We start from the raw sequence: 56,536 nt of genomic DNA, 5'->3' as shown, positions 1-56,536 counted from the left end.
CGCCGCCAGGAACATCGTCAGCATCAGGCTGATCACGATGGTGCGGACTTCGTCCGGGGCAAGCGGAGCCGGCGGCGCCAAGGGTGGCGCGTCGGCGAGGTCGATCACCTCGGTCGGCAGGCGGGACAGCTCTTCGGCTACGTCTGCAGGCAATGTCTGTCGGTCGGCAGGTTCACGGCTCTGCCGTTCGAACTTGTTCATCTCGGGCGCAATTTCTCGCTGCAGCGCAACGCCGCAATGGAATCGTTCTATGAATTTCAATCTAGGCAGCAAATTCCTGTTGAGGCAGGCGGCTCAGCGCATGGGCGCATTCCAAGGCCGCGTCATCCCAATGACGTGAGTTGCGCCTTGGACGAGACGCTACGATTTCGGCCGGTTTTTCAGTCGCGCCCGTTTCGGAAGCACCGCCGGCCACCGCACGATGTGGTCCTCAAGCTCGGCGTCGGGGATCTCGTCCTCGGTTCCCTGCACCCGGCCGCGCACGGAGACGCCGGCCTCGTGCACGGTGTTCGGGTCACCGGAAATCAGCGGATGCCACCAATAGAGATCGCGGCCCTCCGCGACCAGTTTGTAGCCGCAGCTCGGCGGCAGCCAATTGAGGCTACGTACATTCTCCGGCGTCAGCCGGACGCAGTCCGGAACCTTGTCGGACCTGTTCGGATAGTCCTTGCAGGCGCAGAGCCCGGCATCCAGGAGTTTGCAGGAGACGTGGGTGAAGTAGATTTTCCCGGTGTCCTCGTCCTCGAGCTTCTCCAGGCAGCAGCGCCCGCAGCCGTCGCACAGGCTTTCCCATTCGACATTGGACATTTGCTCCAACGTCTTGGTTTTCCAGAAAAATCCCTCCTGGTTCGAGGCACGTTTGGGTGGTGCGGTCATGGACATCGAAGAATTTGGTTTAACTCGGCTCGCACCCCATCTAGGGGCGGCAGTGGCAGGCGCGCAAGCCGGCCATCTACAGGCGGCCGAACGAGTTCACAAACAGGTTCAGCCTGACATTAAAATCGCAAGCAACACCATTGGTTTATAGCCTCCGCTCAGATAGAAACAACAACCGAGTCTCCCAGGTGGCGCGAACAGCGCCTTGGGTTTGCCGCAACATGGAATCAAGACGCTCGACCGGTGCCCAAATGGATGGGCACGTGAGCGGTTTCTAAACGAGCAAGGGCCCCGGTGCGCCAGATCCTACCGCCGCAGTGGACGACCAAGCTCCGGAACTTCTTTCTGGACCTGGATGCGCGCATCGACTCCACGCTGTTCTCCTCCGCCAGGGGCCTGCGTGAGCTTTATGAGCGCTATTCCACCTTCATGGACCGCTTCTATGTCGGCCGCTGGAAGCGCTGGGTGTTCATCGAGCCGCTGTCGGAAGCCGCCACCATGGGGCTCGGCGGCATGGTTGTGCTGCTGGCGCTGGCGATCCCGGCGTTCCGCGAAACCGCCGATGACGACTGGCTGAAGAAGTCCGATCTCGCGGTGAGCTTCCTCGACCGTTACGGCAATCCGATCGGCAGCCGCGGTATCAAGCATAACGACTCGATCCCGCTGGAAGACTTTCCGGACGTTCTGATCAAGGCCACCCTCGCCACCGAGGACCGCCGCTTTTACGACCATTTCGGCATCGACATCGCCGGCACCGCCCGCGCGCTTGTCACCAACGCGCAGGCCGGCGGCGTGCGCCAGGGCGGCTCCTCGATCACGCAGCAGCTTGCCAAGAACCTGTTCCTGAACAACGAGCGCACCATCGAGCGCAAGATCAAGGAAGCATTCCTGGCGATCTGGCTCGAGCACCGCCTCAGCAAGAACGAGATCCTGAAGCTCTATCTCGACCGCGCCTATATGGGCGGCGGCACCTTCGGCGTCGACGGCGCGGCGCATTTCTACTTCAACAAGTCGGCGCGCGACGTCAATCTGGCGGAAGCCGCGATGCTCGCCGGCCTGTTCAAGGCACCGACCAAATACGCACCGCATATCAACCTGCCGGCGGCGCGCGCCCGCGCCAACGTCGTGCTCGATAACCTCGTCGATGCCGGCTTCATGACCGAGGGCCAGGTGTTCGGCGCCCGCCGCAATCCCGCGGTTGCGGTCGACCGGCGCGACGAGAATTCGCCGAACTACTATCTCGACTGGGCGTTCGACGAGATGCGCAGGCTCGTGGACACCTTCCCGAAATCCTACACCGAGCGCGTGTTCGTGGTCCGTACCGCCATCGACATGAACGTACAGCGCGCCGCTGAGGAAGCGATCGAGAACCAGCTTCGCCAGTTCGGCCGCGATTATCACGCGACCCAAGCGGCGACCGTCGTCGCCGATCTCGACGGCGGCGTGCGCGCGATGGTCGGCGGCCGCGACTATGGCGCCAGCCAGTTCAACCGCGCCACCGACGCCTACCGGCAGCCCGGCTCGTCATTCAAGCCTTATGTCTACACCACGGCGCTCCTGAACGGGTTCACGCCGAACTCGAAGATCGTCGACGGCCCAGTGTGCATCGGCAATTGGTGCCCGCAGAACTATGGCCACTCCTATTCCGGCTCGGTGACGCTGACGCAGGCGATCACGCGCTCGATCAACGTCGTGCCGGTGAAACTCTCGATCGCGCTCGGTGGCAAGGAAGGCCCGAAGGCCGGCCGCGCCAAGATCGTCGAAGTGGCCCGTCGTTTCGGCCTCAAGGCGCCGCTGCCGGATACGCCGTCGCTGCCGATCGGCTCCGACGAGGTCACCGTGGTCGAGCATGCGGTCGCCTACGCGACGTTCCCGAACAGGGGCCGGTCCGTCACGCCGCATTCGGTGCTGGAAGTCCGCACCGGCGGCGGCGATCTGGTGTGGCGCTGGGACCGCGACGGTCCGCAGCCGCGGCAGGCGATCCCGGCCTCCGTTGCCGCCGACATGGCGGGGATGATGAGCCACGTGGTGAGCGAAGGCACCGCCCGCCGCGCCGCGCTCGACGGCATTCCGACCGCCGGCAAAACCGGCACCACCAACGCCTATCGTGACGCCTGGTTCGTCGGCTACACCGGCAACTTCACCTGCGCGGTCTGGTACGGCAATGACGACTACTCGCCGACCAATCGCATGACCGGCGGCTCGCTGCCGGCGCAGACCTGGCACGACATCATGGTCGCCGCGCATCAGGGCGTCGAGGTCCGGGAAATTCCCGGCATCGGCATGGGCCAGAAACTGCCGAAGGAGCCGGCGGCGCAGGCGAATGCCGCGCCCAAGATACTCGAGACCAAGCCCGGGCCGCCGCCAGTGCTGACCAAGCGCGGCGCCGATATCCTGGTGCGCGTCGAGAAAATGCTCGACGATGCGGCCAGGACGTTGGGCAAGACGTCGTCCAACGCGCCGGCGCAACCGGATAAGCCGTCGTCCAGCGCACTGGCGTTCCCCGAGAATTACATCACGGCGGCCGGCGACCAGGCGGCGCCACCGACGCCGCGCAAGAACTAGAGCATGATCCGGCCAGTGATCGCTTCGGAGCTGTAGGGCCGTGCGGCTGATCCTCATCACCTTGCTCGCGCTGATCGTTGCCGCCGGGATCGGGCTCGGCTCGACTTACGTCGCCGCGACGCGCGGCACCAATATCGGCACGCTGAAGATCGGCGCATGGACCGCGCGGCCGCGGAACGGCACATCCGACATCGACCCCTACAACCGCGCGATCATCGCCCGCTCGGGCGAATTGCCTGTTGGCACCGGCGACGGCATCGGCTTCACCGCCACCACTGACGACAACAAGAAACCGCTCGACGGACGCTGCGACGTCGTCGTCAGCGGCGTCACCCCGCCGGCGCGGTTCTGGACGCTGACGCTGTTCGACAACAAGGGCCGTCTGGTGGCGAATTCGCTGCAGCGCTACGGCTTTACCAGCCAGGAGATCATCCGCGCATCCGATGGCACCTTCGAGATCCGCATCGCCTCGCGCTCGCGCGCCGGCAACTGGCTGCCGACGGGCGGCATCGAGCGTTACGCGCTGATGCTGCGGCTCTACGATACGCCGGTCGGGGTGGCGACGCGGACCCAGCGCGACGCGCCGATGCCGACGATTTCGACGGTGGGCTGCCCATGATCCGCCTCGCCTTCACGATCATCGCAGGCGTGCTGCTGGGCGGCGTGGTGCACCTCGTCAGCGTGCTGGCCCTGCCGCGGATCGCCTCACAGGATGCCTATTCGCGGCTGACGCCGATCACAAAGCTCAACGCGGTCACGCCACTGCCATCAGCGGATCCCGGCAATTCGCTGATGCCGTTCATGGACCCGGCCTTCGCGATGGCGATCTGCCGCTACGATCTCTCGACCGGGCCGATCAAGCTGACGGTGCCGGTGAGCCAGGCCTATACCTCGGTGTCGTTCTACACTCGCAACGAGCTCGCCTATTACGCCATCAACGACCGCTCCGCCGGCAAGAAGGTGATCGAGCTCGATTTGATGACCGAGGCGCAGCACAACGAGCTGCCGGAGGATGAGGACGTCACCGCCGCCGACCGACTGATCATCGATTCCCCGACCACGACCGGCCTGATCCTCCTGAAGGCGCTGGCGGCCGAGCCCGGCCTGATGCCGCAGGCCCAGGCCTCGCTCGCGGCCGCAAGCTGCAAGGTGCAGGCCTGGCCGCCGGCACCGAAGCAGGCCGAAATCCCGCTCCCCGCCCCTGCGCCCGCGGCACGGCCTTCCGGCAAGCGCTAGACTGCCAGCCCTCATGGTGAGGAGGCGCGCAGCGCCGTCTCGAACCATGAGGCCCGTGGCCCATCCTTCGAGACGCGGGCTTACGCCCGCTCCCCAGGATGAGGTCTGTGTGCGGTGGCGCGGTCGTTAGCCCTTCACGACGGTGGCGTGCCCGATGACCGGGGGCTGTGCGGCGACTGGCGGATTGGCGGTCAGCACGGCAAGCTCGCCGATCAGGCGGTCGGCATCGGCCGCGACGTTATCGGGCGCCTGGATCACCAACCGCTCCAGCGCCCAGCGATAGGACGAGATCCGCCGCTCCAGGCATTGCTGGACCCACTGCACGATCAGCGTGTTCTCCTCCATCCGCGCGATCGCGTCAGCCCGCTCACGCGGCGACAGGTCCGACACCATGCCGAGGCTGGCGTTGCGCTTGCGGTCGAGCTCGATGACGCGCCAGGCGGTGGCAAAGAACGGATCGAAGCGTGTGATGTCATCGCGCACGTCGTCGATCAGCTGCATGTAGCGGGAAGTGTGCGCGCGGTGGGGCTCATCGATCAGCGCCCGCCCGTAAGCGGTGCGGTCGAACACCACCTTCTGTCGCCATGGCGATGGCAACGGCTGATAATCGCCGAACACGCTCTTCCAGGCCGGCCGCGAATGCGGCGGCTCGATCAAGGGATAGGCGAGATCGCGGAGCTGGCGCTCGTTCTCGGTAAGCTGGAACTGCGAGGGCCTCATGCCGATGCTGCCGGTCGCTTCCGCACCGAGCCAGCGGTGCATGTCGTCGTTGCGGAAGTCGGCGCGCGTGCGGCCGAAATCACCGCCGCTGCAGCCGCCGAGCGCCGTGCCGATCAGCAGCAGCGCCACTACCGGGCGTGCGCGACGGCGTCCCGTGCTCCGGCTCGGAAGACCCCCCTTCCGCATCTCAAACGTCCAATCGTCAGGTGCGCCGACGACGACGGCGACGGGGCGCTGCACCTTCTGCCGGCCCGCGTCCACCGTCGCTCTGCCCGGTTACGCGCTCAATCCGGATAACGGGAAGGATCAGAACAGTCCCCATGCCATCGCTCGCAGCGCCACCCATGACTGCGCCCGGCCGCCGCGAAGCCGCATCCGCCGGAAACTCAATGATGGTGCCCATTTCTGTTCTCTCTGCCTGCCGCGCGGCGATGATTTGCCAGGCGACGTCCGGATTAAGAACCGCACGTGGTTAACGACCTCTTAATCGGAGCCGCCGGTCGATTACCGATGCGGCGAGTGTGCCTTATTCGCCAGATCGCTTCCGTCAAATAGTTCACATTTTAACGGATGCCTTCACGGCTCGTTTTCCTTAACCGGCTCTTAAAGCCGCCGACATAGGCTGGCGTCAGAACGTTTTGCGCATTCTCGAAAGTCGCGTACGCCTTCCCATGAGCGCAGCTCCAGTCATTCCAGGCCTCGACGGGCTGATGACCCTCTCTCGTCGCGAGGGCGTCGACATCCGTCCGACGCTGCTGCGCGTGCTCACCGACCTCTATGTGCAGGCCAAGGCTCATTCGGCTGATGAAGAGCGGCAGTTCGTCGAACTTGCCTCGCGCCTGATCGACCAGGTGGACGATGCGACGCGCGCGGCGGTGCGGGCGCGGCTCTCGGTCTATCCGGCGACTCCGGGGGAGCTTCTCGGCAAGCTTAGCCTGCGGCGCACTGACCCGGACCAGCCGTTGCCCGTCGCCGCTGAAATCGCTGCGCCGCCGTCCCCACCATTGCCGGTCCAACCCCCGACCGAAGCGCAGCTTCGGATGGCAGCGAGCCTCGCAATGCGGCCCAACGATGCCGCAGAGATCACCGACATGTTCTTCGCCGCGACGGCCAGCGAACGGGTCCAGATCCTGCAGAACATCGTGCAGACGCCGCTGAAGGCATCAGCCCGGATTCCTGCAGCGCGCGCCGCGCGCGCCATCGAAATCCTGGAAATGGCGGCCTTCGCCGAAGACATCGAGAATTTCGCGCGCGAGGTCGGCGAAGCCCTGATCCTGCCGTCGCGCATCGCCGAGCAGGTGGTGAATGATCCCGGCGGCGAGCCGCTGGCCTGCGCGGCGAGAGCGCTGAACATGCCGAGCCCGGCGTTCCAGCGGGTGCTGATGTTCCTCAATCCGGCGTTGGGTTCATCGGTGCACTACGTATTCCGCTTGTCGCGAATGTACGATCGGCTGAGCGAGCGCACGGCGCTCATCATGCTCGCTGCATGGCGCGGCTCGACCATGGCGGTCGCGCGCGCCAAATATCGCCCCTCGCTGTACGATGACGAACGCCATCGCGCACGCTCCACATCTGCCGATAGGCGCCCGGCGGGTCAGCCGGGCGATGCGCCCGCGATCCGCTCGCAGAGCTCCGGACGCTAGAGCATTTTCGGTTCTGATTGAATCAGAACCGAAGCTCCAGATTCTTGTTTTGACGCGTTTTCTTCACGCGAACCGGTCTCCACTTCGCTCGAAAACGCTCTAACCCTTCGCCAGGTCCAGAAAGTGCCGTCCGGCCTTGTCCTCGGTCTCGACGACCCAGACATCGGGATCGAACCGGATTTCCTTGGCAAGCCGTTGCTCCACCGATGATTCCGGTACCGGCTCCTTCGTCATCGGCACGAAGATGCGGTCAAACGGCCGGCTGTCTTCATAGGCTGTCTGCGGCGCAGGCGTGTAAAGCATGGCGTTGCCGTCGAGCAACGCCACCTTGACGAACACTGCCCCCGCCTCCTCCGCGCCGCGCCGGCGCACCGCACCGAACACGCCTTCCTTCTGGCAGCGCCGCAGATATGCGGACACCCAGATGCTTGATTTCAATCGCATTGCACAACGATAAGCCGGTCGCGAGATCAGCGCCAGTGCCTCTCCGCTCGTTTTGTGCGGGGCGCTCAACCAAACCGGGCGAGCCCGTGGCCTCCCAAGACGCGAACGAATTGCCACCTTTTCCACAAGACGCCCGCACTCCGCGACTCTTTGTCACGCAACTAAAACAAGCCGAATTTTCCGAGAAAATCGACATCATTTGCCGCAGATGGGCGAGTTTCCGCCTCTAGCGATTGCAACTTCATCCCGATGTCGCGTGACCGTCACGGCCGATTGGTTAACGGACCGGGCTACGATCCATTTTCCAGGGGAAAGCAATGTCAGGACGTCATCAATACCATCACGCGCATCACCACGGCGGGAAGAAGCTGTTCGGAACGAAAAGCGACGACGATCTTTTCGGGTCGAACCGCAATGACATCATCTTCGGCCTTCGGGGCGACGATCTGATCGACGGAGGCAAAGGCAACGACACGCTGTTCGGTGGAAAGGGCAACGATGCCCTGATTGGCGGCGAAGGTAATGACCGCCTGTTCGGCGGCCCCGGACGGGATCTGCTGCTTGGTGGCGCCGGCAAAGACGAACTCAGTGGCGGTGACGGCAATGACAAGTTTCTGTTCCGCAAGGGCATGGGCGTCGACACGATCGAGCATCTCGATCTCGGCGACCGCATCGATATCCGCGACTTCCATGTCGCCTCCTTTCGGGCGCTGATCGACTCAGCCCGACAGGTCGGCCACGACGTTCAGATCAGCTTCGGCAATGGCGACAAGCTCGTCATCGAGGATACGCGGATCGCGAACCTTCATGCCGAACAATTTATCATCGCAGATGAGGTCAAGGGTCCGTCAAGCTCGCAGACGCCCTACCTCCTCAGCAGCGATTCCTATGTCTACACCCAATCATTGCTGACGACGGGCGACAGTGTCGGTGGCTATAAGATGGCCGGTATTCCCGACGGCCTTGGCGCATTCGACAATGGCGATGGGACCTTCACCGTGCTGATGAACCACGAGATCGGCGCAAACCTGGGCGTTGCGCGCGCTCATGGCGGCACCGGCGCGTTCATCTCGGAATGGGTGTTCGACAAGACCACGCTGCAGGCGGTGTCGGGCAAGGACCTCATCCACGATGTCTGGCTCTACGACGCGACGACCAAGAGCTATGTCGATCACAACGCCGGCAACAGCCCGGTGTCGCTCAACCGCTTGTGCTCGGCCGATCTTGCCGATCAGGGCGCGTTCTACAACACGGAAACCGGTCTCGGCTTCAACGGCAGGCTCTATCTCAACGGTGAAGAGTCAGGCGTCGAAGGGCGGGCATTCGCCCATATCGTGGGCGGTGCGCAGGACGGCAATAGCTATGAGCTCGCCTGGCTCGGCAACATGTCCTTCGAGAACGTAGTCGCCAATGCGCATACCGGTGACAAGACTGTGGTCGCGGCGCTCGACGATGGCCAGAACGGCCAGGTCTACTTCTACGTCGGCGACAAGAAGGCGACCGGTAACGCCGTCGAGAAGGCCGGCCTGACCGGCGGCCATTTCTTCGGCATTCACGTCAGCGAGTTGGAAGGCGCGTTGAACAACAACGAGCCGAACACCGCCTCCCCGCTCGGGACGGACGAGAAGTCAACCTTCTCGATGATCGATCTCGGCGACGTCAGCGGCATGACCGGCGCTCAGATCGATGCGGCAAGCGAGGCCGCCGGCGTCACCAGCTTCCTTCGTCCGGAAGACGGCGCCTGGGACACGCTCAATCCGAACCGCTTCTACTTCGTGACGACGGACGCCTTCAATGCTCCGAGCCGGCTGTGGGCATTGGACTTCAACGATGCCAGCAACCCGGCCGCGGGCGGCACCATCAAGCTGCTGCTCAACGGCACCGAAGGGCAGCAGATGTTCGATAACATGACCGTCGATGCCAACGGCAAGATTGTTCTCTGCGAGGACGTCGGCAACAATGCGCATCTCGGCAAGGTCTGGCAGTACGATCCGGTAACCGACAAGCTGACGCAGCTCGCCGAGCACGATCCGAGCCGCTTCACTTCGGGCGGCGCGAACTTCCTCACCCAGGACGAGGAATCGTCCGGCGTCATCGACGTCTCGCACATCCTCGGCAACGCCGGCGAGAACGTCTACCTGATCGATACCCAGGCCCACTTCAACGTCGGCGGCGAACAGGTCGAGGGTGGTCAGCTACAACTGATCCACCAGTATCTGGTCTGATGGCGATCATGACGGACGGGCCATTCCCCGTCCGTCACCAAGCCGTGGACTTGCCCTTGGACTTGCGGAGGCGCGGGTTCTTCCCCGCCTCCGCATCCATGCTTTCAAACCGCGCCCCTCACCTGCAATCTGCGGAGCAATTCCCCGTGATGCCAATCGCGCAAGCAAACCGTCCTGCCGCGGAATCGGAATTGCATATAGCGCTAGCATCCTGCCGCGCCGCGCTGATCGCAATCGCGATGTTCAGCGGACTAATCAACCTGCTGAGCCTGACCGGCTCGCTGTTCATGCTGGAAGTCTATGATCGCGTGCTGCCGAGCCGCAGCGTGCCCACGCTTGTCGGTCTCAGCGTCATTGCAGCCATGCTGTTCGTCTTCCAGGGTATCCTGGAGCTGACGCGTGGACGCATGCTGCTTCGGATCGGAAACCAGATCGACTGGCGTGTCAGCGACCGCGTCTATGATCTGGTGATACGTCTGCCGCTCCGCACCCGCGGCGGCGGCGACGGGCTGCAGCCGGTCCGGGACCTCGACACCATCAGGTCGGTGCTATCAGGGGCTGGCCTGCCGGCGCTGTTCGATTTGCCATGGCTGCCGATCTATCTCGTGATCTGCTTTGCGTTCCACCCGTTGATCGGCAGCACCGTGCTCGGCGGCGCGCTCGTGCTGGTGATCCTGACGCTGCTCACCGATCGCTTGTCCCGCCGCTCGGTGCAAAGAGCGTCGAACCATGCCGCCGCGCGTAACCGGCTCGCTGAGGCGAGCCGGCGCAATGCGGAAGTCTTGGCTGCGATGGGGATGTCCGCGCGTTTGCTCGCGCGCTGGCGCGAGCTCGGCGATGCCTATCGCCGGCAGCAGAAAATCGCCGGCGACATCTCGGGCGGTTTCGGCGTCGTCGGACGCATGCTGCGCATGATGCTGCAATCAGCCGTCCTTGCGGTGGGCGCCTACCTCGTCATCCACCAGGAGGCATCCGGCGGAATCATCATTGCCAGCTCGATCCTGACAGGCCGCGCGCTCGCGCCCGTCGACCTCGCGATCGCCAACTGGAGGAGTTTCGTTGGGGCGCGCCAGAGCTGGCGGCGGCTGGCGAAACTGCTGGCAGCCATCCCCGCGCCCGCGGCGCAGGTGCCCCTGCCCGCGCCGAGCCGCACGCTGCTTGCGGAAAAACTCTCCGTCACCGCTCCGGAATCCGAAAAGCTGCTGGCCACCGACGTCAATTTCGTCCTCAAGGCGGGCAGCGCGCTCGGGATCATTGGCGCCAGCGGATCGGGAAAATCCTCGTTGGTCCGAGCGCTTGTCGGCGCATGGCGGCCGTCGCGCGGTGTCGTCCGACTGGACGGCGCGGCGCTGGAGCAATGGTCCTCCGAGACGCTCGGAAATCACATCGGATATCTGCCGCAGGACGTCGAGCTGTTCGAAGGCACCATCGCCGAGAACATCGCGAGATTTGTCCCGAACCCGCCGATGGAAATGGTGCTCGCGGCCGCAAACGCAGCCGGCATCCATCAGCTCATCGTCGGCTTGCCGGAGGGATACAACACCCAGATCGGCGAACAGGGCGCGCGCCTCTCCGCCGGCCAAAGGCAGCGCGTCGCACTCGCCCGCGCGCTGTATGCGGATCCCTTCCTGGTCGTGCTGGATGAACCCAACTCGAACCTGGACGCCGAAGGCGAAGAGGCGTTGACCCGCGCGATCCTCGCGGTTCGGGCTCGGGGCGGCATCGTCGTGATCGTCGCGCACCGATCGAGCGCGCTCGCCGCCGTCGACTTCGTAATGACGATGGCCAACGGCAGGCAGCAAACCTTTGGCCCCAAGGACGAAGTGTTGTCGACGCTGACCCGACGAGAACCACCCCCCGCAGGGCCATTCAAGGTCGTTCCTCAAACCGCGGCATCGACATGACCGAGAGCACATTTCGCGGCGAAGACCGCAGCCTGCGCCACCATCTGATCGGCGGAATGGTTATCGCGCTCGTACTGACCGGCGGCATCGGCGGCTGGGCCGCCACCACGGAATTGTCAGGCGCAGTTACTGCATCCGGATCGGTTGTCGTCGATTCCAATGTGAAGAAAGTCCAGCATCTGACCGGCGGCATCGTTGGAGAATTGCTGGTCCGCGAAGGCGATCATGTTCGCGCCGGAGACACCCTGGTGCGACTCGATGAGACCGCGCTGCGGGCCGGCCTTGCCATCTACGCCAAAGGCTTGGATGAGATGCGCGCCCGCAAGGCCCGCCTCAGCAGCGAGCGCGATGGCGCCGACCGGGTCGTGGTCCCGCCCGAGCTGCTCGATCGCCCCTCGCCGGAGTTCGTCACGGCGCTCGATAGCGAACGCCGATTGTTGGAGCTGAGAGCCACAGCGCGCCGGGGGCAGAAGTCGCAGCTTCGCCAGCGCATCGCGCAGCTCGAAGATGAAATCCGTGGCTACGCCGCCCTGCAGGAGGCCAAGGCGGAGGAGATCGAGCTGATCCAGCGCGAGCTTACGGGCGTACGGACACTCTGGGAGAAGAACCTGATCCAGATGAGCCGGCTGACGGTTCTCGAGCGCGAAGCCGCGCGCCTCAAGGGCGAACTGGCGCAGTCGATGGCCGCGACGGCGCAGGTGCGCGGCAAAGTCACCGAAATCGAATTGCAGATCATCCAGATCGATCAGGACCTCAGCAGCGAGGTCGCCAAGGAGCTGCGCGAGATCGACGGCAAGATCGGAGAATTCATCGAACGCAAGGTCGCAGCGGAGGATCAGCTCAAGCGGGTCGACATCCGCGCCCCTCAGAATGGGATCGTGCACCAGCTCAGTGTCCACACGGTCGGCGGCGTGGTCAGCCCGGCCGAGCCGGTCATGCTGATCGTGCCGGAGGCCGATCTTCTGACCGTGGACGCCAAGATCTCGCCTGGAGATATCGATCAGCTCCATGTCGGACAGGCGGCGAACCTGCGGTTCTCCGCTTTCAACCAGCGCACCACGCCGGAAATCCAGGGCACGATCAGCCGCATCTCGGCAGACGTGACATCGGACCAGCGCACCGGCCAGAGTTTCTACACCGCACGGGTGGCGATCACGCCCGAGGAGCTGGCGCGATTGGGAGACGCGAGACTTCTGCCGGGAATGCCGACCGAAATCTTTGCCAAGACCCATGATCGCAGCGTGCTGTCCTATTTCATCAAGCCGCTGTCCGACCAGATTGTCCGGGCTTTCCGCGAGCGCTGAACAACCTTGCTGATCGGTTCAGCGGAGTAGAGGGTCCGGGGGCGATCCGCGAGGCATCGAGCCGTTGCGCAGGCCTACTCGACCGGGTGTCCGATCATTGCCGAGAGTTCGCGCACGACTCGGTCCGACATCTGGCCGGTCACCGGCAGCTTGCGGTCGCGCTCGAATTTGGCGATTGCGGCCTGGGTGTCGGAACCGATGGTGCCGGTCGGCTTGAGCTGGCCGTAGCCATATTCGGTGAGCGCCCGCTGCACCGCTGCGATACGCTTCGATGTCGCACTCTGGGTGGTCTCGCCGCGCGAGGGGATCGGCGCAGGCGGCCGGATGACATTTGCCGGAGCCGGCGGGGCTGAAGTCGACTTCAGCACGAGATTGGTCATCGGGTCGGAAGTCTTGGGATCGGGAGTCTTGGAATCGGAAGTCTTGGAAACAGAAGCCTTGGAGTCGGAGGCCCGCGGCTCCGCCCTTGGTTCGGCAGGCTTCGCAGGCTCGGCGGGTTTTGCTTCCACCGGCTGAGATTCAACCGGACGCGCAGCTGCCTCGACAGGCCGCGAACGCGGCAGCGGGCTGGTGACGGCGGGCGCCGGCGGCGGCAGCGTCACGACCGAACCGAACATCGGCGATGGATGACGGCCGGCCTGCAGGAACAGCGCGTTGGTGACGATGGCAATGACGGCGCCGGCCGCGAGCACGGCGGCGACCGTGTCCTTCGGACTGTGCAGCAGCACGCGCATCACGAGGCCGCGCTCTTCCTCGGCTTCGATCGCAACCGCCTGCGCGCCACGACGGCGGCGGCGCGGCATCTCGTCATCGTCGGCGACTTTTCTAGGCACTCTTCTTCACCTGCTGGGCTTGTTCTTGTAATCCCGATCGCAACGCGGGCTTCAGCGTCGCGATCTTGCCGGAAGGCTCCTGCACTGGCGGCGGCGCAAACGAGAGCGGCAGCGTCACCGTCACGGTGGTGCCTTCGCCAAGCTTGCTCTCTACACTCATCTCGCCCTGGTGCAAGCCGATCAGGCCCTTCACGATCGACAGCCCAAGTCCCGTACCCTCATGACGGCGCTGATAGGTCTTGCCAGCCTGGAAGAAGGGATTGCCGATCCGTTTGAGATCGTCAGCATCGATGCCGACGCCGGTATCGGTGATGCGGAGCATCAGCCGCGATCCCTCGACCGCAGCCGACACCGTGACGCTGCCGCCGCGCTCGGTGAACTTAATGGCGTTGGATACGAGATTGAGCGTGATCTGCTTGAAGGCGCGCGGATCGCCGTTCATCATGGGCAGATCCTCCGGCGCGCGGGTGATCAGATCGACGCCGTTCTCCCGCGCCTTCAGCGCCAGCAGGTTGCAGCAGTTGAGCAGCGCCGGGCGCGGCGCGAAAGGCTCGGGCGCAATCTCGAAGGTGCCCGTTTCCATCTTGGACATGTCGAGGATGCCGTTCACCACCGACAACAAATGCTGGCCGGAATCACGGATGAGCTGCGCATACTCCTTGCGGCGCGCCGCATCGAGCATCAGCACGTCTTCCTGGGCGATCATGTCGGAGAAGCCGATGATGGCATTCAGCGGCGTGCGCAATTCGTGGCTCATGGTGGCGAGGAACCGCGTCTTCGACGCGTCCGCCTGCTCGGCAGCGTTGCGCGCCTGCTCCAGCGCCTCCTGCTGCATCTTGCGATCGGTGACGTCGCGAATCACCGCGACGACTTCGCCCTCGCCAGCGGCCTGATCGAGCGGCCGGCAGCGCATCTCGACCCAGATGAAATCCGCCGACTGCATCAAACCGCGCGGCGCCTCCCGCCGCAGGCGGAATTCGACGCTGCGTCCCTCGCCGCCCCGTGCTGCATCCGACAACGCAGTGAGATAGGCCGGACGATCGGCGACATGGACGCGATCGAACAGGCCGTGCCCCATCAGCCGCGGCGCCGCCACGCCGAGCATCGCTTCCGCCGCCGGCGAGATGAATTGCACCGCGCCGTTACGGCTGTGGCGCGACAGCACGTCGCACATGTTGTGCGCCAGGAGACGGTAGCGTTCCTCCTCGCGATAGAGCAGCGCCACGCTGGTACGCGCGAGCGACTCGGCGCCGAAAGCAAGGCCCGCGGCATAGAGCGTCGCCGAAACGACGCCGAACCCGATCAAGGCGCCCTGCAATGGCGCGCTCAGATTTGACGGCGGCAGCAGGTGGAAATGGCCGAGCACGATCAAGGCTGCCGCACATGACATCGCAAGCGCAAAAGCGAATGCCACCACACGGCGCGAGGCCGACAGCGCCGCCTCGATCGGAACGACGATGAGCCAGACCGCGGCAAAGGATGCGATCCCGCCGGTGGCCGCCGCCACAATCATGACGAAGCCGGCAAGCGCCAGCGACGACAGCACATGCGCGCCTTCATAGCGGCCGGTGCGCGACAGGAACCAGGACAACAGGATCGGGGCGATCAGCCACGCGAAAGCGGCAACCTCGATCGCGGTCGGCGCGCCGCGCAGCGCGAGATAGACCGGAAACGCAGCGAACGCCGCCAGGCTGCCGAGCAGACGCGGCGCCATGAAGGCGCGATGCCGCGCCCGCGTCAACGCATCATATCTCGCCGACGGATGCAGCAGGGCATCGAGACAATCGCGGATAATACTCAAAACACTCACGGCTTTCGCGCTTCCCGATCCTGCGTCAAAGACGAGTCGGAACGCCCCCTTCATCTTGGACTCACCGTGTCAGAGTGAACTTAAGCGAACGCTAAGGCACAGCGCCCAGCCGCCAGACTCCGTGCATTCGCACGGCTTTTGCACATCACAGCGGGCGCATTTGGCGCGGATGGTGAACGCAAGGTTTCCGCGATCGATAACCTTATGGTTTCGAAATGGTGGATAGACCGGGCTCGTGCTGCTCGCCGGCATCAATCGAAAATTTACAGCGAATCAACGCGCCCGCGCATTTCGGCACGCATTTTCCGCGAATTTTCGACGATTTAACTTCAAGGCAAACACTTGCGTTTTATTGACCGCTGCTAGTCACGTGCGAATTGCGGATCAACCGCAAACGAAGATGACGGGGTCGCGAGATGTTTTTCCTGCTGCGCATGGCATTCTGGCTCGGGCTCGTGCTCGTGCTGCTGCCAAGGGACAAAACACCTGAATCGGAAAAGCTGCCGCAGATCGGCGCCGCCGAAGCCGTGCAGGCGGCGACCGCTGCTGTCAGCGACATGGGCCAGTTCTGCAAGCGCCAGCCTGCGGCTTGCGAGGTCGGCGGCCAGGCTGCGACCGTGATCGGTCAGCGCGCCACCGACGGTGCAAGGAAAATCTATCAGATCATCATCGACAAGAAGTCGCCGGACCACACCGGCTCGATCGGCTCGCCTGAGGATGCCGAGGTCTCCCTGGTTGCGTCCCGTGACACCCTGACGGCCGACGACCAGGCCATCGAATGGCGGCCGCCGCCCGCGCCGTGACCGCAAAATAAGCCGGAACCGGCTGCATTTTCATCGCATTCGGCCGCCCGCGACCCTATATAACGATTGGAGTGATGGGACGCGGGTGACGATGACGATCGACGAAATCAGGGAGAATTTCTCGCTGCTCGACGAGTGGGACGACCGGTACCGGTACGTCATCGAACTCGGCCGCACCCTTGCGCCGATGCCGGAAGAAGAGCATTCGGCGGCCAACAAGGTGCAGGGTTGCGCGAGCCAGGTCTGGCTCTCCAGGAAGATCGATCACGCCGCCAACGGCGAGCCGCGGCTGCATTATCTCGGTGACAGCGATGCGCATATCGTGCGCGGCCTGATCGCGATCCTGCTCACGCTGTATTCGGACCGCACGCCCAAGGAAATCCTGGCGACGGATGCGGCCGCGATCTTCGATGAGTTCGGGTTCCGCGATCACCTGACGCCGCAGCGCTCCAACGGATTTCGCTCGATGATCGAGCGTATCCGCTCGGACGCACGCGAGACGCTCGCGACTGCCGCTTCCTAGCCCTTCATTTTTGACAGGCTTTCTTCACGCGAATCGGAACGTTACTTCCGCTTCCGCTGCTGCTGACCGAGACCCATCTTCTTGGCAAGTTGTGAGCGCGCCACCGCATAGTTCGGCGCGACCATCGGATAGTCGGCCGGCAATCCCCATTTCTCCCGGTATTGTTCCGGCGTCATGTTGTACTGCGTGCGCAGGTGACGCTTCAGCGACTTGAATCGCTTACCGTCTTCCAGGCAGACCAAATATTCTGATGTAACCGATTTCTTCACGGACACCGCGGGCTTGGCCGGCTCGAGCGGCGCCTCGGTCCGTCCGCTGGCAACCCGCATCAGCGCGGCATGCACCTGGCTGATCAGGTTGGGAATCTCCGAGGCCTGGGTCGGATTGTTGCTGAGATAGGCCGATACGATGTTGGCGGTCAGTTCGACAGGGCTTTTGCCGGTGGCATCGGTCATCGCGCAACCTTCTCTTGAGGCTTGGACGTTGGCAAAGGGGCAGGACCGCAGACAATATCGGGCTACGCCAATACATCAGCGGAGCCCCGCATTACTTGCCAAATATGAGCGGATTACCGGGAATCTAGCAAGAACGACGCGGCTATATTTTTCAAGACGCGCGATTGCAAGTATTTCCCGATCTATGACGAACGCTGCTCGAGATGCGACCGCAGCTCGTCGATGGAGGCGAAGCGCATCATGCCTTCCGGCATCTGCGCCTCGATCGAACCGTCGGAATAGAGCGAATAGGCCATGCCGTCGACGACGCCCGATTTCAGCACCGTCACCGGCGGCTGCTCCTGCGGCTGCGGCGGACGACGGTCGGCCAACGGCGCGCTGGAGCTCTCGCCTGGGGTCGAGGGCATGCGGGGCGCGCGGCGCGGCGGAAGGTCGGACGGTCGTTGCCGCTCCGGTCTCGGCCAGTTGTCATCGAAGTTCACCTGCTGCGACTCGCCCGATTCGGCGGCCGGCGCCAGTGGATTCGAACGCGGCTCCGGCGAGAGCATGTCGGGCGTCAAAGGCTCGCCTGTGCGTGGCTGGGCCCGTTCACGCTCCTTGCGCGTGGAGGAGAACATCAGGTTGCGCCGCTTGGGACCTGCCGGGCCAACCTCCGACGGTTCCGCACCTGGCGGAGCGACGGGCGGCAACTCGTTGCGGGCACGATCGCGCGCGGCAGCCTCGTGATACCAGGGCGGCGGGGTCGCACCGGCCGCCGCGGGTCCCTCCGGCGCACCGTCCCCAGAACCGTCTGCCGCTGGTTGACCGCGCCTGAACGGGAAGCCCCCCTCGGGCGCAGCCGCAGCACGCGGCGCAACGGGTGGCAGCGGGAATTCGTGGTGCGGCTCTTCGCGGAACGCCTCTTCAGGCACCCCGGTGCCCAGGCGCCGGGCGAGATTCCGCAGCTCCCGGACATTGAGCCAGAGGCCGAACATGATCAGGCCGGTGCAGAACCCGAACACACCGGAGAGAATCAGCGTGCTGCCGACGCTGAATTCCTTGTATTGAATGCCATAGCCGATCGCCAGCAGGCCCGCCAAAAGCAGGCCAAAACCCGCGACCAACATCCCGACCATCATCAAACTCACCCCCGAAAACCGCGCTAAATCTACGCGCCGGCCCCCTATTCCACGATACCGTCATATTATGTGCATCGCCAACCAACAATTCCGGAGACGGTTCCTATCCGGATCTTGAACAGGATTACCGCTCTGTTCGCCTCTCAGGACAGTCGGCCGGCAACGCGCCCCCCCCGTAGATTTACCGGCTACGAATTGATGCCAAATTGCTGCGACGCATCAGTAAATTACGCCACAATTCCCAATTACTCGTTAGTGGAACTGCGCTATATGGATGCCGGGGAATGAGGCCCTAAAGCGCCACCAGGGCCGAGGGACGCCGGGTCACCAATAGCCATGTCATCCATTACGACTTCTGCCATCGAAACGCCCACGCGGCGCTCGGTGGAAAAGACTTGCGATGATCTTGCGATCATCGTGCTGAGCGCGGTCGCCCTGATCGCGGGCCTCACGTTCCGTGATTACGGGCTGGGTTGGGACGATTACACCCACGCCGAATACGCCGACCTCCTGCTGCGCATGTATGGTTCCGGCTTCAAGGACACCGGCGCGCTGTCGTTCGCCAATCTGTACATGTATGGCGGCGGTTTCGACATGGCGGCGGCGCTGCTCCACAAGGTCATCCCGCTCGAACTGTTCGAAACCCGCCGGCTGCTCGGCGCCGTCGTCGGCGTGATCGGGCTCGCGGTCACCTGGCGGCTCGGCCGCCGCGTGGGCGGTCCCCTGGCCGGCCTTGCCGCGCTCCTGTTGCTCGCGCTGTGCCCGACCTTCTACGGCCACATGTTCATGAACCCGAAGGATGCGCCATTCGCGGTGGCGATGATGATCCTGCTGATGGGCCTTGTGCGTCTTGCCGAGGAGTATCCGGCGCCCTCGCCGCGCACCATCCTGATCGTCGGGTTTGGCGCCGGGCTTTCGCTCGGCTGCCGGGTTCTCGGCGGTCTGGCATTGATCTACGCCGCGGTGGGTTTCGTGCCGCTGTTGCTTGAAGAAGTTCGCAAGCAAGGCCCGCGCGAGGCGGCGCATCGCTTCGGCCATGTGGTCTACGTGCTGCTGCCCGGGTTGATCTTCGGCTATCTGGTGATGGGCCTGATCTGGCCGTGGTCGATCATGGAACCGGGCCACCCGCTCGAGGCCGTGACCTATTTCTCGCACTTCTTCGAGAAACCCTGGAAGGAGATGTTCGACGGCGCGCTGGTCTCGGTGCCGGATATGCCGTGGTCCTATCTGCCGACGCTGTTCGCGCTGCAGCTTCCCGAGGTGCTGCTGGGCCTCCTGGTCGCAGCTGTTGTCATGAGCCTGATGTCGCTGTCGCGCGCCGACGTTACCGCGCGGCGCAAGACCATCCTCTTGATGCTGACGCTGGCGGCAACGCTTCCACTGGTCATCGCAATAGTGAAGCGGCCGGCGCTCTATAACGGCATCCGCCATTTCATTTTCGTGATCCCGCCGATGACGGTGCTGGCCGGCTTTGCTTTCGCCCGCACCATGGACTGGCTCGGCGAAAAGCGTCGGAGCTGGCAGCCGGTGGCGCTCGCCGTCTTCACCTTCGGCCTGCTGCTGCCGCTCAGCGAGATGATCCGGCTCCATCCTTACCAATATACCCACTTCAACCATATCGCCGGCACGGTCCGCGGTGCCGACGACCTGTTCATGCTGGACTACTGGGGTCTAGCCCTGAAGCAGGCCTCCGATGGCCTGCGCGAGCAATTGATCGAGCGACAGGAAATTCCGCCGCTTAACGGCAAATGGAAGGTCGCCGTCTGCGGCCCGCAGCGCCCGGCGCAGGTTGCGCTCGGCCCGGACTTCACCATCGGCTGGGACAGCCAATCCGCCGATTTCGCCATGACGCTCGGCGAGTTCTACTGCAAGGGCCTGACCGCGCCCGTGCTGGTCGAGATCAAGCGCGATGATGTCGTATTCGCCCGCGTCTACGATATCCGCGGCCGAAGCATTTCGAGCCTGCTCGCGATTCCTGCGCCGTAGGGCCCGCGCACAAGGGCATATCAGTCACGCCGAACCTGCCTTGCTGCCGGCCGGCGGCAAGGCTACGCTTCCCATTGACAAATCAACACATGGGAGAAGCCGGTCATGTCGCCAGCGGAAGCTCGCCTGAAGGAAGTGTCCTCGGATATGACGGATGCCGAGTGGCAACAGCGCGTCAACCTCGCCGCCTGCTACCGCCTCGTGGCGCTGTATGGCTGGGACGATCTGGTCGACACTCACATCTCCGCGCGCGTGCCGGGGCCGGAGCATCATTTCCTGATCAATCCGTATGGCCTGATGTTCGAGGAGATCACGGCCTCCAGCCTGGTCAAGGTCGATCTGGGCGGCAATCTGCTGTCGAAGACCGACTACAACATCAACCCCGCCGGCTTCACCATCCATTCCGCCATCCACGAGGTGCGCGAGGACGCCGGCTGCGTGCTTCATCTGCACACGCCTGACGGCACCGCCGTCTCGAGCGATCCGGAAGGGCTGCTGCCGCTGAACCAGACCGCCCAGCTCGTCACCCACGATCTCGCCTATCACGACTATGAGGGCATCGCGCTCGATCATGACGAGCGCCCGCGGCTGCAGCGCGATCTCGGCATCAAGAACCATATGCTGTTGCGCAATCACGGCACGCTGACGGTCGGCCGCTCCGTCGCCTCCGCCTTCGAGCGCATGTACCATCTGGAGCGGGCCTGCACCATGCAGGTGCGCACCCGCATGCTGGGCCCGACCGTCTACCCGGTCGAGCAGTCCGTGATCGACAAGAACACCGCGCTGCTCTCCAATCCCGACCGCGCCGAACTGCGCTCGACAACGCTGGTCTGGCCGCCGCTCTTGCGCAAGCTCGACCGCATCGACCCGAGCTTCCGCAATTGAATTTTCGGGATTTTCGTGTAAGGTTGAGCCTAACAACCTCTGCACGACCGAATAAAAACGCCGCCCAATCCCGGGCGGCGTTTCAGCTTTCTGGGTCTGTCATTGCCGGGCTCGACCCGGTAATCCATCAACCTCCCGTAACAGTCCGTTTCGATGGATGCGCGGGTCAAGCCCGCGCATGACGTGCGAGGCGCCTATCTTGGCTGCTCCGCGAGCGCGGCCAGAATCCGGGCCCAGGAGCGGATGCCTTTGTGGAAGCTCTTGAGGTCGTACTTCTCGTTCGGCGAATGGATGTTGTCGTCGTCGAGCCCGAAGCCGACCAGAAGCGAATCGAGGCCGAGCGTGCGCTTGAAATCGGCGACGATCGGGATCGATGCGCCGGAACCCATGAGAACCGCTTCCTTGCCCCATTCTTCCGTCAATGCGCGCTTGGCGGCGGCGAGCGGCTTCATGTTCCAGTCGAGCGCAATAGCGGGCGCGCTGGAATGGTCGCCGAACTCAACCGAACAATCGGCCGGGATCCGCGCCGTCACGTAATCGCGGAACGCCTTTCGGATCTTGGCAGGATCCTGCCCTTCGACCAGGCGGAACGAAACCTTGGCCGAGGCGAGCGACGGGATCACCGTCTTCGAGCCTTCGCCGATATAGCCGCCCACGATGCCATTGATGTCGCAGGTCGGGCGCGAGGAAATCTGCTCAATCAGAAGACGATCCTTCTCGCCGGCCGGCACGGAGAGCCCAATCGGTTTCAGGAAAGTCTCGGGCGTCAGGTTGAGCTTCTTCCACTGCTCCAGGACATCCGCCGGCAGGTCCTTCACCCCGTCGTAAAAGCCGGGAATGGTGATGCGACCATTGTCGTCGAACAAGCCGCCGAGAATGCGGGTCAGCACGCGGATCGGATTCTGCGCCCCGCCGCCGAACACGCCGGAATGCAAGTCGCGGTTGGCGGCCTTGATCTTGACCTCGTCATAGACGAGGCCGCGCAACGACGTGGTGATCGCCGGCGTGTTCGGATCCCACATGCCGGTATCGCAGACCAGCGCGAAATCGGCCTTGAACTCCGACTTGTTGGCTTCCAGGAACGGCACGAAGTTCTTCGAGCCAACCTCCTCCTCGCCCTCGATCAGGATGGTGATGTCGACCGGCAGCGAACCCGCGACCTGCTTCCAGGCGCGGCAGGCTTCGATGAAGGTCATCAACTGGCCCTTGTCGTCCTCCGCGCCGCGCGCAACGATGATCTTGCGGCCATCGGCATGATCGGTGACTACAGGCTCGAACGGCGGACGGTGCCACAGATCAAGTGGATCGACCGGCTGCACGTCGTAATGGCCGTAGAACAGAACGTGCGGCCGGCCATCCGTGCCGCCATTGGCCTTGGCGACGATGGCGGGATGGCCCGCGGTCGGCCTGACCTCAGCCGCAAAGCCGAGCGTGGCGATGTCCTTGGCGAGGTGCTCTGCCGCCGCCTTGCAGTCTGCCGCGAAGGCCGGATCGGCCGAGATCGATTTGATCCGCAGCAGCGAGAACAGCCGCTCCAGGCTGTTGTCGAAATCGGCGTCGATGCGGTCGAGGACCGCCTGAAGCTTTGGATTGGACATCGCTGAATTTCCTAGCTGTGGGCGCTGTTGTCACCGAGTTTTAGCGCGCCTGCCGCCGCAGGCAAAGCGTCGGCGGCATCGGCCGCAGGCGAATGCCGCATATGCCAGACCAATCCCCCCGCGAGCACGATGGTCGCCACGAGATTGTTACCATAGGCCTGCACATCGATCGGAAACAGCGGCAGCGACAACAAAAGCAGGCAGCCTGCAACGCCGAGCAGGATCCATGTCCCGGTCCTGACCGCCGGCCGCGGATCATAGGCGGCGCGATGCATCAGGACCGTCATCGGGAAGAACAGCCACAGGAAGTAGTACTGCCGCGCCAGCGGCGAGGCGACTGTCATCAGGCAGAACAGGATGCCGATCTCCTCCGCATCGGATTTCTCGGTCCGGCGCGATGCGGGCGGCATTACCGCGATATAGCCGAGACCAAGCGCGAGCGAGACCGCAAGCACGATCAGGTTCGCGGTCTTGAAGTCGAGATCGACGATGTTCATGTACCGCGCTGGCTTCGCCTTGAATGGATCGTCCTGGTTGTAGTTCACCGGACGCGTCAGCCGATGCGTCATCGCGATGATCGACTGGTTGACCCAGGACCAGTTCTGCTCGTCGCGCTGACCAAAGCCTTTTTCCGAGCTCGAGCCGACCATGCCCTGATACCAGGTCTTCAATTCCGTGACGTTGTGCTGGAAGCCGCGGAACGGCGCCGGCAGCAGGAACAGGAACACGATAAGAAACACCAGCGTACTCGCAACCGCCGTCCAGTGCCTGCGCCAGATCAGATAGGGCAATACCGCTACCGGAAACACCTTGATGGCGGTCGCCAGCGCAAACATGCTTCCCGCGAACCACGGCCGCTTCTGCCGCAACAGCCAGAATCCATACAGCATCATCGCCAGCAGGATCAGGTTCGGCTGGCCGAGATCGAACATATCGAAGACAAATGTGAGCGTAACGAGGCCGGGCAACGCCTCCAACAGCCAACCCGGCTTGCGGCCCGAGCCCGCCATCGCGTGCGACAACTGCGCCGACATCCACCAGGCGATGATGTTGAGCAGGGAGAGCGCGAGATAGAGCGCAACCTTGCCGAAATAGCTGGGCACGGCGAGCAGCACAGCCGGCAGCGGCGGGTAGATAAAATCAAAATAGGTATGCGGGTCGGCGGGATAGAGATCCTTGCCCTGCAGCACCTGCTGCCCGGCCCAATACCACAACGGATAATCCTTGGTCTTGCCGTGTCCGAAAATCTCGGGAACGAGCACATCGGCGGTCAGCGCGATGCAGCCGAGGAAGAACAGGATGTCGAGCGGTGCCCGAAGTGACGGATATCTCAGCACAAGCTCGTTCCAGACATCAGCAAGCCGTTGATCCTTTTCATTTCGTGATGACACATCATTCCGTGAGGACACATGGATTGCTTCGCTTCGCTCGCAATGACGGTGGTTGGAGCGGAGAGCAGTCCCCGTTCGTCATTGCGAGGAGCGGAGCGACAAAGCAATCCGTCCCTCGTCACAATCTGGTGTCGCAGCCAGACCCTACCGCCGCAACAGCCCGCCGAGTGCGCCGCGCACCAGTGCACGTCCAATCGAGCCGCCGACCTGACCGCCGACCGATTTGCCGACGTCGGCCACGATGCCGCCGATCACCTTGTTGGTGACCGAACGGGTGACGTTGCGCGCGATGACCTGGCCGGTCGACAGCCTGCCGCGCCTGACATTGGTGCCAAAGATCGTGGCGGCAATATCGCCGATCTGCCCGAGAATGCCACCGCCTCCACCGGCTTCCGAACCGTCCGCCGGCGCCGCCGTGCCCTCGATCCGCTTCTGGAGTATCTCGTAAGCGGATTCGGAATCGATCGCGGTATCGTATTTGCCCTTGAATGGGCTTGCGTCGATGATCTTCTTGCGCTCTTCCGGCGTAACCGGCCCGATCCGCGCTGACGGCGGCCGGATCATCACGCGCTCGACCATCGACGGCGTACCGCTTCCTTCGAGGAAGGACACCAGCGCCTCGCCCTTGCCGAGTTCCATGATCACGCGGGCGGTATCGAGCTTCGGATTGGGCCGGAACGTCTGCGCGGCGGCGGCGACCGCCTTCTGGTCGCGCGGCGTGAAGGCGCGCAAGGCGTGCTGCACGCGGTTGCCCAATTGCGCGAGCACCTTGTCCGGCACATCGATCGGATTCTGGGTGACGAAGTAGACGCCGACGCCTTTCGAGCGGATCAGCCGCACCACCTGCTCGATCTTGTCCAGCAGCGCTTTCGGCGCATCGTTGAACAAGAGATGCGCCTCGTCGAAGAAGAACACCAGCTTCGGCTTCGGCAGGTCGCCGGCCTCCGGCAGTTCTTCGAACAATTCTGAAAGCATCCACAACAGGAAGGTTGCATAGAGCCGCGGGCTCTGCATCAACTTGTCGGCAGCGAGGATATTGACGATGCCGCGGCCATCGCTGTCGGTCTTCATGAAATCCTTCAGCGTCAACGCCGGCTCGCCGAAGAATTTCGCGCCGCCCTGATTTTCCAGCACCAGGAGCTGGCGCTGGATGGTCCCGACGGTCGCCTTGCTGACATTGCCGAAGCTCTGCGCCGCTTTGCGGAGCGGCTCCAGCGGATCGTCCTCATCATCGGCGGATTTCTTGCCGCCAGACGGCACAATCGCATCCAGAAGCGCGCGCAGATCCTTCATGTCGATCAGTGCAAGCCCGTTCTCGTCGGCGACGCGGAACGCGACGTTGAGAACACCTTCCTGGACGTCGTTCAGATCGAGCATTCGTGACAGCAACAGTGGTCCCATCTCGGTGACGGTCGCTCGCACCGGATGCCCCTGCTCGCCGAACACATCCCAGAACACCGTCGAGAACTGGTCCGGCTGGAATTTCAGCCCCATCTCGCTGGCGCGTTTGACAACGAAGTCCTTGGCCTCGCCGACTTCAGCGATCCCGGACAGATCTCCCTTGATATCGGCGGCAAAGACCGGAACGCCGGCGCGCGCAAATCCTTCCGCCATCACCTGCAGTGTGACGGTCTTGCCAGTTCCCGTTGCACCGGTAACAAGTCCGTGGCGATTGGCGAGCGCCAGCGTCAACCACGCCGCTTGTTCGCCCTTACCGATAAAAATCTTTTCGTCCGTATCGGCAATCTTGTTGTCGGAAATCGCCATCGCATCGCCTCTTCGCGCGTATCGGGAAGGTATCTTCCCCGAACGCAACCATCATATTGCATCTTGCCCGTCGATTAAAACTGTCAAGCGCCGCCAGCGCTTTTTTGCCACCCGGACGCGACATTCTCATCGTCTCTTTCGCTTGCGAGCCGTTCAAAAACCGATGACGCAACGCGATAGAACAGCGCGATTAGCATATGTACTCTTGCATTACTGCAACACTTCGCCTGTGATGAGGACGAAAAGTGGGATCATCTGCGCTCGTCGCTTGTAATTCATGGCACAGGCGCTCAAGATCAATTCCCAAGCAAGGTCCGGCGGCAAGCCGGCTGAGGGCGGGGCAAGATGGACGAACTGGTTGGACGGCTGGCCGCCGAGGCCGGCATCGATAGCGCTGTCGCCGAAAAGACCGTCGGCATCGTTCTGGGTTTCCTCCGTCGGGAGGGGCCATCCAGCCAGGTTGAAGCGCTGATCGACCAGATTCCGGGCGCGGAAGCGGCGATCGCGGCCGCGGACAGCAGTGCAGGTCTCGTGCGATTGATGGGCGGTGGATTGATGGCTGTCGGCACCAGGCTGATGGCGCTCGGCCTCAGCATGAATGAGGTTCAGAAGATTGCGCGTGAACTTTTCCGGTTCGGGCGCGACAAACTCGGAGCGGATCAGATGGGCGAGATCGTCGCGGGGACGCCAGGACTCAGCCAATTTGCTTGAACGCACCCTCAGGTTGAGCCATTCAATACCAGACATCATGACATACCCACTTTCCGAGATCGACGGTCTGAGCGCCTATTGCGCCTCGAAATTGAAGGCTCAGGGCATTCGCACCACGGACGCGCTGCTTGAGGCCGCCCGCACCGTCAAGGGACGCAAGACGCTCGCGGCCAAGACCGGCATCAGCGAACAACAATTGCTCGAATGGGCCAACGTTTCCGACTACATGCGCATTCCCGGGATGGGCAAGGCAAAGGTCGGGTTGGTCCGCGCCGCCGGCGTCACCACCGTTCGCGAACTTGCGCTGCGCAATCCGGCGCGGCTGGCGCAGAACATGAAGGACGTGAACACCAAGCGTAAGCTCGTCCGCGTCCTGCCTTCGGAGAAATCCGTCGAGCTCCTGATCGAGCGCGCACGCAAATTGCCGCCCAAGATCACTTACTAAACCTGTTCGCTATTCCCGGCTTGACTCGCCGGTGCGGGACGCGCAAATCGACCGGCATGATTGCTGCGATGCAAGGGGACGCCCATTCCGGCGGGACTGCGGTGCTGCCGGCGCTGCTATCCCGGCCCTACCCGGCCGTGATGGGCGTGCTCAACATCACTCCGGATTCCTTTTCCGACGGCGGCCGGTTTGCCGCGCCCGAACAGGCGCTGGCGCAGGCGCGCAAGATGGTCGCCGATGGCGCTGATATCATCGACATCGGCGCCGAATCCACCCGCCCCTATGGTTCCCAGCCGGTCTCGGCCGAAGACGAGTTGCGGCGGCTTAAACCCGTCCTGGCGGATGTCGTCGCGCTCGGCGTGCCCGTATCGATCGACAGCATGAAATCGGACGTCGTGGCCTGGGCGCTCGATCACGGCGCGCTCATCGCCAACGATGTCTGGGGCCTGCAGCGCGATGCCGGCATGGCGCCCCTGGTCGCGGCGCGGCATCTGCCCGTCATCATCATGCATAACCGCGACAACGCCGATCCCTCGATCGACATCATGAAGGATGTTTCGGCCTTCTTCGCCCGTTCGCTCGACATCGCCGCCAAGACTGGCATTTCGACGGACCAGATCGTGCTCGATCCCGGCATCGGCTTCGGCAAGACGCCGCAGCAGAGTATGATGGTGCTGGCGCGGCTTGCAGAGCTTTCCGCGTTCGGCCTGCCACTTCTCGTCGGCGCCTCGCGCAAGCGCTTCATCAGCACCGTGACGCCGTCGGAGCCCGACCGGCGCGTCGGCGGCTCGATCGCGGCGCATCTCATCGCCGCGCAAGGCGGCGCGCAGATCATCCGCGCCCACGACGTTGCGGAAACGGTGCAGGCATTACGGGTGGCGGCAGCGATCAGGGGGCAGCAATGACCGATACGATCTTCATCACCGGCATCTTCATCCATGCCCGTCACGGCGTAATGGAACACGAGAGCGAAGTCGGGCAGCGCTTCGTCATCGATCTCGAACTCTCCGTGGATCTCTCCGAATCCTCGCGCACCGACAAGCTTGCTGACACCGTGTCCTATTCAAACGTGGTGGCGACCGCAACCGAGGCATTCAAGGATACCAATTACAAGCTCCTGGAGCGGGCCGCGGGCGCGGTGGCGGAGGCGGTGCTGTCGACCTTCCCTCGCATCAGCGCAGTCAAGGTCACCGTGCACAAGCCGCACGCGCCGATCGCCGCGATCTTCGAGGATGTCGGCGTGGTGCTGACGCGCACGCGGCAATCAGCCGCGCATGGCTAGCGCGCTGATCGCATTGGGCGGCAATCTCGGCGACGTCCGCACGACGTTCAACAAGGCTATTCCCCAAATCTGCGGCATGACGCAGGCCGCGCTGGTGGCCCGCTCGGCGGATTATGCCACGCGCCCCTGGGGCGACGAGCAACAGCCAGACTTCGTCAATGCCTGCATCGAGATTGAAACCAGCCTCGATCCCCACGCGCTATTGTTCTGTCTGCAGAAGGTCGAGACCAAGTTCGGCCGCGACCGCTCTCCCGAACGCCGCTTCGGCCCGCGCACGCTCGATCTCGACCTGATCGCCTATGACGATGTCAGGATCGACCGGCCGGAGTTGACGCTGCCGCACCCTCGTCTGTTCGAGCGCGCCTTCGTGCTGGTGCCGCTGGCGGAGATCGCGCGCGACCGTGTCATTGCGGGACGGACGATCAAAGATGCGCTGGCGGCGGTTTCGACCGACGGTATTGTACGGCTCCCGGAGCCGTAGTCCCGGTAGGGTGGAACACGCAACCCGGGTGGGCGTCTGCGCTTCACCGGGGCTACGGGATTGCGGTACTGAAAACAGCGTTTGGCTTGGCGGCTTCGGCGTGGCAATTTCCGGCCAAACGGCGAGGACGACTTGAGGAACGATAGGGCGGATGACGACCACGACTGACGATCTGCGATTGGCGGCCGATTTCGCGCCGGCGACTTACGAGGACTGGCGCAAGCTGGTGGACGGCGTTCTGAAGGGCGCGCCGTTCGAGAAGCTGGTCGGCAAGACCTATGACGGGATCAAAATCGAGCCGATCTATCGCCGCGCCACCAATGCCAGCCCGATCGCCGGCCGCGGCCAGGCTGCGCCCTGGCAAATCATGCAGCGGATCGATGATCCCGACCCGCGCCGCGCCAATGCGCAGGCGCTGCATGATCTCGAGAATGGCGCCACCGGCCTCGCGCTGGTCTTCGCCGGCGGCAGCGGCGCCCATGGCTTCGGACTCGAGCCGACGGCGGAAGCCGTCGACAAGGTGCTTGACGGCATCTATCTCGACGCCGGCATTGCCCTTGATCTTCAGATCGGCCCGCAATCGCGGATGGCCGCAATCCATGTCGCGGAATATGTGAAGCGCAGGGGATTTGATCCCGCCAACTGCGACATCCGTTTCGGGCTCGATCCGCTGGCGGCCTGTGCGGTCTGGGGCTTTAGCCCCTATGACTGGGGCGAGATCGTGCCGGCGGTGACCGGCGCCGTCAAAGGCCTGGTGGCGCTCGGCTTCAAGGGGCCTTTCGCCGCCGCCGACGGGCGCGTGATCCATGATGCCGGCGGATCGGAGGTGCAGGAACTCGCCTTCGTGCTGGCAAGCGGGGTCGCCTATCTGCGCACCCTCGAACAAGCCGGTGTTGCGCTCGAGGATGCCCAAAGCATGATCTATGCGCGGCTCAGCGCCGATGCCGACCAGTTCCTGACGCTGGCGAAATTCCGCGCGCTGCGGCTCCTGTGGGCGCGGATCGAGCAAGCCTGCGGACTGACGCCACGGCCATTGTTCATAGCCGCCGACAGCGCCTGGCGGATGCTCACGAAGCGCGATGCCTATGTGAACATGCTGCGCGCCACCATGGCCACGTTCGCCGCGGGGCTTGGCGGTGCCAACGCCGTCACCGTGCTGCCGCACACGCTGGCGCTCGGCCTGCCCGACGACTTTGCCCGACGCGTTGCGCGCAACACGCAACTCATTCTTTTAGAAGAGTCCAATCTCGCAAAAGTATCCGATCCGGCAGCGGGCTCCGGCGGCATCGAGACGCTGACGAAGGAACTTTGCGAAGCGACCTGGTTGTTGTTCCAGGAGATCGAAAGCGCCGGCGGCATCTTTGCCGCGCTTCAGCAGAACCTGATCCAGCGCAAGATCGCCGCGACGCGTGCCGCGCGCGAGGCCAACATCGCCAAGCGTCGCGACGTGCTGACCGGCGCCAGCGAGTTTCCGAACCTGCACGAAGCCGATGCAACGGTGCTGGAAGCAAAGCCGGTTGTGCTACCAGCTTATGGTGAGGCCAAATTCAAGTTCGACGCGCTGTCACCAATGCGGCTCGCTGACCCCTTCGAGGCACTGCGCGACAAATCCGACGCAAAGTTGAAGTCGAGCGGGGCCCGTCCAAAAATCTTCCTCGCCAATCTCGGCACGCCCGCCGACTTCACCGCGCGCGCTACCTTTGCGAAGAGCTTTTTCGAGACCGGCGGCATCGAGGCGCTCGACAGCCAGGGATTTTCCGATCCCGCGGCGCTCGCGGCCGCCTTCAAGGCGTCGGGGACCGCAATCGCCTGTCTGTGTTCCTCGGATAAGGTCTACGCGGAACAGGCCGCTGCGGCTGCCAAGGCCCTTCAAGCCGCCGGCGCAAGGCATATCTATCTGGCTGGACGGCCGGGGGAGCTGGAAGCCGCGCTGCGCGCGTCCGGCGTGACCGATTTTGTCTTCGCCGGCTGCGACGCGCCGGCGACGCTGCAGGAAGCCTATCGGCGGATGGAGTGAGCATGACGTCGAGCCAAAAACCCGTTCTGACCGGCGGCTGCCAATGCGGCGCCATCCGTTTTGCGGTGACGGCGGCACCTACGCGGATCAGCATCTGCCATTGCCGGATGTGCCAGAAGGCCTCCGGCGCGCCGTTTGCCTCCTTCGCCGATATCGAGCGGACCGATTTCACCTGGACCCGTGGTAAGCCGGCGTCGTTCCGTTCCTCTTCAATTGCCGAGCGCGACTTCTGCCCCGCCTGCGGCACCCCCTTGAGCTTCCACCTCATCGACGGTCCCCGGATCGAGATCATGACCGGCGCCTTCGACCGGCCCGACATGGTGGTGCCGACCCGGCAATACGGCACCGAATCCCGCCTCGGCTGGGTGGTCGGCATCGCGAACCTGCCGAGCCAGACCACGCAACAGAATTACGGGCCGGAGAAGATGGCGACCATCGTCAGCCACCAGCATCCGGACCATGATTGAGGGCGGCCTGTTGCTGAGCGAGATGCCGCGATGAAGCGAATTCTAGAATGGGCAGAATTCTAGAATGGGCAGATTGGCTATTAAATCCCTTCGCATGGATCGCTTCCCTGGTAGGAAAGGGAGTGGACGGTCTCGCGAAAGATTATCGGGATGATCCCGTCTACAAAGAGAATGTACAGCGATTGATCGAACGGAATCGCAGGTTTGAGGGAACAAAGGAATGACGCGCATTCCCAATTTCGCTGATATCGCTTTCAAGCCAACCGCCAGCGCGCCTCCCACCGACGCGATCGAGGCCTGGCTGACGCCCGAAGGCATCCCGGTCAAGGCGAGCTATGGCGAAGCCGATCTCGCCGGCATCGACTTCCTCGAGACCTGGCCGGGCGTCGCACCGTATCTGCGCGGCCCCTACCCGACCATGTATGTCAACCAGCCCTGGACCATCAGGCAATATGCCGGCTTCTCCACGGCCGAGGACTCCAACGCGTTCTATCGCCGCAACCTCGCCGCCGGACAAAAGGGCCTTTCGGTCGCGTTCGATCTCGCCACCCACCGCGGCTACGACTCCGATCATCCGCGCGTCTCCGGCGACGTCGGCATGGCCGGCGTTGCGATCGACTCGATCTACGACATGCGCACGCTGTTCGCAGGCATTCCGCTCGACCAGATGAGCGTGTCGATGACCATGAACGGCGCGGTGCTGCCGATCCTCGCGCTGTTCGTGGTGGCCGCCGAGGAACAGGGCGTGCCGCCGGAGAAACTGTCGGGCACCATTCAGAACGACATTCTGAAAGAGTTCATGGTGCGCAACACCTACATCTATCCGCCGTCGCCCTCGATGCGGATCATCTCCGACATCTTCGCTTTCACCTCGCAGCGGATGCCGAAGTTCAACTCGATCTCGATCTCCGGCTATCACATGCAGGAGGCCGGCGCGACGCAGGACCTCGAACTCGCCTATACGCTCGCCGACGGCGTCGAATATCTGCGCGCCGGACTTGCCGCCGGCCTCGATGTCGACCGGTTCGCGCCGCGGCTGTCTTTCTTCTGGGCGATCGGCATGAACTTCTTCATGGAAGTCGCCAAGATGCGCGCCGCGCGCCTGCTCTGGGCCAAGCTGCTGAAGCCGTTCAACCCGAAGGATCCGCGCTCGCTCTCGCTGCGTACGCACTGCCAGACCTCGGGCTGGTCGCTGACCGCGCAGGATGTCTTCAACAACGTGATGCGCACGACCATCGAGGCGATGGCGGCGACGCAGGGACACACCCAGTCGCTGCACACCAATGCGCTCGATGAAGCGCTGGCGCTGCCGACCGACTTCTCCGCCCGCATTGCGCGCAACACCCAGCTCTTCCTGCAGCAGGAAAGCGGCACCAACCGGATCATCGATCCCTGGGGCGGCTCCTACTATGTCGAGCGGCTGACCCGCGATCTCGCCGCCAAGGCCTGGGGCCATATCCAGGAAGTCGAAGAGCTCGGCGGCATGGCCAAGGCGATCGAAGCCGGCGTGCCGAAGCTGCGGATCGAGGAAGCGTCAGCGAAAACGCAGGCGCGGATCGACGCCGGTAAGCAGGCTGTGATCGGCGTCAACAAGTACAAGCCGGAGAACGAGGCGCCGATCGACGTCTTGAAGGTCGACAATACCAACGTGCGGCGACTGCAGATCGACAAGCTGAAGCGGCTGCGGCAGGAGCGCAATCAGAAGGACGTCGAGCAGGCGCTGGCGGCGCTGAGCCGTTCGGCCTCCGAAGGCAACGGCAATCTGCTGGCGCTCGCCATCGACGCGGCGCGCGCCAAGGCGACCGTCGGCGAGATTTCGGACGCCATGGAAAAGGTGTTCGGCCGCCACCGCGCCGAGATCAAGTCCATCACCGGCGTCTACAAGCGGGAGGCAGCCGCCATGTCCAACCGGGTCGAAAAGGTGCAGGCGCTGATCGATGCCTTCGAGGAGGCCGAAGGCCGCCGGCCCCGCATCCTGGTGGCGAAGATCGGCCAGGACGGCCACGATCGCGGCCAGAAGGTGATCGCATCGGCCTTTGCCGATATCGGCTTCGACGTCGATATCGGGCCGCTGTTTGCCACCGCTGACGAAGCGGCGCGGCAGGCGGTGGAAAACGACGTGCACATCCTCGGCGTCTCCTCGCTCGCCGCCGCGCATCTGACGGCGGTGCCGGAACTGAAGGCGGCGCTGAAGAAATACGGCCGCGAGGACATCATGATCATCATCGGCGGCGTGGTGCCACCACAAGATTACGAGGCGCTGTACCAGGCGGGCGCGGAAGCGATCTTCCCGCCGGGCACTGTGATCTCCGACGCCGCCGAGGAGCTGATCCACAAGCTCAACGCCCGGCTCGGCCATAGCGAGGCGGCGGAGTAGCTGATAGACTGGCTGAACTGCGCAACAGGTTGTGCCATGACGCGTGACGAGGTTATTGCTGCGATACGAAAGAACGCCGATGCCATCAAGGCAACGGGCGTGTCGAAGCTCGCCATTTTTGGCTCGCACGTACGCGGCGACAATCGTCCTGACAGCGACATCGACGTGCTTGTCGAGATCGAGCCGGACGCTTCGTTTTCACTTCTCAATTTGATTGGTGTCGAGCACATCATTGAGGATGCGACCGGGCTGCAGGCGCAGGCTACCACGCGGCGGTCCCTCGACCCCCGCTTCGCGCAGCGCATTGCAGACGACATCGTCGAAGTGTTTTGACGTGCGGCCGACGTCAGCCGACCGAATCGATCATATCCTCATAGCGATCGATGACATTCGACGTATCGTCGCTGGGCATACACGCGAAAGCTTTGCCAACGATCTGGCGATACGGCTGGCTGTGGAACGATTGCTTGAAATCATCAGCGAGGCGTCCCGGTTCATTCCAATAGATCTGAAGGCGCAAGAGCCTCGCATCAATTGGAGGGCTTTAGCCGATCTTGGAAACTGGTTACGGCATGCCTATCACCGAACCGACGCGGACTTGCCTTGGAGCATGGTCGAGGACGATCTCGAACCTCTCAAGAACTTTGCAGAACAAATTGCCAAGGAAGCGAAGCCTTGAACTTGCTGAACAAATTGAGCATTGCGCTGGCATTGAGCGTTATATGCATCCAGCCGGCTCTCGCCACAGATCCCAAACCCGACGCTTTGGTCAAGAACAGGAGCATCGAAGCCACCGTCTATCTCCACGACAAGATCAAGGCCGATCCCGCGCTGGCGGCGGACTGCCTTGCCGAAGGCAGGAAGTGGGTCGACAAGAGCGCTGCGGAGGCGGCATCCACGCGGAAGCAGGATCCGCAACTGTTCGACCGTGGCGGCTGGACCTTCGAGCGCAAGTACAACATCCGCTCGGTTGTCGGTGGCCGTTACGTGAGCATTGTCCGCAACGACTACATCAATACCCGCGGCGCGCATCCGAATTCAGACGTCAACACGATCCTGTGGGATTCCACCGACAAGAAGCGCATCAGCATCCGCCCGTTCTTCACGGAGACCGCCGACGACGGACCGACCATGAAGGCGATGCTGGAGGCAGTCATCGCCTCGTTGAACGCCGAGAAGAAGAAGCGCGGCGCCGATGAGACCGCGACCGCCGAGTGGTACAAAGAACTGAAGCCGACGCTGCTCAAGATCGGCGCGGTGACGCTGGCGCCTTCGACCGAGACGGGCAAGAGCTCCGGCCTGACCTTCCACTATCCGCCCTATGCCGTCGGCGCCTACGCCGAGGGCCAATACGTCGCGTTCGTGCCGTGGGAGACGCTGAAGCCATATCTGTCGCCGGACGGTGCAAAGGTTTTTAGCGGATCGCGGCCCAAAGCGGATGAAGACGATCAGCAATGAGCGGCACCAAAGCGCTCGACATCAACGCCCTCGCTCATGAACTGCGCGCCGGCAACCGCGCGGCGCTGGCGCGTGCGATCACGCTGATCGAAAGCCGTCGCGCCGACCACCAGGCGGCGGCGCGCGATCTGGTGCAGGCGCTGCTCGCGGACACCGGCAAGGCTTTCCGTGTCGGCATCACCGGCTCGCCCGGGGTCGGCAAGTCGACCACGATCGATGCGCTCGGCATGTACCTGATCGAGCACGGGCACAAGGTCGCGGTGCTGGCGGTCGATCCGTCGTCGGCGCGCACCGGCGGCTCGATCCTCGGCGACAAGACGCGGATGGCGCGGCTCTCGGCGTCCGAGCAGGCCTATATCCGCCCCTCGCCTTCCTCCGGCACGCTCGGCGGCGTCGCGGCGAAAACGCGCGAGGCGATGTTGCTCTGCGAGGCGGCCGGCTTTGACGTGGTGCTGGTAGAAACCGTCGGCATTGGCCAGTCCGAGACGGCGGTCTCCGACATGACCGATTTCTTCCTCGCGCTGATGCTGCCCGGCGCCGGCGACGAATTGCAGGGCATCAAGAAGGGCCTGGTCGAGCTCGCCGACATGATCGCGATCAACAAGGCCGACGGCGACAATCTCAAGCGCGCCAATGTCGCGGCAGCCGACTATCGCAGCGCGCTGCATATCTTGGCACCGCGTTCGCAACACTGGCACCCGCCGGTCGAAACCTATTCGGCCTTGACCGGCGCGGGCATCGACAAGCTCTGGCAGAAGATCGTCGAGCATCGCACCGCGATGAACGCCTCCAGCGAGTTCGCGGCGCGACGGCGCGAGCAGCAGGTGAAATGGATGTGGTCAATGCTGGAGCAGCGGATCATGGCGCGCCTGCGCTCCGACCCTGCGATCCGCGCCAAGGTGAAGAAGACGGAGGCCGAGGTTGCTGACGGCCGCATCTCGCCGGCCGTGGCGGCCGAGCAGATCGCGGAACTGTTGCGATGAGCGAAAAGCTCTCCGTACTTATCACCGGCTTCGGTCCGTTTCCCGGGGCGCCGTTCAATCCGACCATGCCGCTGGTGAAGCGGCTGACGCAGCTTCGCCGTCCCGCCTTCGATGATGTCAGGCTGACGAGCCACATCTTCCACGTCGCCTACGACACCGTCGATCGCGAATTGCCGGAACTGATCGCGCGCGTCCGTCCGCGGGCGCTTCTGATGTTCGGGCTTGCCAGCCGCACCGCGCACTTACGGATCGAGACCCGCGTCCGCAATGCCGTCACCACGCTGGTCGCCGATGCCGGCCGCCGCCGTGCGCGCAAGAGCTCGATCGTTGGCGGCGCCGACGCGACAATGTTCGGACCGCATACCGCAAGACTGCTGCGCGCCGCGCTCGCGACCGGCATCGACGCGCGCGCCTCTCGCGACGCCGGCAGCTATCTCTGCAACTACCTAAGCTGGCGTGCGATCGAAGCCGTGGAGAAGACCGACAGCCTGCGGCTCGCCGCATTCGTGCATGTGCCGCTGATCCCGCGCCACGGCACATCGCTGCGCAAGGGAACCGAGCGCATCACGCTGGAAGATCTCGTCGATGCCGGCGAGGCGCTGCTGACGGAAATGGTGAAGCTGGCGCGGCGCCCAGCGCATATCTCCACCCGCGATTAACCCTACCCCCAACAATCACCCGCGCGCGCCCTCGCGTCCGCCACGCGCGACTGCCGATCTGCGCTACGATTTGCGGCGTCGTGGGGCCACGCATCATGAACGTCAATCGCCGCCATCTCATCGGAGCTTCCGCAGCGGGCGCCGCCGGCGCGCTGGCGCTGTCGGCGGACGCTGCGCGCGCGGCGCCGCTCACCTCCACGCTCGGCCGCGACGCTACCCAGTATGGCGTCCGCCCCGGCAGTCCCGACGACCAGACCAAAGTCCTGCAGCGCGCGATCGATGAGGCCGCACGCGCGCAAGCACCGCTGGCGCTGCCGCCCGGAGTCTATCGCACCGGCCTGCTCCGCCTGCAGCGCGGCTCGCAGCTCATTGGCGTGCGCGGCGCGACCAAACTCGTCTTCAACGGCGGGCTGTCGATGTTTCTTGGTGAAGGCGCCGACGGCATCGGCCTCTCCGGCCTCACGCTGGACGGCGGCAATGTGCCGCTGCCGACGCGGCGCGGCCTCGTGCATTGCGTCACGGCGCGCGATGTCCGCATCACCGGATGCGAGATCAAAGGCAGCGGCGGCAACGGCATCTGGTTCGAGCAGGTGTCGGGCGACGTCAGCGGCAACATCTTCACCGACATTGCGACCACCGCTATCGTGTCGTTCGACGCGCTGGGCCTGATGGTGTCGCGCAACACGATCTCGGGCACCAACGACAACGGCATCGAGATCCTGCGTACCGCCATCGGCGACGACGGCACGATCGTCGCGGACAACCGCATCGAGGACATCAAGGCCGGCCCCGGCGGCTCCGGCCAGTATGGCAACGCCATCAACGCCTTCCGGTCCGGCAATGTGATCGTGCGCGGCAACCGCATCAAGAACTGCGATTATTCGGCCGTGCGCGGCAATTCGGCGTCGAACATCCATATATCAGACAACAGCGTCAGCGATGTCCGCGAGGTCGCGCTCTATTCGGAATTCTCGTTCGAGGGCGCCGTCATCGCCAACAACACGGTCGACGGCGCCGCCGTCGGTGTCTCCGTGTGCAATTTCAATGAGGGCGGCCGCATCGCGGCGGTCCAGGGCAACATCATCCGCAACCTGATCCCGAAGCGGCCGATCGGGACCGCGCCGGACGATGATGCCGGCATCGGCATCTATGTCGAGGCGGATACCGCGGTCACCGGCAATGTGATCGAGAACGCGCCCTCCTTCGGCATCGTTGCCGGCTGGGGCAAATATCTGCGCGACGTCGCCATTACCGGCAACGTGATCCGCAAGGCGTTCGCCGGTATCGGCGTCTCGGTGGTGCCGGGCGCCGGGATCGCGCTGGTCCACAACAACATGATCTCGGAAACGCCGCGCGGCGCCGTGGTCGGGCTCGACCATGCGCGGGTGATCACGACCGATCTATCGGTTGCCGGCGCGCAGCAATATGCGCAGCTCGTGCTCGGCGGCAACGCGGTGCGGAGATAAAAATAACTTCTAGAGCGTGTTGCGCAGCAGCGGATAGCGAGCCTGGATGGCGGCGAGGTCGAGCAGCGGCAGCGGCGCCTCTTCCGGTGTCGGCGCGTCCTCTTCCACGGCCTGCATGAGCGCGACAATCTCGGTCGGCGGCTCCGGCGGCGCCACTGGTGCCGGCCGTTCGACCGGTCGCTGCTGCAACCGCACCGGGGTCGGCAGCGGCGTCACGTGGCCACGGCCGAGCCAGGAGATGTCGATCGGCGAATTGTCCAGCGAGGCCTCGCGCCGCAACAGCTCGCGCCAGGTCTCGACCGCCTGCTTGGCTTCCTGGACGTTCTCGAGGAAGGACACCTCGCTGTGATAGCGGCGCCAGCGCCCGGATTCGAACAGTTCGGTGAGGTGTTCCAGCCGTGCTTCCGCCAGCGCGCACCAGCGCGCCACGATCTCGCGGCCTCTGGCCGCGTCAGTTCGATTTGTCATTAAGACAGCCCGTAAGGAGAGAAACGGACGCAAGACGCAACCGAACCGAATCAAAACATGATTGGGATATTCTGTGGAAAAGGTAAAGAAAGTCTAACACCTTTTCGTAAACGACTCGGGGCACGCAGAGAAGTCCGCAGGAATACCGGATTATTGGGTTTGCGGCTCTTAGACGGTCGACGCGACGCCAGCATGACTGACGGCGCAACCAGAAAGCGTTGTCCACGCTGTCCACAAAAATGAAGACCCGTCCGGGGGGACAACCGGACGGGTCAAGCCATATGGGCGCTTGGGGTGGATGGGCGCTCGCGCCTGATATAGCTAATGGGGAGGAATGGATCGCTCCCACACTTTATTGGTCGCGACACCCTGCCCGACGTTCAAAATCCCGGTTCGATTTTTTTAACCTTCCGCGGCGACGGCCTGCGGCCAGAAGGCGGGGAAAACTCACTGCGCGGCCGGGCTTTTCACGTCATTTTCGGCCGATTTGTCCGCTGCCATGGCCGGTGCCGACTGTTCCATCGCCCGGCTCACAGAAGTGTTATCCTGTGCGGGCGCAGCCGGTGCGTGCTTGCCAGAGGCGAGCGGAACTGGCGCGACGGCGGACACCGCCGCGAATGCATCGGCTTGCCCTGCCCCAAACAGATCGTCACGTCCGGGGACGCCGAGATCGCGCGCCGTGCCGGTCAGGATCGAGCGCACCTCGTTCGGTTTCAGCGCAGGATTGCGCTCCAGCACCAGGGCCGCAATGCCGCTGACGAAGGCGGCGGAAAACGACGTGCCCGAGGTGATCTGGTATTTGCCATCCGGCGCCGGCAGGAAGATATCGGCGCCGGGCGCGGCGAGCGCGATGTAGTTGCCCCGGTTCGAGGCGGAGAACAGTTTCTCCTGCGCATCGGTGCCGCTGACCGCGATCACGTTCGGGTTCGCGGCGGGATAGAGCGGCGCCGATTTCGCCCCGGCATTACCGGCGGCTGCGACCAGCACGATGCCGCGCGCTGCACTCGCGGCGACCGCCCGCTCGATCAGCGGATCCTTGGGGCCGGCAAAGCTCATATTGATGATCTGCGCGCCGTGCAGCGCCGCATGATCCAGTCCCTTCAGGATCACATAGGACGAGCTCTGCGCCCCGTTCGCGGTCGCGCCGAACGCGCGGATCGCGAGAATGCGCACCTCCGGCGCGCTCCCCATCAGCCTGGCATGGGCGGCGATCACCCCCGCGATGCCGGTGCCGTGCGCATGCGGCCCTTCATTGCTGCCGATCGCATCGAATGTGTCGGCAACCGTATTCGCCAGTTCCGGATGGCCGGCATCGATGCCGGAATCGATCACGGCGATGGTCACGTTCATGCCGCGGACGAGTGTGTGCGCCTGCGGCAGGCGAAGCTGCGCCAGCGCGTATTGCGCCGGGTCGCCCTCGGTCGGTGCCGTCTTCTGGTCCTGCAACAGGTAGCGGAAGTTGAGCTGCACGGAGCGCACGCGGCCGTCGCCGGCCAGCGCCCGGCGCACCACGTCCACCGGGCGGCGATCGGTGATGCGGAACAGGCCGATGGTGGAGCCGAGCAGCGGGACGTTCCGTATCTCCGCCCGCGCCAGGCCATGACGCCGCGCCAGCTCCTCGATCTGCGCGTCGGTCAGCGCACCATCGATTTCGGCCACGAGTTCGTTGGGCACCGCGCGGAAATCAACCGCGGTTCGCGGCGCGTTGTTGCGCGATCCGCCCTTGGCCTTCCTGCCGGCCGCCTTGCCGCCACTGCCGCCATCCGCAGTGGAGACGACGGGACGGTCGAGGCACTCGCCGTCGCTACCGCGATAGGCAGCGTCGCAGGCGCGGTGGAGGTTGGGCGAATAGCGCGCGGAGGGCAGCGTCGACTGCACACCAATGCGGGGCATGGTGGTGACGCTGATCCGCGAGGGGGTCCGCGCAACCGCCGGCCCGCCGATATTGGTATTGACCCGCGGCCCGACATTCGTGCTGACGCTCGGCACCCGTGGGGCGACGCGGATTTCCGGCGTGCGCATGATGCTCTGCGCCGCGGCCGGACCTGTGGAACCGATGAACAGCGCCGAAATCAGCACCAACGCCATCTCGATCCGCCATTTCGAGCGTTCACGGGTCATGGCATCTCGCGCTAGCGCGTCGTGGGAAAATCTATGACCGCTTGCGCCTTACGGCGTCTCCACCGCGAGGCTGACGATCTTTTCCTTCTGCAGCCTGCCGAGCAGCGCGGCGACGTCGGTCTTGCTCATCGCGCTGTTGCCGAACTGGATCCGGAACATGCCGTCGCGGGCCCCGCCAATGATCGAGGCTTGGTAATTGTCGAGCAGCGCCGTGATGTCGGAAATGCGGGCGTCCGGCGCGAAACGAACTAGCGCGCGCGGCGGGCTCGTCACACCGAGGTTGCGGGTGATCGGAGCGGCGGACTCGAGCGCAGCCGCCCGCTGCTCCAGCGTGAGCGACGCCGTCTGGAACGAACTGCCCTGGCTCTTCATCATCAGCACCGCGCCAATCACGCCGGCCTGCAGCAGCAGCACGACCGCACCAACGCCCGCCGACCACGCCAGCGTCCGCGGCGACAGGCTTGCAAAGAACTGCGAGATTCGCCTGGAAAGGCTCACCGAAGTCGGCCGTGTGCGCACCGGCTCCTGGTCGATCTCGGCGAACAGTTTCTGCATGGCGCGCATCGACGGCGCGCCCAAACTCTCGTTGAGGCGGATGGTCTCGGCAAATTCCTCGCGGATCACGGCATATTGCCCGGCGAGTTCCGCATCGCTGGCCAGCGCCTCCTCGACACGTCGCGCATCGCGCGCGTTCAACGTGCCCGTGGCATGCCAAGGCAGCAGCAATTCGACGTCGCTGGGCTCTTCCAGCATCTTCCTTCTCGCCGCCATCATGGCCAACCTCGCTCTATGCCGGCTGCCTTGAGCAGTTCGGCCAATTTCTTCCGCGCATAGAACAGGCGCGTCTTCACGGTGTTCTCCGGAATACCAACGATCTCGGCGACTTCCTCCACGGACTTCTCGTGGTAGTAGACCAGATCGACAATCTCCCGGTGCTCCAGCGAAAGTGCCGTTAGACACTTGCGCAACGCTTCACCCGTATCCTTCTTCTGCACCGCCACTTCCGGATCGTCGGACGCATCCTCGATCGCGTTCGCGGCGTCTTCATCCAGTTCAGCGTCCTTCCTGCGCCGCAGCGCAGACAGGGCCTTGAACCGGGTGATCGCCAACAGCCAGGTTGAGACGGCAGATCGTCCTTCGAATTTGCCGGCCTGGCGCCAGACATCGAGAAACACCTCGCTGATGAGGTCTTCCGCGACCTGTTCGTCCCGCACAAGCCGGAGTCCGAAACGGTACACTCTGACGTGGTGCCGCCCGTACAGCACCTGCATGGCGAGCCGGTCGCCTTGAGCGATCCGGGCGATCAGAACCTCGTCTGAAGCCGCCTGTGTCGCGCTCAATGGCCGTCTCGCAAGATTGGTCGAGAGCGGGTGGGGGCTGGTTCGATGGAGAGAGCAGAATTCTTCACATTACCGCAATGTGCGGAACGCATGTGTGAACTATCCTACAAACCCCGAATTCCGTGTGAATTCCGCACTCCCTCGCCCCCCAGATAGGTATCATAGTAGGGAAAAGCCTCCCAAGACCATGTCGACTGCTCGCGACCTTAGCAAGAGTCGGCACTTAAGGCAGTCCTCCCGCCAATTCCCACCCGTCGAGCCCGGCACTCGTCCGCCGCGATTGCCTAGTCAAGGTTCCCCCGATTTTCACCTGCGAAAACAAGGGAGATGGCGGGACTCTACGGACCGGATTCGGGGTCGAAAGATACCAAACCTAAAGGCTTTTCCCCGTAGATTTTGCGAGTTTTCCTCTCGATGGCGAGCGCATGGGCATCGCAGCGTCCTCATTTCTGAACCCGGTTGCGGGCGGATTGAATGGCCGCGGCTCACGGCTGGCTGCCACGAAGCTGTTGCGCCGCGCCAGACGTCGGCGTCAGATCCAGGCGATGGTCGGCGTCTGCTATGTTTTCGACGCCCTCGTGCTCCTGGTCTATGCGAGCGCCGGCACGATCCCGATGGTGTTGGGCATGGCCTACGCGCTTTGCGGCTTGGGCTTGTGCGCCGTCTACGTGCTGCTTTCCGAACTCGGCTTCCACGACCGCTTCAAGGATCACTATCTGGTCGCGCCGCAGTCGGCCCTCCACATGGCGAACCAGCTCGCATTCACCTACATCGCGCCGCAAGTCGGCGTGCTGTTCCTGTGCAACCTGTTCGTGGTGTTCGGCTTCGGCGCGCTCAGGACCTCGGCGCGACAGACCGCCCTGATCTGGACCGTGACGGTGCTCGGCCTCGCCGCACTGTTCCTTCTGACCGACAAGCCGATCTCGATGCCGCACGGCAGGATCCTGGAGCGGCTCGCCACCGTGCTGGTCTTTGCGCTCACCATCGGGCGCTGCATGTTCTTGGGCATCCTGTCCAGCTCGATGCAGCAATCGCTGTACCAGAACGGGCAGAAGCTGAAAGAAGCCTACAAGCGCATCGAGGAGCTCGCCGAGCTTGACGAGCTGACCGGCGCATTCAACCGGCGCAGCATCATGCGGACGCTGGACGAGGAGATCGTCCGCTCCGAGCGCACTGGCGCACCCTGCTCTGTCGCACTGATCGATCTCGACTGGTTCAAGCGCGTCAACGACGTCTATGGCCATCCGACCGGCGACGAAGTGCTGAGAACCTTCGCGATCTCCATGTTCGCCAACATCCGCAGCATCGACCGCTTCGGCCGCTACGGCGGCGAAGAGTTCCTGCTGATACTGCCCGAGTTGAACGAAGATGGCGCCTCGCGCGCGCTGGAGCGGCTGCGGGTCATCATCGCCGAGCTCGACTGGAGCGCGTTCTCGCCGGGCATGCAGGTGACGATTTCCGCCGGCATTGCAACGCTGCGGCCCAAGGAGGGCCCGGACACATTTCTCGCGCGCGCCGACAGCGCGCTTTACGCGGCCAAGGCACGAGGACGCAATCGCATCGCCAGTGCATGACCAAACGAATTCGCTTCCACCGTCGGAGAATCCGACGCGGTGGCATCGCCAATACTCCAGGACAGAGTCACAGTCATGAATTTGAAACCCGCAATCGCCCCCGAGAACTTGCTTGACGAGTTGCAGGCAACGCTCGCGCATGGAACGGTGGCGCGCCGGGTCGAGACCCTGCGCCGCGTGACCGATCTCTTCGTCAACGGCGCGGTGGACTATTCGGACCAGCAGATCGCGCTGTTCGACGATGTGTTCCAGTGCCTGCTGCTTCACATCGAAACCTCGGCGAAGGCGTTATTGTCCAACCGGCTGGCGCCGATCGATACTGCCCCGCCGTTGACCGTCCGGACGCTTGCCTTCGACGACATGATCGAGGTCGCCGGTCCCGTGCTGACGCAATCGAGCCGGCTCGACGATAACACCCTGATCGAAACCGCGCGCAACAAGAGCCAGGCGCATCTGCTGGCGATCGCGGCGCGCAAGACGCTGAGCGGTGCCGTCACTGACGTGCTGGTGTTGCGCGGTAACGACGAGGTGATCCAGAGCACCGTCAACAATCCCGGCGCCGAATTCACCGAACGCGGCTTCACGCGGCTGATCAGCCGCGCCGAAGGCGATGACGACCTTGCGACCTGCATCGGGCTCCGCCCGAGCATGCCGCGGCATCTCTATCTGAAACTGCTGGCGAAGGCATCGGACACGGTGCGGCACCGGCTCGAAGCCGCCAACCCGCAGCAGGCCAAGGAGGTGCCGAGCGCGGTGCGCGAGGCGACGCGGCGCGCTCGCTCCGCGCCCGCGGCGGTCACGCGCGACACGGCGATCGCCCATGCGCTGGTGAAGTCGCTGTATGAGGATGGCCGCCTCGACGAATTCCAGGTGGCAGCGTTTGCCGACGCCGGCAAGTTCGATGAGACCAATGCCTCGATTGCAGCTCTTGCCAATGTGAGTCTGGCCGTTGCCGAGAACATGATGATCGAAACCCGCGCCGAAGGCGTGATGATCCTGGCCAAGGTCGCAGGCTTCTCGTGGTCGACCGTGCGCTCGATCATCAACCTGCGCGACGAATTGTCAGGCGGCGAGCCGACGGATCTCCTGGCCTGCATGGAGACCTACGAACGGCTCCGGCCATCGACCGCACAGCAGGTCTTGCGCTTCCACCGCATGCAGCAGTCCGCGCCCGCGGCATAGCATTCACACTCGTCATTGCGAGGAGCGATAGCGACGAAGCAATCCATGCCTCCGCAAGTGGAGAGATGGATTGCTTCGCTGCGCTCGCAATGACGACGTGGAGGGACCGCAATCAATATCGAAGCACCTTCGAGCCGATCAGGGCGCCGATGGCGGCGACCAGCGTGGTCCCGATCGTGTACCAGGTCGCCACGAACAGCGGTGAATCATCGGCGCAATGCGATGCGTAAAGCGTGGCCGCAAGTCCCGCTGCCAGCAGGCCCGCGATCGCGCCGGCGACTGCCGGGCGCGCCGGCGCGCCATGGCGCAGGCCGAACAAAGCGGCCGCGAGCAGCGGCAGCGACAGCAAGGGAATCGAGATCAGGCAGGCCCGCGAATTGTTGCCGACCAGTCGCGTCATCATCGGCGCGCGCTGCGGCATCATCATCTCGCCGCTGATACCGGCCACGAGCAGCCCGGCCGGAACCAGCAACCACCAGCCAAAGCCACGCAGCGAAGCCTCGGGCCGCGATAGATGCAGGCTGACGGCGATCGCAGAAGCGGCGAGCGCCAGCGTCACGGCGAACTTCAGACCGAAGAACGGGTTGTGCATCGCGGTCATGACATCGGGCCTGACGCCGAGCTCGGTGAAGAACATCAGCAAAGAAATCGGTGCGGCGGCGAGCAACGCCAGCATCAGGACAAAACCCACCGGCTGTGCACGCTGGGTGTTGTCGGCGGCGATCGTGCGAATGAGCTGATCGGTCTCCATGTTCAATTCTCCCGCAGTTTCGCCGTCAGATTGGCGAGCCCGCGATGCAACGCCACCCGCACGGCGCCCTCGCTCATCGAGAATTTTGCTGCCGTATCCTTGATCGAAGCGCTGTCGACGGCGATGGACTGCAGCACCTCGCGCTGCCGCGCCGGCAATGCGTTCAGATGCGCAGCGATTTCGCTCGCGGAGGCCTTCTCCTCCTGCGCCTCGCCGGGCAAGGTCTCGGCAAAATCGTCGATGTTGACGAACACCCGCTTGCCCCGGCGTCGTAGCGCATCGATCAGCTTGTTGCGGGCTATTGCGAACAACCAGGGCGCAAACGGGGCGTTTACGTCCCACGTGTGTCGCTTCGAATGCACCGCCAGCAGAATGTCTTGCACGATATCCTCGGATTGATCGATCGGTTGCCCCGCGCGCGCCAAACCGCGGCGCGCGGCCGCCCGCAGGACCGGCGTGATCGCCTTCAGGAGGCGATGATACGCCGTGCTGTCGCCTGAAATGGCCGACCGCATCAGGCCGGTCCATTCGTCCTCACGCTCGCGCACGTGCGCTCCCACAACGCAATTCGGTCGACCCTTCAATTTGTTACACCGGCAGCGAACTGATCACAAAATCGTGAAACAGCGCCCGGGCGACAGAATCTCAAATCCGGACCAGCGCAAGTCGAGCGGGCCGTTCGAGATCCACAGCGCTCTTAACATCGATTGCTGGAGCTCGCACCGGTCGGGGCGTGAGCGCAGAATTTTACCTGGAGGAAAATCGACGCCGTGCCCGAAAGCAGCCGTTTTGGCGCAACAGTGCCGCCCCGTTTTGGCCCGGCAAAACCCGAAGATTCCCTTTTTCTGCCCCGCTGCGGACACGCCTCGGGGTCTCATTTCGCCCCTCAGGGGCGGGCAAAATGGGGAGATTGTCAGATGATCACCAAAGCCAGCGGGCTTCTGGCGGTGCTTGTGGCCGCAGGGCTGTTTGCATGCGTCGCCGCGCCGTCCCCGGTCGAGGCGGCAGGTTCGGGCGGCACGACTGCCTCGGACTCCGATAGTGCGGCAAGTGTTAAGAAACAGACTACGCGTCACGCAAAGCGCGACACATCGGCCAAGACCGAGTCGAAATCGTCCGCTTCCAAGTCCTCCGAATCCAAGTCGTCCGAGGCCAAGAAACCGGATAGCGCCGAGACCGCCGACGCCGCAGCCGTGTCGCTTCCGGCATTGGTCGCCAATGCCAAGGCCGAACTGACCCCCAACGTTCCTGCCGATAATGCGAGTGCGATGTCGGCGAAGGCCAACACGCTGCTCGCCGCATCCGATAAGCCCGACGAGGCAAAGGCGCCCGGTGATGCCGACGTCGTCGCCTCCGACCAGCTCAACGAAGTCGATCGCGCGATGCAGGAGAGCCAGCAGCAGAATCAGCCCGCCGCGCAGCCACAGCCGCAGCAGCCCGCCCCGGCGGTCGCGATGACGACCGCCCAGGCGCCGACGGCGGCGCCGGTCGCCAGCGCCGACGACACCACCTGGGACCGGACTTCCCTGATCGGCAAGATCTTCATCGCCGCGGGCGCGTTGCTGACCATGGCGTCTGCCGCCCGCATGTTCATGGCCTGACGTCCCCTTGTGCCCGGACGCGCGGCGCAAATAGCGCCACACCGCGTCCGGGAGCCCACTTGAAGCCCACCCCGTCAGCGGGCACATTGCCGCCAGATCAGGAGAACGGGGTGGATCATGTCGACGTTTGAACACATCATTGTCGAGAGCAAGGGCGCGGTCGGCATCATCAAGCTGAACCGTCCCAAAATGCTCAACGCGCTGTCCTTCGGCGTCTTCCGCGAGATCGCAGCCGCAGTCGACGACCTCGAGGCAGACGACGCCATCGGATGCATCGTCCTCACCGGCAGCGAGAAGGCCTTTGCCGCCGGCGCCGACATCAAGGAGATGCAGCCGAAAGGCTTCATCGACATGTTCACCAGCGACTTCGCCGCTGTCGGCGGCGACCGCGTCGCCAAATGCCGCAAGCCGACGATTGCGGCGGTGGCGGGATATGCCCTTGGCGGCGGCTGTGAGCTTGCCATGATGTGCGACATCATCATCGCTGCCGATACCGCGAAGTTCGGCCAGCCCGAGATCACGCTCGGCACGATCCCCGGAATCGGCGGCACGCAGCGGCTGACGCGCGCGATCGGCAAGTCGAAGGCGATGGATCTCTGCCTCACCGGACGGATGATGGATGCCGCCGAGGCCGAACGCTCCGGCCTCGTCAGCCGCGTGGTGCCCGCCGACAGATTGATGGACGAAGCACTCACCGCCGCTGAAAAGATCGCATCGATGTCGCGCCCGGCAGCGGCGATGGCCAAGGAAGCCATCAACCGCGCCTTCGAGACCACGCTGTCGGAAGGCCTCAACGTCGAGCGCAACCTGTTCCACTCGACCTTCGCGCTCGAAGACCGTTCCGAAGGCATGGCCGCCTTCATCGAGAAGCGACAGCCTGTGAATAAGAACAGGTAAGTTAAATCACTGTCGTCACCGTCTGTGACGAACCGGCAACAGACAAGCGCTGATTTGATGTGCAGATGTCGCGCGACCGTTTGTCAGTAGCGAGACCATCCCCTAAACAGTAGATGTGACCCAGTCGACGGGGGCGGACAGTCGGGGTGGTTTGCGGGTTATTATGGTTGGACGTGCCGCTAGAGTTAGCGACGTGAGAAGGCGTTTGCTTCAGACGGGCATTTGCCTTGGCGTGATGCTTTGTGTCGATTTCGCCGCCTCGGCGGTCCATGCGGAGAGCCTCCCTGAAGCACTCGCCAAAGCCTACCAGACCAATCCGGCGCTGAATGCCGAGCGGGCGCGGCAGCGGGCGACCGACGAGAACGTGCCGCAGGCACTGACTGGCTATCGTCCGCAGATCGCAGCGACCCTCTCCGCCGGTTTGCAGGCGGTGCGCGACCTCTTGCCAAATAACGTCGTTCAGACCGCGAACCTGAAGCCGTGGCAGATCGGCCTGACGGTGACGCAGACGCTGTTCAACGGTTTCAAGACCGCCAACAGCGTGCGGGTGGCGGAATTGCAGGTGCAATCCGGCCGCGAGGCGCTGCGCAATGTCGGCCAGGGCGTGCTGCTGGACGCGGTGACCGCTTATACCAATGTGCTCGCCAACCAGTCCTTGGTCGAGGCGCAGCGCGCCAACGTCGCGTTTCTGCGCGAAACGCAAGCCATCACGCAGAAGCGCCTCAATGCCGGCGATGTCACGCCGACCGACACGGCGCAGGCCGAAGCGCGACTGAACCGCGGGCTTGCCGACCTCAACGCCGCCGAGATCAGTCTCGCGATCAGCCAAGCGACCTACGCACAGGTCATCGGCAATGCGCCCGCGCAATTGCGGCCTGCCGAAACCACCGACCGCCTGCTGCCGCGCAACCGCGAGGACGCAATCGGTCTCGCCTTCCGCGAGCACCCAGCGGTGATGGCGGCAAGCTACGACGTCGACGTCGCCTCGACCACGATCCGCGTCGCCGAGAGCAGTCTGATGCCGAACGTCACGGTGCAGGGCAGCGTGAGCCGCAGCCGCGACTCCGACCCGACGCTCGGCACATTCGGAACCGATCAGGCTTCCATCATCGGCCAGTTGAACCAGCCGATCTATGACGGCGGCATGGCGGCGTCCCAGACCCGGCAGGCCAAGGAAGTGGCGGCGCAGAGCCGGCTGGTGCTCGACCAGGTTCGTAACCAGGCGCGGACCGCTGCGATCAGCGCCTGGGTCGCCAACGAAGGCGCCAAGACGGCGGTCTCCGCTTCCGAGTCCGAAGTCCGTGCCGCGAACGTTGCGCTGCAGGGCGTGCAGCGCGAGGCGGCAGGCGGCCAGCGCACCACCGTCGACGTGCTCAATGCGCAACAGGATTTGATCTCGGCCAGAGCCCGGCTGATCGGCGCACTGCGCGACCGCGTGATCGCCTCCTACAGCCTGCTCAGCGCCATCGGCCGGCTCGACGTCAAGAACCTCAATCTCAATACGCCCGATTACCTGCCGGAGGTGCATTACCATCAGGTGCGCGACGCCTGGCACGGGCTGCGCACGCCGTCCGGACAGTGATCCGGCATAGGCATCACCGCCTTCCCGCCCGCACATTCGCCCTGTAACCTCGCTCAACCGGCGGCTGATAACGCTGGGGCGCAGCAAGCGCCGATCAAACGAGGAAACGCAGGGAGAAGACCAATGCTGACGCGACGCAGTATGATGCTTGCCTCCATCGCGGCCGGAGTAATGATGAACAACAGAGACGTGCACGCCAAGGCAGCCCAGCCTTCGACGCCGGTGAATTTCGACGTGCCGGCCGGCGCCTGCGACTGCCACACCCACATCCATGGCGATCCCCAGAAATTCCCGTTCTTCGCCGGTCGCGTCTACACGCCGGAACCGGCCTCGCCCGAGGAGATGAGCGCGCTGCACAAGGCGCTCGGGATCGAGCGCGTGGTGATCGTGACGCCGAGCGTCTACGGCACCGACAATTCCGCAACCCGCTTCGGCATGATGGCGCGCGGCGGCACCGCGCGGGGGGTGGCTGTCATCGACGACAAGACGCCCGAAAGCGATCTGGATGCGATGCAGAAGGACGGTTTTCGCGGCATCCGCCTCAACCTCGCAACCGGCGGCATCAACGATCCCAATGTCGCCCGTGCCCGCCTGACCTCCGGGGTCGATCGCGTCAAGGCGCGGGGCTGGCATGTGCAGGTGTACACGAACTTGCCGCTAATCCCGGCGGTCAAGGACCTCGTCGCTGCATCGCCCGTGCCCGTTGTCTTCGACCATTTCGGCGGCGCGCAGGCCGCGCTCGGCGTGGAACAACCGGGTTTTCCGGACCTTGTCGAACTGGTGAAGTCCGGCAAGGCCTATGTGAAGATCTCCGGCGCCTACCGCGCCTCCAAGCTTGCGCCCGACTATCAGGACGCGATCCCGCTCGCCAAGGCCCTGATCGCGGCAAATCCCGACCGCATCGTCTGGGGCACCGACTGGCCGCATCCCGATACGGTGGTCCCGCCCGGAAAGCAGGTCACGGATGTTGTTCCGCTGTACCAGATCGACGACGGACGCCTCCTCAACCAGCTCGCGGTGTGGGCGCCGGACGCGGCGACGCGCAAGAAGATCCTGGTCGACAACCCGGCGCGGCTCTACGGCTTCACCTCCTAGATTCGCGCCGCGAGAAATAGGAGATCAGGACCGGCAGCGTCACGAGGATGACGATCGGCGCCAGCATCATGCCGGTCACGACCACGACCGCAAGCGGCTTCTGCACCTGCGAGCCGATCCCTCCCGACAGCGCCGCCGGCAATAGCCCGACGCCGGCGACGACGCAGGTCATCAACACCGGGCGCAGTTGCAATTCACCGGTGCGGACCACGGCCCGCATCCGCTCGTAACCTTCATCGATGAGCTGGTTGAACTGCGACAGGATGATGATGCCGTCCATCACGGCGATGCCGAACAGCGCGATGAAGCCGATCGCGGCCGAGACGCTGAAGGGAATGCCGGAGACCAGCAGCCCGAGCACGCCGCCGAAGATCGCCATCGGGATCACGCTCATGGCGAGCAGCGTGTCGACCATCGAGCCGAAATTGAGGAACAGCAGTATCCCGATCAAACCGAGGCTGATCGGCACCACAACCGACAGCCGCTTGATCGCGTCCTGCAGATTGCCGAACTCGCCGACCCATTCGACACGCGATCCCGGCGGGAGCTTGACCTGGTCCGTGACCTTCTGCTGCGCCTCCTGGATCGCGCTGCCGAGGTCGCGCTCACGCACCGAGAATTTGATCGGCAGATAGCGTTCCTGCTGCTCGCGATAGATATAGGCGGCGCCCGAGATCAGCTTGATCGAGGCCACTTCGCTCAGCGGGATCTGCGTGATCCCGCCGTTCGGGTTGGCGACGCCGATGCGCAGGTTCTGGATCGCTTCGGCGCTCTTACGGTACTCCGGGGCAAGCCGCACGATGATCGGGAAATGGCGGTCACTGCCGGGCTCATAGAGATCGCCGGCGCTGTCGCCGCCGACTGCGACCTTGATCGTGGCATTGATGTCGCCCGGCGACAGGCCGTAGCGCGCAGCGCGGGCGCGGTCGACGTCGATCTGAATCGTCGGCTGGCCGAGCGAGGTGAACACGGCAAGGTCGGTGATCCCCTGCACCGTCGAGAGCACCGACTTGATCTGATTGGCCGTGTCGGTCAACGCCTGCAGGTCGCTGCCGTAAAGCTTGATCGAGTTCTCGCCCTTCACGCCCGAAACCGCTTCGGAGACGTTGTCCTGCAGATATTGCGAGAAGTTGAATTCGACGCCGGGAAACTTGTCCTGCAACTGCGCCAAAAGCTGCGCGGTAAGCTCATCCTTGTCGCGCGTGCCGGGCCATTCGCTTGCGGGCTTCAGCGGCGCGAAAAATTCCGCGTTGAAGAGACCGGCGGCGTCGGTTCCGTCGTCGGGACGGCCATGCTGTGACACCACCGATTCCACCTCGGGACGGGCGCGGATCATCCGGCGCATCTCGTTGACATAGGCATTGCCTTCCTGCAGCGAGATCGTCGGCGGCAGCGTGGCGCGGATCCACAGATTGCCCTCTTCCAGCTTCGGCAGGAATTCGAGCCCGAGCAATCGTACCGACAGCGCGGTCAAGACCACGAGGGCGGCCGCACCGGCCATCACCACTCGCCGGTTGGCGACCGCCCAGTTCAGGACGGGCAAATAGAGGCGATCGAGCTGCCTCATGATCCAGGTCTCGGTCTCCTGGATATGCGCGGGCAGGATGATCGCGCTCAGGGCCGGCGTGATCGTGAAGGTCGCGAGCAGACCACCGGCGAGCGCATAGGCATAGGTCCGCGCCATCGGTCCGAAGATGTTGCCCTCGACGCCGCTCAGCGTGAACAGCGGCAGGAAGGCGGCCACGATGATGGTGGCGGCAAAGAAGATCGAGCGCGATACGTCGGCGGACGCCGACAGGATCGCGTGGGTCTTGATGCCCATCATGGTTTCGGCGGAGACATGGCTCTGCTCGGCTTCAGAAAGCCGCGTGGTCTGTGACAGGCGGCGGAAGATCGCCTCCATCATGATGACGGTGGCATCCACGATCAGCCCGAAGTCGATCGCGCCGACCGACAACAGATTGGCGGATTCGCCGCGCAGCACCAGGATGATCACGGCAAAGAACAGCGCGAAGGGAATGGTTGCGCCGACGATCAGCGCGCTGCGGAGATCACCGAGGAATATCCATTGCAGCAGCACGATCAGGAGGATGCCGACCACCATGTTGTGCAGCACGGTATGGGTGGTGAGATCGATCAGGTCCTTGCGGTCGTAGATGCGCTCGATCCTGACCCCCGGCGGCAGGATCGAGGAGTGATTGATCGATTTGACCAGTTGTTCGACGCGGGCGATCGTCGGTGAGCTCTGCTCGCCGCGGCGCATCAGCACGATGCCCTGCACGATGTCATCGTCATTATCGATTCCGGCAATCCCGAGCCGCGGCTTCTCGCCGATGGTGACGGTCGCGATATCCCTCACCAGCACGGGGTTGCCGCCGGACTGCGACACCATGGTGTTGTTGAGATCGTCGACCGAACGGATCAGGCCGACGCCGCGCACCACCGCGGACTGGGTGCCGATATCGACCGTGTTGCCGCCGACATTGATGTTGGCGTTGCTCACCGCCTGCAACACCTGCGGCAAGGTCAGGCCGTTGGCGACGAGCTTGTTGAAATCGACCTGCACCTCATAAGTCTTGGTCTTGCCGCCCCAGCCGGTGACGTCGATCACGCCGGGCACGGCGCGGAAGCGGCGTTGCAGCACCCAATCCTGCAATGTCTTCAGATCGAGGACGCTGTAGTTGGGCGGGCCGACCAGCCGGTACCGAAAGATCTCGCCGATCGGGCTGAGCGGTGAGATCGTCGGCTGCACATTGCCGGGCAAAGGCGGCAGTTGCGCGAGGCGGTTCAGAACCTGCTGCAGCGCCTCGTCATAGGTGTAATCGAAGGAGAACTGCAGCTTGACGTCGGAGAGGCCATAGAGCGAGATGGTGCGGATCGTGCGCAGGTTCTTCAGCCCGGCGACCTGGGTCTCGATCGGAATTGTGATGTAGCGCTCGATCTCCTCCGCCGACAGCCCCGGGCTTTGCGTCACGACGTCGACCATCGGCGGCGTCGGATCGGGATAGGCCTCGATGTTGAGGTGCTGGAAGGCAATCAGCCCGCCGATCATGACGGCGGCGAAGATGCCGACCATCAGATAGCGGCGGCTGACTGCAAGAGCGACGAGGCGATCCATTTCAGATCGAAGCTTTCAATAATCCGGGAATGTCAGGTACCGGAGGCGGCGCGATCGATGAACAGGCTGCCCTTGGTGACGATCTGCTCGCCTGGCCGCAGATTGCCGACGATCTCGACGAGATCGCCGTTGGTGATCCCCGGCTTCACCTGGCGCAGTTCGATCGTCTTGTCCGGATGCGCGACCCAGACGCGCACCTGGTCGCCTTCATAGATCAGCGCCTGCTTGGGTACGCCGACCGCGGGATGGTCGCCCGGCGAATAGAGCGTGACATTGGCGAACATCTCCGGCTTCAGCGCGCCATCCGCGTTGTCGATGGTGGCGCGGACCAGGAGCCGGCGCGTCGCCGGATCGATCGCTGCGGCGACATAATTGATGCGCGCTGTCAGCGAGCGGCCCGGCAGCGCCATCACGCTGAATGTGAGGTCCTGCCCGACCGCGACCCTAGCGGCGTCGCTCTCGCGGACGAAGGCGAGCAGCCAGACCGTCGAGAGATCGCCGATGACGTAGACGGGATCGCTGGCGCCCGAGGAAACATATTGCCCGGGGCCCGCCTTGCGCTGCACCACCGTGCCGCCGATCGGCGCGAAGATCGTGATCTCCGGATTGATGCCGCCCTTCTGGCGCAGCGCATCGATATCTCCGTCGCCGAAGCCCAGGATGCGCAGCTTGTTGCGCGCGGCCTCCAGCGTCGTCTGCGCCGAACGCAGGTCGTTCTGCGCCTGGACCAGCGTGGCCTGGCTCTGCTGATAATCCTTCAGCGGCACGGCCTTGCCTTCGAACAAGTCCCTGGCACGGTTGTCCTGGATCTGCGCCAGATCGACCGCGGACTTCGCCTTGTTCACGCTAGTCATCGCCGAGATGTAGTCGTTCTGCGCCTGCACGGTGTCGGCGGCCTCGATCACGAACAGCGGCTGGCCCTTGACGACGCTGTCGCCGGGCCGCGCCAGCAGCTTGGTGATGCGGCCGGTATAGGGCGAGAACACCGGGGTGGAGCGATCCTCGTCGATGCCGATCTTGCCCTCGGTCACGTATTCGGCGCGGAAGGCACGCTCGGAGACCGGCTGCAGGCTGAGGCTCGCCCATTCGGCAGGGGTCGGCGTGTAGCGTTGCAGGCCTTTGCGGGATTGGCTCGAAATCTCCGAATGGCCGCCATTTGCCCCCTTGTTGTGCAGGGATGCGTAAGCCACGCCACCGGCAACCGCCAGCACGGCCACGACCAGCGCCAGGCGCTGACGGCTAAGGGTCTGCAATTGCTTGGTAATGTCTTTGACCATGGGCCGTGGCTGATGTCGGAGGTTCCGCTGCGCGCTAATAGTGCCCAATTACCGGTTCAGACAACCAAAAAAGCGACAATTGGACGCAGGTTCCGGTTTATCTTTGAACAGTGAGGCATGAACGCCGGGTGAATGCCAAGCCCCGGGCAATTCCGGGGTGGCGGCCGGCGAAACTAAAGCGGGCCGTGTGACAGGCCCTGCCGTGCCGTGCGCAGGCAGATCTGCCTGACGATCCCTCCTGTTTTGACGATGCCGACCGCCTGCCTTTTTCGGCATGGTTGAACCGGTCGCGCTTCGGCATTCCCTCAATTGTGTGCCCAAGAGCAGTGCCCGAACTGGGAAGGAGTTGCAATGGCCATCGATCCCTTGACCGCCGCCGGCGTCGTGCTGGCGACGGCCGCAACCGATGCGGTCTACGTGATGTTCACGTCCGCCGTGGTGGCACGCAAACGCGTGCCGGCGGCAACCTGGAGCAGCGTCTGGTACGTGCTCTCGTCCTATGCGGTGATCAGTTACACCGAAAACTCGGTCTACGTGTTCTTCGCGGCGATCGGCTCCTGGATCGGCGCCTACCTGACGATGACGTTCTTGCATCGACCTCCCGGCGGGCCACCGGTGGGCGCCGCGGTGGAGTGAGCGCGTAGATGATGCGTAGGATGGGTAGAGCGCAGCGAAACCCATCGCGATGGAGCAAGCGGCACGAATGATGGGTTTCGCTGCGCTCTACCCATCCTACGATGTCGTCCCTGTGAAAGCAGGGACCCATAACCACAGGGAGTGGTTGTGGCGCGAGGCAGCGGTGCGGAGCCGTAGGGTGGGCAAAGGCGCATCAGCGCCGTGCCCACCGTTACCACTTCGCTCGTGATGGTGGGCACGCTTCCGCCTTCGCTCGTTGAGCTACGGCGGACAAGTCGCTTTGCCCACCGTACGGCATTGCCGCGAGTTCTGATTCAGATTTCAAACAGCAGAGGGATGTGAGTTCGCGTTCTCGCGGCGCATTGCGCCCGAGGTTTGCGTCACTTTCCACCCTCCTCGATAGCAGAGGGCGCAGGGAAAGCCGGGTGCCGGTTGCACCCATGGGTCCCGTGCAACAAAAAG

Annotated in this window: 53 protein-coding genes and 1 pseudogene (1 of these 54 cut by a window edge); 34 read left to right on the top strand and 20 right to left on the bottom strand. The window is 63.9% G+C overall.

Annotation, left to right across the window (positions count from 1 at the left end; all coding sequences use genetic code 11):
• Positions 1-201 carry the 5' portion of an MDR family MFS transporter gene (locus AC5ZG1_RS34460; protein WP_496135515.1) on the bottom strand. It extends 1,380 nt beyond the left edge of the window, so 201 of the gene's 1,581 nt are visible here — the first part of the coding sequence; the start codon lies at positions 199-201; its stop codon lies off the left edge, out of view.
• A 159-nt stretch (positions 202-360) separates the two neighbouring features.
• A complete protein-coding gene (locus tag AC5ZG1_RS34455) occupies positions 361-876 on the bottom strand; it encodes a YcgN family cysteine cluster protein (RefSeq protein WP_496135514.1) in 516 nt (171 codons plus the stop codon).
• Between AC5ZG1_RS34455 and AC5ZG1_RS34450 the strand changes: the two genes are divergently transcribed.
• From AC5ZG1_RS34450 to AC5ZG1_RS34435, 4 genes are all read left to right on the top strand, one after another.
• The gene (locus AC5ZG1_RS34450) at positions 875-1,027 is read left to right on the top strand and encodes a hypothetical protein (protein WP_496135513.1); all 153 of its coding nucleotides are present in this window, start codon (positions 875-877) and stop codon (positions 1,025-1,027) included. The two genes, AC5ZG1_RS34455 and AC5ZG1_RS34450, sit on opposite strands and share 2 nt — an antisense overlap.
• Positions 1,028-1,170: 143 nt before the next feature.
• Positions 1,171-3,441, top strand: coding sequence for a transglycosylase domain-containing protein (locus AC5ZG1_RS34445; protein ID WP_496135512.1), 2,271 nt, complete (start codon positions 1,171-1,173; stop codon positions 3,439-3,441).
• 40 nt (positions 3,442-3,481) lie between these two features.
• Positions 3,482-4,060 (top strand): DUF1214 domain-containing protein, encoded by a 579-nt coding sequence (locus tag AC5ZG1_RS34440; protein ID WP_028166152.1) that lies wholly within the window; start codon positions 3,482-3,484, stop codon positions 4,058-4,060.
• The gene (locus tag AC5ZG1_RS34435) at positions 4,057-4,677 is read left to right on the top strand and encodes a DUF1254 domain-containing protein (protein ID WP_130227218.1); all 621 of its coding nucleotides are present in this window, start codon (positions 4,057-4,059) and stop codon (positions 4,675-4,677) included. The genes AC5ZG1_RS34440 and AC5ZG1_RS34435 overlap by 4 nt, the downstream gene beginning before the upstream one ends.
• Positions 4,678-4,803: 126 nt before the next feature.
• On the opposite strand, the gene AC5ZG1_RS34430 is transcribed toward AC5ZG1_RS34435, so the two are convergent.
• Positions 4,804-5,583, bottom strand: a complete 780-nt coding sequence (locus AC5ZG1_RS34430) for a hypothetical protein (RefSeq protein WP_456643050.1) — start codon at positions 5,581-5,583, stop codon at positions 4,804-4,806.
• Between the two features lie 16 nt (positions 5,584-5,599).
• Positions 5,600-5,800 carry a hypothetical protein gene (locus AC5ZG1_RS34425; protein ID WP_496135511.1) on the bottom strand — a complete coding sequence of 67 codons (201 nt, stop codon included), beginning with the start codon at positions 5,798-5,800 and terminating at the stop codon, positions 5,600-5,602.
• A 307-nt stretch (positions 5,801-6,107) separates the two neighbouring features.
• Between AC5ZG1_RS34425 and AC5ZG1_RS34420 the strand changes: the two genes are divergently transcribed.
• The gene (locus AC5ZG1_RS34420; RefSeq protein WP_496135510.1) at positions 6,108-7,040 is read left to right on the top strand and encodes a DUF2336 domain-containing protein; all 933 of its coding nucleotides are present in this window, start codon (positions 6,108-6,110) and stop codon (positions 7,038-7,040) included.
• Positions 7,041-7,139: 99 nt separating this feature from the next.
• On the opposite strand, the gene AC5ZG1_RS34415 is transcribed toward AC5ZG1_RS34420, so the two are convergent.
• Positions 7,140-7,484 (bottom strand): DUF1491 family protein, encoded by a 345-nt coding sequence (locus tag AC5ZG1_RS34415; RefSeq protein ID WP_130227221.1) that lies wholly within the window; start codon positions 7,482-7,484, stop codon positions 7,140-7,142.
• A gap of 317 nt (positions 7,485-7,801) precedes the next feature.
• Here AC5ZG1_RS34415 and AC5ZG1_RS34410 point away from each other — a divergent pair.
• The 4 genes and pseudogenes from AC5ZG1_RS34410 to AC5ZG1_RS34395 all read left to right on the top strand — a co-directional run.
• Positions 7,802-8,044 (top strand): annotated as a pseudogene (locus tag AC5ZG1_RS34410) (calcium-binding protein); the annotation flags it as partial.
• Between the two features lie 69 nt (positions 8,045-8,113).
• Entirely contained in the window at positions 8,114-9,709 is a 1,596-nt protein-coding gene (locus tag AC5ZG1_RS34405) for a phytase (RefSeq protein WP_496135526.1), read from the top strand.
• A gap of 149 nt (positions 9,710-9,858) precedes the next feature.
• Positions 9,859-11,613, top strand: a complete 1,755-nt coding sequence (locus AC5ZG1_RS34400; RefSeq protein ID WP_496135509.1) for a type I secretion system permease/ATPase — start codon at positions 9,859-9,861, stop codon at positions 11,611-11,613.
• Positions 11,610-12,917 (top strand): HlyD family type I secretion periplasmic adaptor subunit, encoded by a 1,308-nt coding sequence (locus tag AC5ZG1_RS34395; RefSeq protein WP_130227224.1) that lies wholly within the window; start codon positions 11,610-11,612, stop codon positions 12,915-12,917. Before AC5ZG1_RS34400 ends, AC5ZG1_RS34395 begins: the two co-directional genes overlap by 4 nt.
• 74 nt (positions 12,918-12,991) lie before the next feature.
• Here AC5ZG1_RS34395 and AC5ZG1_RS34390 read toward each other — a convergent pair whose 3' ends face one another.
• Both AC5ZG1_RS34390 and AC5ZG1_RS34385 read right to left on the bottom strand, forming a co-directional pair.
• Positions 12,992-13,750, bottom strand: coding sequence for a peptidoglycan-binding domain-containing protein (locus AC5ZG1_RS34390; RefSeq protein ID WP_496135508.1), 759 nt, complete (start codon positions 13,748-13,750; stop codon positions 12,992-12,994).
• Positions 13,743-15,560 carry a sensor histidine kinase gene (locus AC5ZG1_RS34385; protein ID WP_496135506.1) on the bottom strand — a complete coding sequence of 606 codons (1,818 nt, stop codon included), beginning with the start codon at positions 15,558-15,560 and terminating at the stop codon, positions 13,743-13,745. The genes AC5ZG1_RS34390 and AC5ZG1_RS34385 overlap by 8 nt, the downstream gene beginning before the upstream one ends.
• Before the next feature lie 416 nt (positions 15,561-15,976).
• On the opposite strand from AC5ZG1_RS34385, the gene AC5ZG1_RS34380 reads away from it, so the two are divergent.
• Together AC5ZG1_RS34380 and AC5ZG1_RS34375 are read left to right on the top strand one after the other, a co-directional pair.
• Positions 15,977-16,363 carry a DUF5330 domain-containing protein gene (locus AC5ZG1_RS34380; RefSeq protein WP_130227226.1) on the top strand — a complete coding sequence of 129 codons (387 nt, stop codon included), beginning with the start codon at positions 15,977-15,979 and terminating at the stop codon, positions 16,361-16,363.
• 91 nt (positions 16,364-16,454) lie between these two features.
• Positions 16,455-16,886, top strand: coding sequence for a SufE family protein (locus tag AC5ZG1_RS34375; protein WP_130227227.1), 432 nt, complete (start codon positions 16,455-16,457; stop codon positions 16,884-16,886).
• Between the two features lie 41 nt (positions 16,887-16,927).
• Here the strand turns inward: AC5ZG1_RS34375 and AC5ZG1_RS34370 are convergent, their stop codons facing one another.
• Both AC5ZG1_RS34370 and AC5ZG1_RS34365 read right to left on the bottom strand, forming a co-directional pair.
• Positions 16,928-17,341 (bottom strand): Ros/MucR family transcriptional regulator, encoded by a 414-nt coding sequence (locus tag AC5ZG1_RS34370; protein WP_028166163.1) that lies wholly within the window; start codon positions 17,339-17,341, stop codon positions 16,928-16,930.
• 182 nt (positions 17,342-17,523) lie between these two features.
• Positions 17,524-18,459, bottom strand: a complete 936-nt coding sequence (locus AC5ZG1_RS34365) for a DUF308 domain-containing protein (RefSeq protein ID WP_496135504.1) — start codon at positions 18,457-18,459, stop codon at positions 17,524-17,526.
• A 336-nt stretch (positions 18,460-18,795) separates the two neighbouring features.
• Between AC5ZG1_RS34365 and AC5ZG1_RS34360 the strand changes: the two genes are divergently transcribed.
• Together AC5ZG1_RS34360 and AC5ZG1_RS34355 are read left to right on the top strand one after the other, a co-directional pair.
• Entirely contained in the window at positions 18,796-20,445 is a 1,650-nt protein-coding gene (locus AC5ZG1_RS34360; RefSeq protein ID WP_496135502.1) for a glycosyltransferase family 39 protein, read from the top strand.
• Between the two features lie 105 nt (positions 20,446-20,550).
• Positions 20,551-21,330, top strand: a complete 780-nt coding sequence (locus tag AC5ZG1_RS34355) for a class II aldolase/adducin family protein (protein WP_496135501.1) — start codon at positions 20,551-20,553, stop codon at positions 21,328-21,330.
• 194 nt (positions 21,331-21,524) lie between these two features.
• Here AC5ZG1_RS34355 and AC5ZG1_RS34350 read toward each other — a convergent pair whose 3' ends face one another.
• The 3 genes from AC5ZG1_RS34350 to AC5ZG1_RS34340 all read right to left on the bottom strand — a co-directional run bounded on the left by AC5ZG1_RS34350 (position 21,525) and on the right by AC5ZG1_RS34340 (position 26,086).
• Positions 21,525-22,928, bottom strand: coding sequence for a M20/M25/M40 family metallo-hydrolase (locus tag AC5ZG1_RS34350; protein ID WP_496135499.1), 1,404 nt, complete (start codon positions 22,926-22,928; stop codon positions 21,525-21,527).
• Between the two features lie 11 nt (positions 22,929-22,939).
• Positions 22,940-24,265: a glycosyltransferase family 87 protein gene (locus tag AC5ZG1_RS34345; RefSeq protein ID WP_496135497.1), complete on the bottom strand. Its 1,326-nt coding sequence runs from the start codon at positions 24,263-24,265 to the stop codon at positions 22,940-22,942.
• A gap of 198 nt (positions 24,266-24,463) precedes the next feature.
• On the bottom strand, positions 24,464-26,086 hold the full coding sequence (locus AC5ZG1_RS34340) for a helicase HerA-like domain-containing protein (RefSeq protein ID WP_130227231.1): 1,623 nt from the start codon (positions 26,084-26,086) through the stop codon (positions 24,464-24,466).
• A 345-nt stretch (positions 26,087-26,431) separates the two neighbouring features.
• Here AC5ZG1_RS34340 and AC5ZG1_RS34335 point away from each other — a divergent pair, with 345 nt between their 5' ends.
• From AC5ZG1_RS34335 to AC5ZG1_RS34270, 14 genes are all read left to right on the top strand, one after another.
• Entirely contained in the window at positions 26,432-26,797 is a 366-nt protein-coding gene (locus AC5ZG1_RS34335) for a DUF2267 domain-containing protein (protein WP_080663888.1), read from the top strand.
• A 37-nt stretch (positions 26,798-26,834) separates the two neighbouring features.
• Complete coding sequence (locus tag AC5ZG1_RS34330) at positions 26,835-27,242, top strand: DUF4332 domain-containing protein (RefSeq protein ID WP_130227233.1); 408 nt, start codon at positions 26,835-26,837, stop codon at positions 27,240-27,242.
• A gap of 68 nt (positions 27,243-27,310) precedes the next feature.
• Positions 27,311-28,147 carry a dihydropteroate synthase gene (folP, locus tag AC5ZG1_RS34325; protein ID WP_496135495.1) on the top strand — a complete coding sequence of 279 codons (837 nt, stop codon included), beginning with the start codon at positions 27,311-27,313 and terminating at the stop codon, positions 28,145-28,147.
• Complete coding sequence (gene folB / locus AC5ZG1_RS34320) at positions 28,144-28,524, top strand: dihydroneopterin aldolase (RefSeq protein WP_130227235.1); 381 nt, start codon at positions 28,144-28,146, stop codon at positions 28,522-28,524. The genes folP and folB overlap by 4 nt, the downstream gene beginning before the upstream one ends.
• Positions 28,517-29,005, top strand: a complete 489-nt coding sequence (folK, locus tag AC5ZG1_RS34315; RefSeq protein WP_496135493.1) for a 2-amino-4-hydroxy-6-hydroxymethyldihydropteridine diphosphokinase — start codon at positions 28,517-28,519, stop codon at positions 29,003-29,005. Before folB ends, folK begins: the two co-directional genes overlap by 8 nt.
• A gap of 151 nt (positions 29,006-29,156) precedes the next feature.
• Positions 29,157-31,022, top strand: a complete 1,866-nt coding sequence (locus tag AC5ZG1_RS34310; protein ID WP_496135492.1) for a methylmalonyl-CoA mutase family protein — start codon at positions 29,157-29,159, stop codon at positions 31,020-31,022.
• Positions 31,023-31,024: 2 nt separating this feature from the next.
• Complete coding sequence (locus AC5ZG1_RS34305) at positions 31,025-31,489, top strand: GFA family protein (protein ID WP_456642982.1); 465 nt, start codon at positions 31,025-31,027, stop codon at positions 31,487-31,489.
• Positions 31,490-31,709: 220 nt separating this feature from the next.
• A complete protein-coding gene (gene scpA, locus AC5ZG1_RS34300; RefSeq protein WP_496135491.1) occupies positions 31,710-33,866 on the top strand; it encodes a methylmalonyl-CoA mutase in 2,157 nt (718 codons plus the stop codon).
• Between the two features lie 36 nt (positions 33,867-33,902).
• Positions 33,903-34,199, top strand: coding sequence for a nucleotidyltransferase family protein (locus AC5ZG1_RS34295; protein WP_496135490.1), 297 nt, complete (start codon positions 33,903-33,905; stop codon positions 34,197-34,199).
• A 1-nt stretch (position 34,200) separates the two neighbouring features.
• Positions 34,201-34,545 (top strand): HepT-like ribonuclease domain-containing protein, encoded by a 345-nt coding sequence (locus AC5ZG1_RS34290; protein ID WP_456642985.1) that lies wholly within the window; start codon positions 34,201-34,203, stop codon positions 34,543-34,545.
• On the top strand, positions 34,542-35,324 hold the full coding sequence (locus tag AC5ZG1_RS34285; protein ID WP_496135489.1) for a DUF3298 and DUF4163 domain-containing protein: 783 nt from the start codon (positions 34,542-34,544) through the stop codon (positions 35,322-35,324). Before AC5ZG1_RS34290 ends, AC5ZG1_RS34285 begins: the two co-directional genes overlap by 4 nt.
• Positions 35,321-36,307, top strand: coding sequence for a methylmalonyl Co-A mutase-associated GTPase MeaB (meaB, locus tag AC5ZG1_RS34280; RefSeq protein ID WP_456642987.1), 987 nt, complete (start codon positions 35,321-35,323; stop codon positions 36,305-36,307). Before AC5ZG1_RS34285 ends, meaB begins: the two co-directional genes overlap by 4 nt.
• Positions 36,304-36,966 carry a pyroglutamyl-peptidase I gene (locus tag AC5ZG1_RS34275; protein WP_496135488.1) on the top strand — a complete coding sequence of 221 codons (663 nt, stop codon included), beginning with the start codon at positions 36,304-36,306 and terminating at the stop codon, positions 36,964-36,966. Before meaB ends, AC5ZG1_RS34275 begins: the two co-directional genes overlap by 4 nt.
• A gap of 95 nt (positions 36,967-37,061) precedes the next feature.
• On the top strand, positions 37,062-38,432 hold the full coding sequence (locus tag AC5ZG1_RS34270) for a TIGR03808 family TAT-translocated repetitive protein (RefSeq protein ID WP_496135487.1): 1,371 nt from the start codon (positions 37,062-37,064) through the stop codon (positions 38,430-38,432).
• A 9-nt stretch (positions 38,433-38,441) separates the two neighbouring features.
• Here the strand turns inward: AC5ZG1_RS34270 and AC5ZG1_RS34265 are convergent, their stop codons facing one another.
• From AC5ZG1_RS34265 to AC5ZG1_RS34250, 4 genes are all read right to left on the bottom strand, one after another.
• The gene (locus tag AC5ZG1_RS34265; RefSeq protein WP_496135486.1) at positions 38,442-38,900 is read right to left on the bottom strand and encodes a TIGR03809 family protein; all 459 of its coding nucleotides are present in this window, start codon (positions 38,898-38,900) and stop codon (positions 38,442-38,444) included.
• A 447-nt stretch (positions 38,901-39,347) separates the two neighbouring features.
• Positions 39,348-40,988, bottom strand: a complete 1,641-nt coding sequence (locus AC5ZG1_RS34260) for a S8 family serine peptidase (RefSeq protein ID WP_496135525.1) — start codon at positions 40,986-40,988, stop codon at positions 39,348-39,350.
• 81 nt (positions 40,989-41,069) lie between these two features.
• Positions 41,070-41,795, bottom strand: coding sequence for a hypothetical protein (locus AC5ZG1_RS34255; RefSeq protein WP_130229377.1), 726 nt, complete (start codon positions 41,793-41,795; stop codon positions 41,070-41,072).
• Positions 41,792-42,361, bottom strand: coding sequence for a sigma-70 family RNA polymerase sigma factor (locus AC5ZG1_RS34250; protein WP_028166186.1), 570 nt, complete (start codon positions 42,359-42,361; stop codon positions 41,792-41,794). The genes AC5ZG1_RS34255 and AC5ZG1_RS34250 overlap by 4 nt, the downstream gene beginning before the upstream one ends.
• Positions 42,362-42,786: 425 nt before the next feature.
• Between AC5ZG1_RS34250 and AC5ZG1_RS34245 the strand changes: the two genes are divergently transcribed.
• Together AC5ZG1_RS34245 and AC5ZG1_RS34240 are read left to right on the top strand one after the other, a co-directional pair.
• Positions 42,787-43,935, top strand: a complete 1,149-nt coding sequence (locus AC5ZG1_RS34245; RefSeq protein WP_496135485.1) for a GGDEF domain-containing protein — start codon at positions 42,787-42,789, stop codon at positions 43,933-43,935.
• Between the two features lie 75 nt (positions 43,936-44,010).
• Complete coding sequence (locus AC5ZG1_RS34240) at positions 44,011-45,117, top strand: DUF2336 domain-containing protein (protein WP_130229379.1); 1,107 nt, start codon at positions 44,011-44,013, stop codon at positions 45,115-45,117.
• 112 nt (positions 45,118-45,229) lie between these two features.
• Here AC5ZG1_RS34240 and AC5ZG1_RS34235 read toward each other — a convergent pair whose 3' ends face one another.
• Together AC5ZG1_RS34235 and AC5ZG1_RS34230 are read right to left on the bottom strand one after the other, a co-directional pair.
• Positions 45,230-45,868 (bottom strand): NrsF family protein, encoded by a 639-nt coding sequence (locus tag AC5ZG1_RS34235; RefSeq protein ID WP_130229380.1) that lies wholly within the window; start codon positions 45,866-45,868, stop codon positions 45,230-45,232.
• A gap of 2 nt (positions 45,869-45,870) precedes the next feature.
• Positions 45,871-46,416, bottom strand: coding sequence for a sigma-70 family RNA polymerase sigma factor (locus AC5ZG1_RS34230; protein WP_496135483.1), 546 nt, complete (start codon positions 46,414-46,416; stop codon positions 45,871-45,873).
• A 369-nt stretch (positions 46,417-46,785) separates the two neighbouring features.
• Between AC5ZG1_RS34230 and AC5ZG1_RS34225 the strand changes: the two genes are divergently transcribed.
• From AC5ZG1_RS34225 to AC5ZG1_RS34210, 4 genes are all read left to right on the top strand, one after another.
• Positions 46,786-47,469 carry a hypothetical protein gene (locus AC5ZG1_RS34225; protein WP_496135482.1) on the top strand — a complete coding sequence of 228 codons (684 nt, stop codon included), beginning with the start codon at positions 46,786-46,788 and terminating at the stop codon, positions 47,467-47,469.
• Between the two features lie 117 nt (positions 47,470-47,586).
• Positions 47,587-48,366 (top strand): enoyl-CoA hydratase, encoded by a 780-nt coding sequence (locus AC5ZG1_RS34220; protein WP_496135481.1) that lies wholly within the window; start codon positions 47,587-47,589, stop codon positions 48,364-48,366.
• Positions 48,367-48,529: 163 nt separating this feature from the next.
• Positions 48,530-49,948: a TolC family outer membrane protein gene (locus AC5ZG1_RS34215; protein ID WP_456642996.1), complete on the top strand. Its 1,419-nt coding sequence runs from the start codon at positions 48,530-48,532 to the stop codon at positions 49,946-49,948.
• Between the two features lie 123 nt (positions 49,949-50,071).
• Complete coding sequence (locus AC5ZG1_RS34210) at positions 50,072-51,043, top strand: amidohydrolase family protein (protein ID WP_496135480.1); 972 nt, start codon at positions 50,072-50,074, stop codon at positions 51,041-51,043.
• Here the strand turns inward: AC5ZG1_RS34210 and AC5ZG1_RS34205 are convergent.
• Together AC5ZG1_RS34205 and AC5ZG1_RS34200 are read right to left on the bottom strand one after the other, a co-directional pair.
• The gene (locus AC5ZG1_RS34205; RefSeq protein WP_456642998.1) at positions 51,033-54,161 is read right to left on the bottom strand and encodes an efflux RND transporter permease subunit; all 3,129 of its coding nucleotides are present in this window, start codon (positions 54,159-54,161) and stop codon (positions 51,033-51,035) included. The two genes, AC5ZG1_RS34210 and AC5ZG1_RS34205, sit on opposite strands and share 11 nt — an antisense overlap.
• Before the next feature lie 32 nt (positions 54,162-54,193).
• Positions 54,194-55,438: an efflux RND transporter periplasmic adaptor subunit gene (locus AC5ZG1_RS34200; protein ID WP_496135479.1), complete on the bottom strand. Its 1,245-nt coding sequence runs from the start codon at positions 55,436-55,438 to the stop codon at positions 54,194-54,196.
• A 351-nt stretch (positions 55,439-55,789) separates the two neighbouring features.
• Between AC5ZG1_RS34200 and AC5ZG1_RS34195 the strand changes: the two genes are divergently transcribed.
• Positions 55,790-56,074 carry a hypothetical protein gene (locus AC5ZG1_RS34195; RefSeq protein WP_496135478.1) on the top strand — a complete coding sequence of 95 codons (285 nt, stop codon included), beginning with the start codon at positions 55,790-55,792 and terminating at the stop codon, positions 56,072-56,074.
• Positions 56,075-56,536 lie beyond the last annotated feature (462 nt).

It is taken from the genome of Bradyrhizobium sp. Leo78, assembly GCF_059512425.1.
The sequence above is the reverse complement of the archived record's forward strand: the minus strand, read 5'-3'. Positions and strand labels throughout refer to the sequence as shown.

Bases quoted from the DNA above. Each gene is read 5' to 3' on its own strand.
- AC5ZG1_RS34450 (WP_496135513.1), top strand. From the start codon at position 875: ATGGACATCGAAGAATTTGGTTTAACTCGGCTCGCACCCCATCTAGGG.
- AC5ZG1_RS34455 (WP_496135514.1), bottom strand. From the start codon at position 876: ATGACCGCACCACCCAAACGTGCCTCGAACCAGGAGGGATTTTTCTGG.
- AC5ZG1_RS34435 (WP_130227218.1), top strand. From the start codon at position 4,057: ATGATCCGCCTCGCCTTCACGATCATCGCAGGCGTGCTGCTGGGCGGC.
- AC5ZG1_RS34430 (WP_456643050.1), bottom strand. From the start codon at position 5,583: ATGCGGAAGGGGGGTCTTCCGAGCCGGAGCACGGGACGCCGTCGCGCA.
- AC5ZG1_RS34425 (WP_496135511.1), bottom strand. From the start codon at position 5,800: ATGGGCACCATCATTGAGTTTCCGGCGGATGCGGCTTCGCGGCGGCCG.
- AC5ZG1_RS34420 (WP_496135510.1), top strand. From the start codon at position 6,108: ATGACCCTCTCTCGTCGCGAGGGCGTCGACATCCGTCCGACGCTGCTG.
- AC5ZG1_RS34415 (WP_130227221.1), bottom strand. From the start codon at position 7,484: ATGCGATTGAAATCAAGCATCTGGGTGTCCGCATATCTGCGGCGCTGC.
- AC5ZG1_RS34405 (WP_496135526.1), top strand. From the start codon at position 8,114: ATGGGCGTCGACACGATCGAGCATCTCGATCTCGGCGACCGCATCGAT.
- AC5ZG1_RS34400 (WP_496135509.1), top strand. From the start codon at position 9,859: ATGCCAATCGCGCAAGCAAACCGTCCTGCCGCGGAATCGGAATTGCAT.
- AC5ZG1_RS34395 (WP_130227224.1), top strand. From the start codon at position 11,610: ATGACCGAGAGCACATTTCGCGGCGAAGACCGCAGCCTGCGCCACCAT.
- AC5ZG1_RS34380 (WP_130227226.1), top strand. From the start codon at position 15,977: ATGTTTTTCCTGCTGCGCATGGCATTCTGGCTCGGGCTCGTGCTCGTG.
- AC5ZG1_RS34375 (WP_130227227.1), top strand. From the start codon at position 16,455: ATGACGATCGACGAAATCAGGGAGAATTTCTCGCTGCTCGACGAGTGG.
- AC5ZG1_RS34370 (WP_028166163.1), bottom strand. From the start codon at position 17,341: ATGACCGATGCCACCGGCAAAAGCCCTGTCGAACTGACCGCCAACATC.
- AC5ZG1_RS34365 (WP_496135504.1), bottom strand. From the start codon at position 18,459: ATGATGGTCGGGATGTTGGTCGCGGGTTTTGGCCTGCTTTTGGCGGGC.
- AC5ZG1_RS34360 (WP_496135502.1), top strand. From the start codon at position 18,796: ATGTCATCCATTACGACTTCTGCCATCGAAACGCCCACGCGGCGCTCG.
- AC5ZG1_RS34355 (WP_496135501.1), top strand. From the start codon at position 20,551: ATGTCGCCAGCGGAAGCTCGCCTGAAGGAAGTGTCCTCGGATATGACG.
- AC5ZG1_RS34350 (WP_496135499.1), bottom strand. From the start codon at position 22,928: ATGTCCAATCCAAAGCTTCAGGCGGTCCTCGACCGCATCGACGCCGAT.
- AC5ZG1_RS34340 (WP_130227231.1), bottom strand. From the start codon at position 26,086: ATGGCGATTTCCGACAACAAGATTGCCGATACGGACGAAAAGATTTTT.
- AC5ZG1_RS34335 (WP_080663888.1), top strand. From the start codon at position 26,432: ATGGACGAACTGGTTGGACGGCTGGCCGCCGAGGCCGGCATCGATAGC.
- AC5ZG1_RS34330 (WP_130227233.1), top strand. From the start codon at position 26,835: ATGACATACCCACTTTCCGAGATCGACGGTCTGAGCGCCTATTGCGCC.
- folP (WP_496135495.1), top strand. From the start codon at position 27,311: ATGCAAGGGGACGCCCATTCCGGCGGGACTGCGGTGCTGCCGGCGCTG.
- folB (WP_130227235.1), top strand. From the start codon at position 28,144: ATGACCGATACGATCTTCATCACCGGCATCTTCATCCATGCCCGTCAC.
- folK (WP_496135493.1), top strand. From the start codon at position 28,517: ATGGCTAGCGCGCTGATCGCATTGGGCGGCAATCTCGGCGACGTCCGC.
- AC5ZG1_RS34310 (WP_496135492.1), top strand. From the start codon at position 29,157: ATGACGACCACGACTGACGATCTGCGATTGGCGGCCGATTTCGCGCCG.
- AC5ZG1_RS34305 (WP_456642982.1), top strand. From the start codon at position 31,025: ATGACGTCGAGCCAAAAACCCGTTCTGACCGGCGGCTGCCAATGCGGC.
- scpA (WP_496135491.1), top strand. From the start codon at position 31,710: ATGACGCGCATTCCCAATTTCGCTGATATCGCTTTCAAGCCAACCGCC.
- AC5ZG1_RS34295 (WP_496135490.1), top strand. From the start codon at position 33,903: ATGACGCGTGACGAGGTTATTGCTGCGATACGAAAGAACGCCGATGCC.
- meaB (WP_456642987.1), top strand. From the start codon at position 35,321: ATGAGCGGCACCAAAGCGCTCGACATCAACGCCCTCGCTCATGAACTG.
- AC5ZG1_RS34275 (WP_496135488.1), top strand. From the start codon at position 36,304: ATGAGCGAAAAGCTCTCCGTACTTATCACCGGCTTCGGTCCGTTTCCC.
- AC5ZG1_RS34270 (WP_496135487.1), top strand. From the start codon at position 37,062: ATGAACGTCAATCGCCGCCATCTCATCGGAGCTTCCGCAGCGGGCGCC.
- AC5ZG1_RS34265 (WP_496135486.1), bottom strand. From the start codon at position 38,900: ATGACAAATCGAACTGACGCGGCCAGAGGCCGCGAGATCGTGGCGCGC.
- AC5ZG1_RS34260 (WP_496135525.1), bottom strand. From the start codon at position 40,988: ATGGCGTTGGTGCTGATTTCGGCGCTGTTCATCGGTTCCACAGGTCCG.
- AC5ZG1_RS34255 (WP_130229377.1), bottom strand. From the start codon at position 41,795: ATGATGGCGGCGAGAAGGAAGATGCTGGAAGAGCCCAGCGACGTCGAA.
- AC5ZG1_RS34245 (WP_496135485.1), top strand. From the start codon at position 42,787: ATGGGCATCGCAGCGTCCTCATTTCTGAACCCGGTTGCGGGCGGATTG.
- AC5ZG1_RS34240 (WP_130229379.1), top strand. From the start codon at position 44,011: ATGAATTTGAAACCCGCAATCGCCCCCGAGAACTTGCTTGACGAGTTG.
- AC5ZG1_RS34235 (WP_130229380.1), bottom strand. From the start codon at position 45,868: ATGGAGACCGATCAGCTCATTCGCACGATCGCCGCCGACAACACCCAG.
- AC5ZG1_RS34225 (WP_496135482.1), top strand. From the start codon at position 46,786: ATGATCACCAAAGCCAGCGGGCTTCTGGCGGTGCTTGTGGCCGCAGGG.
- AC5ZG1_RS34220 (WP_496135481.1), top strand. From the start codon at position 47,587: ATGTCGACGTTTGAACACATCATTGTCGAGAGCAAGGGCGCGGTCGGC.
- AC5ZG1_RS34215 (WP_456642996.1), top strand. From the start codon at position 48,530: ATGGTTGGACGTGCCGCTAGAGTTAGCGACGTGAGAAGGCGTTTGCTT.
- AC5ZG1_RS34210 (WP_496135480.1), top strand. From the start codon at position 50,072: ATGCTGACGCGACGCAGTATGATGCTTGCCTCCATCGCGGCCGGAGTA.
- AC5ZG1_RS34205 (WP_456642998.1), bottom strand. From the start codon at position 54,161: ATGGATCGCCTCGTCGCTCTTGCAGTCAGCCGCCGCTATCTGATGGTC.
- AC5ZG1_RS34200 (WP_496135479.1), bottom strand. From the start codon at position 55,438: ATGGTCAAAGACATTACCAAGCAATTGCAGACCCTTAGCCGTCAGCGC.
- AC5ZG1_RS34195 (WP_496135478.1), top strand. From the start codon at position 55,790: ATGGCCATCGATCCCTTGACCGCCGCCGGCGTCGTGCTGGCGACGGCC.